Here is a 56,526-nt window from a genome sequence, read left to right as displayed (position 1 = left end):
GCCTGCTCCCGCGCTCCCAGGCGGTCCAGGCCCAGCAGCGCCGCGCCCAGGACCGGGCTGGCGGTGACCACACGGACGTCGGCCTTGGGGGCGCGGTCCGCCAGCAGGGCGTGGACGCGGTCGTCGAGCCGGCGGTGGCCGGCGGTCAGGACGCCGCCGCCCAGCAGGACCGGTGTCTCCTCCTCCAGCAGGTCCAGCCGGCTCAGCGCGACCGTGGCCATGACGGTGACCTCCTCCGCGAGCCGGGTGACGAGCGCGTCGGCCACCGGATCGCCGTCCTCCGCCGTCGCGAACACCACCGGCGCCAGTTCGTACCGCCGCTCGTAGGCGAGGCGGCCCAGGTGCAGGGCCTCGATGAGCGCGTCCATGGAGTCCAGGCCGAAGTGCGCGGGAAGCGTGCGGGCCAGCGCGGTCGGTCCGCCGCGGCCGTCCGCCGCGCGGGCCGCGTGCCACAGGCCCTCCTCCGCCAGGCCCCAGCCGCCGCCCCAGTCGCCGGAGATCCGGCCGACGGCCGGGAAGCGGGCGGTGCGCCCGTCGGGACGCATGCCCACGCAGTTGATGCCCGCGCCGCACACCACCGCCACCCCGCGCGGCTCGGTGACGCCCGCGCGCAGGATGGCGAAGGTGTCGTTGCGGACCTCCACCGACGCGCCCCACGCGCGCGCGTGCAGCGCCGCCGCCAACTGCTCCTCCTCCGGCGGCAGATCGGCGTTGGCCAGGCACGCCGACACCTGGGAGACGGAAGCGACGCCCGCGTCCGCGAAGGCCCGCGCGACCGGTTCGGCCAGCGCGTCCAGCGCCGCCGGCACGCCCACCGCGGGCGGCCGGAAGCCGCCGCCGCGGGCCGTGGCCAGCACCTCCCCGGCGGCGGTGACCACGGCCACGTCGGTCTTGCTGTTGCCCGCGTCGATGGCGAGCACGGTCGAGGTCAGGCCCACGCCAGGTGCTCCCGGTTGTGTGCGATCAACTGGTCGGTCAGGGCGTCGGCGTACGCGTGCTGGCCGATCAGCGGATGGGCCAGCAGTGCGCGGAACACCCGGTCCCGGCCGCCGTGCAGCGCCGCCTGGAGGGCCAGGTCCTCGTACGCCGTGACGTTCGCGACCAGACCCGAGAACAGCGGGTCCAGGCGGGGCGCGGGCAGCGGGACCGGGCCCGCCGGGCCGACCGCCGCCTGCACCTCGATCACCGCGTCGTCGGGCAGGAAGGGCAGCGTGCCCCGGTTGAGCGTGTTCACCACCTGGTACGGGCTGCCCGAGCCGCCCAGCAGGGCCGCCGCCAGGTCGACGGCCGCCTCCGAGTAGTAGGCGCCGCCGCGCTGGGCGAGCAGTGCCGGCTTCTCGTCCAGGGCCGGGTCGCCGTACATCTCCAGCAGTTTCCGCTCCATGGCGGCCACCTCGGAGGCCCGGGACGGCTTGGTGCGCAGTTCGCCGACGACCTCGTCGTGCGCGTAGAAGTAGCGCAGGTAGTACGACGGGACCACGCCGAGGCGGTCCAGGAGCGGGCGGGGCAGGCGGACGTCGTCGGCGATGGCCGCGCCGTGCTCCGCCAGCAGCCGCGGCAGCACGTCCGTGCCGTCCGGGCCGCCCAGCCGTACCGCCGTCTCCCAGGTGAGGTGGTTCAGGCCCACATGGCCGAGGTGCACCTGGGCCGGGGTGGTGTCCAGCAGGGCCGCGAACTTGCGCTGGAAGCCGATCGCCACGTTGCACAGGCCGACCGCCCGGTGCCCGGCCTGGAGCAGCGCGCGGGTGACGATGCCGACCGGGTTGGTGAAGTCGATGATCCAGGCGCGCGGGTTGGCGCGGCGGACCCGTTCGGCGATGTCCAGGACCACCGGGACCGTGCGCAGGGCCTTGGCCAGGCCGCCCGCGCCGGTGGTCTCCTGGCCGACGCAGCCGCACTCCAGCGGCCAGGTCTCGTCCTGCTCGCGGGCCGCCTGGCCGCCGACGCGGAGCTGGAGCAGGACGGCGTCGGCGCCGTCGACGCCCGCGTCCAGGTCGGCGGTGGTGACGATCCGGCCGCGGTGGCCCTGCTTGGCGAAGATCCGGCGGGCCAGTCCGCCGACCAGTTCCAGACGGTCGGCGGCCGGGTCGACCAGGACCAGTTCCTCGACGGGCAGGGTGTCGCGCAGCCGGGCGAAGCCGTCGACGAGTTCGGGGGTGTAGGTCGAGCCGCCGCCGACCACGGTGAGTTTCACAGTCAGATCAACCCTTTACTCCGGTGAGCGTCACGCCTTCGACGAACGCCTTCTGGGCGAGGAAGAACACGAGGATCACGGGGGCCATGACCAGGACGGTCGCGGCCATCGTGAGGTTCCAGTCGGTGTGGTGGGCGCCCTTGAAGGACTCCAGTCCATAGGACAGGGTCCAGGCGCCGGGGTTCTCGGACGCGTAGATCTGCGGGCCGAAGTAGTCGTTCCAGGCGTAGAAGAACTGGAACAGGGCCACGGCGGCGATGCCCGGCTTCGCCATCGGCAGCACCACCCGCAGCAGGGTGCGCAGCTCGCCGCAGCCGTCGACCCGCGCCGCGTCCAGGTACTCGTTCGGGATCGTCGTCAGGAACTGGCGCAGCAGGAAGACGGAGAACGCGTCCCCGCACGCCATCGGCAGGATCAGCGGCCACAGCGTGCCGGACAGGCCGAGCTGCTTGGCCCAGAACAGGTACATCGGGATGACGACCACCTGCGGCGGCAGCATCATCATCGACACCACCAGCATCAGCGACAGATCGCGGCCCCGGAAGCGGAACTTGGCCAGCGCGTACGCCACCGGCAGCGAGGACACCACGGTGAGCACGGTGCCCAGGCCGGCGTAGAGCAGGGTGTTGCGCCACCAGGTGAGGAAGCCCGGGGTGTCGAAGACCTGGCGGTAGTTGTCCCACTGCCAGGTGTGCGGGACCAGGTCCCGGCTCAGGGCCTGGCTGTCGCTCATCAGCGAGGTCAGCAGCACGAACACGAACGGCAGCGTGAAGAACAGCGCGGCGGCGACGCCGAGCGCGTGGACGGCGATCCACTCCAGCACCGTCCTGCGCCGGGCGGCGCGTCCGGCCGGGGAGAGGGACGGGGCCGGACGCACCGGCGGGTCCAGTACCTGGGTCATGTCAGTCACCTGCCTGGATCAGGCCGCCCCGGCGCCGCATCAGCAGCGCGGTGAACGCCATCGACAGGGCGAACAGCACCAGCGCCACCACGCACGCCGAGCCGTAGTCGAAGCGCTGGAAGCCGAGGTTGTAGACGAGCTGGGGAAGGGTCAGCGTGGACTTGTCGGGATAGCCGGGCTCGAACTGGGTGCCGGCGCCCTGGATCACCCCGGAGGCGACCTTTCCGGCCACCAGCGGCTGGGTGTAGTACTGCATGGTCTGGATCACGCCGGTGACCACCGCGAACAGCACGATGGGGGAGATGGTCGGCAGCGTCACGTACCGGAACCGCTGCCAGGCCGAGGCGCCGTCCAACTGCGCCGCCTCGTACTGCTCGGCGGGCACGTCGAGCAGCGCGGCCATGAAGATCACCATCAGGTCGCCGACGCCCCACAGCGCCAGCAGGGTCAGCGCCGGCTTGGACCAGGCCGGGTCGCCGAACCAGCCCGGCGCCGGCAGACCGGCCCGCTCCAGCACGGAGTCGACCGGTCCCGTGCCGGGGTTGAGCAGGAACGCGAACGCCATGGTCGCCGCGACCGGCGGGGCCAGGTACGGCAGGTAGAACAGGGTGCGGAAGACGCCCGTGGCGGTCTTGATCTTCGTGATGAGCAGGCCGATACCGAGCCCGAAGGCCACCCGCAGCGTCACCATCACCACGACCAGCCACAGCGTGTTGCGCAGGGCGGGCCAGAACAGCGGGTAGTGCGCGAAGACGTACGTCCAGTTCGCCCCGCCGCTCCACTCGGGCGGCCGGAAACCGTCGTAGTGCATGAAGGAGAAGTAGACCGTGGACAGCAGCGGGTAGGCGAAGAACACCGCGAAGCCGACCAGCCACGGCGACATGAAGGCGAGCGTGCGCAGGGCCGCACGGCGGCGCTTGGCCGCCAGGGTGACGGCGCTCATCCGCGGGCCTGCGTGATGTCGGTGTCGATCTGCGCGGCCGCCTCGCGCAGCCCGGCGCGCAGGTCGGTGACCCTGCCGCTCTCGTAGTCGTAGCCGAGCTGCTGGACCGTCACCAGGTACACACCGCCGTTGACCGAGGCGGGTGCCGTGGTGGAGTACGGGTTGCGGGCGATGTCCAGGAACGTCCTGAACCGCGGGTCGTACGCCAGCTTCGGCGACTTCAGCGCCTCGAACGTGGAGGGCACGTTGTGGATGCCGTTGGCGAAGCCGACCACGGCGTCGGTGTCCGTGGTCATGTACTTCACCAGTTCCCAGGCCGCGTTCTGGTGGCGGCTGGTGGCGGCGATGCCGGCGATGGTGCCGGTGAGATAGCCCTTGCCGTACTGGCCTGCCTGGTCGTCCGGGACGGGCAGCGGGGCCACGCCTATCTCGAAGCCGGGCCGCGCCTCCTCGGCCATGCCGAGCCGCCACTCGCCGTCGAGCTGCATGGCGACCTGGCCGGTGTGGAAGGGGTGCTTGGGGCCCCACTCGTCGCCGAGGGTGGCCCGGAACCGCTCCAGCCTGCGGAAGCCGCCGAGTTCGTCCACCAGCTTCTTCTGGAGCGTGAAGGCCCGCACGAAGGCCGGGTCCCTGGCGACGTTCGACTTGCCGTCCCCGTCGAAGTACACCGGCGAGAACTGGGCGAGGTAGTGCTCGGTGGTGGACTCCCAGCCGTGGTAGTCCGGCATGAAACCGAGCTGCCGGTAGCCGTCGCCCTGGCGTACCGTCAGCTTCTTGGCATCCGCCGTGAATTCGGACCAGGTGCGCGGCGGGTGCGTGATGCCCGCCTTCGCGAACGCCGTCTTGTTGTAGTACAGGCCGTACGCGTCGCCGAGCAGCGGCACCGTGCAGCGCTCGCCGTCGTACCGGGTGTACTCGTTCATCGCCTTCGGGAAGGTCTTCGCGGGATCGATCCGGGACTTCTCGAAGAAGGGGTCCAGGTCCACCAGCGCACCCGAGGAGCAGAACCGGCCCACGTTGTTGGTGGTGAACGACGAGATCACGTCCGGGGCCCGGTCGCCGCCGGCGCGCAGCGCCTGGTTGATCTTGTCGTCGGTCATGTTCCCGACGACGTTCACATGGATGTTGGGGTGCGCCGCCTCGAACCCGGCGATCAGCGACGTGACGGCCTTCACCTCGTTCGGCGCGCTCCAGGCGTGCCAGAAGGTGATCGTCGCGTCCTTCGTCGGGTCGTCCGTGGCGCTCGGGGCCGGCCGGCCGGTACAGGCGGTGGTGAGGAGCACGCCGGCGACGGTCAGGGCGAAAGCCGCTTTCCGGACGGCTCTGGGGCGGGCGGTGGGCATGGCGAGGTCTCCCAGGGGCGGGGTCGCGGGGAAGGGGCGGGACGCGGAGCGCTCAGCGCGAGGTGTCGAAGACCTCGTCGCGGGTGGCGGCGAGCGCGCACTCCAGCGCGCCGCGCAGGACGGGGTGGTCGCGGACGTCGCCGACGGCCAGCCGGGGCCGGGCCGCGGCCAGCTCGGCCAGCTCGGCCTGGACGAGGGCGCGCAGCACCTCGCCGCCGGCGGTCAGGGCGGCGCCGCTGAGGACGACGAGTTCGGGGTCGAGGACGGAGACGAGCGAGGCGAGTCCGGTGGCCAGCCGGGTGGCGTAGGTCCCGAGCAGCTCCCGGTGCGGGCCGCCGGTGTGGCCGGCGGCGCGGGCCACCAGCGCGGCGGCGGCTTCGGCGTGGGGGCCCGCCGGGATGTCGGATATGCCCAGCTCCCGGGCCAGCCTCGGCAGCGCCTGGGAGCCGGCCAGCTCCTGGTAGCCGCCGCTGTTGGCCTTGGCGACCTGCCGGACCAGCGGTGCGCCCGGCACCGGCAGGAAACCGACCTCGCCGGCGCCGCCGGTCCAGCCGCGGTGCAGCCGGCCGCCGAGGACCAGGGCGGCGCCGAGGCCCTCCTCGTTCCACAGCAGCACGAAGTCCGTGTGGCCGCGGGCCGCGCCGAGCCGCTGTTCGGCGAGGGCGACGAGGTTGACGTCGTTCTCGTACTCCACCGGCATCGGCAGCGCCGCCGCGAGGTCGTCGAGCAGTGCCGGGGAGTGCCAGCCGGGCAGGTGGGAGGCGTAGCGCAGGCACCCGGTGCCGGGGTCGAAGGCGCCGGGGGTGCCGATGACCAGCCGGTGCACGTCGGACCGGGCGAGCCCGGCGGCCTTGACGGCGCCGTCGAGGGCGTCGGTCACCTGCCGTACGACCGGCTGGGCGGGCCGCCGGCCGGGGGTGGGCAGTTCGTACTCGCCGACCGTGCGGCCGGTGATGTCGGCGACGGCGGCCCGGATGCGGTGCGGGGCGACATCGAGCCCGGCGGCGTACGCGGCCGTGGGATCGAGCGCGTACAACTGGGCGCTGGGGCCCGGCCGGCCCTCGCTGGTGCCGGTGACCCGGACCAGACCGGCCGCTTCCAGCCGGGCCAGCAACTGGGAGGCGGTGGGCTTGGACAGGCCGGTGAGCTTGCCGATCCGGGTCCGGGACAGCGGCCCGTGCTCCAGCAGCAGGTCCAGGGCGGCGCGGTCGTTCATGGCGCGCAGGACGCGCGGGGTGCCCGGCGTACCGGCGGTTCCTGCCATGGGGGTCGACACCTGCCTTTCCAGCCACCCAGCCTTTCAGTGACCCGGGCGGGGCGTCCAGTGCCGGTCACGGCCTGGGCCGCCGGTCGCGCCGCAGATCACTGTTAGGAAAGTTTCCTGTTCGGTGGGAGGAACGTAAGCCGCGGACGAAGGAGGCGTCAATAGACAACGGGCGCTGGGCAACAGACTCGTTACGCACGCCCTCGGCATCCGCGCCCCGGCCGCCCGGCGCCGCCCGCCCCCCCCGGCCGCGCCGCCCGCCGCCCGGGCTCAGCGTTGCCCGCCGCCCGGGCTCAGTGCCGCCCGCCGCCCGGACGGCCGCGGAACATCAGCGGCAGCAGCGCCAGGGCCAGCACCGCCAGCGCGAGGTTGGCCCACAGCGCGGTGCGGAAGGCGGTGCCGTCCGCCGACGGCCCGAACACCAGGCCGAGGGCGCCCACGCCGAGCGCCATGCCCACCTGGTTGGCCGTCTGGAGCACCCCGGCGGCCGCACCGGCCTGCCGCTCCGGGATCCGCTCCAGCACCGTGCTCACCAGCGGACTCACCCCGAGCCCCTGACCGGCGCCGATGACGGCCAGCGCGGGCACCAGCAGCCCGGCGGACAGCCCGTCGCCCGCGAACCGGCAGGTCAGCAGGAGGGCCAGGGTGCCGAGCGCGTTCACCGTGTAGCCGAGGGTCAGGGTGTGCCGGCCGAGCCGCGCGGTCAGGCGCGGTCCGCACAGGGACGCGGCGGCGAAGGCCACGGCGAGCGGCGCGAAGGCCAGCCCCGCCGCCAGCGGGCCCAGGCCCAGTACCGACTGCAGTTCCAGGGCCAGCACGAAGAACAGACCGGCGTTGCCCGCGAAGAACGCGAGGGCGACCGCGAGTCCGCCCGAGAAGGCCGGCTGCCCGAGCAGCGCCGGGTCGACCAGCGGCCGGGCGGCCCGCCGCTCCCGGACGGCGAACGCGGCGAGGAACAGCGGGCAGCAGACGAGCGCGGCCACGGTCCACGGGCTCCAGCCCGCGTCCCCGGCCGCCGTGAGCGGCCCGGTGAGCGCCAGCAGCGCGGCGCTGAGCAGCACCACCCCGGGCAGGTCGAGCGCGCCCCGGGCGGCGGGCCGGACCGGGCGCGGCAGCACCCGCAGCGCACCCGCCACGGCCGCGATCCCGATCGGCAGGTTCACCAGGAACACCGACCGCCAGCCGAGCCCGAACAGGTCGAGGCTGATCAGCAGCCCGCCGACCACCTGCCCCGCGATCGAGGCGAGCCCGATCACCGCGCCGAACACCGCGAACGCCCGGGACCGCGCCCGCCCTTCGGCGAACGACGTCCGCAGCACCGCGAGCACCTGCGGGTAGAACAGCGCGGCCCCGGCCGCCTGCGCCACCCGGAAGGCGATGAGCTGCCCGGCGCCGGCGGCCAGACCCGCGCCCAGCGACGCGGCCGTGAACAGCGCGATCCCGCCCGCGAACAGCCGGCGCGGGCCGTACAGATCGCCGAGCCGGCCGCCGGTGACCAGCAGCAGCCCGTACGTCAGCGTGTAGCCGCCGACCGCCCACTCGGTCTGCGGGAACGAGGCGTGCAGATCCGCGCGCAGGGACGGGACGGCGACGTTGACGATGAACGAGTCCATGACGGCCATGAAGGTGGCGGCCATGGTGACGAGCAGGATCCACCGGCCGCCGGACGCGGGCCGGTCCTGCGGGCCGGCGACGGCGGACCGTTCGAGTGTCTGAGTGGTCATGCCACCACCCTCGAACCGGCCGCGCCGCCGAACAACGGCGATCTGCCGAAGCGCCGATAACCCGGACTTATCGATCGCTACGATGGCGGCCGTGCTGGAACGTCACGAACTCGACTGCTTCCTGACCCTGGCCGAGGAACTCCACTTCGGCCGCACCGCCGAACGCCTCGGGCTGTCCCAGGCCCGGGTCAGCCAGACCATCCGGAAACTCGAACAGCGCGTCGGCGCCCCGCTGTTCGAGCGCACCAGCCGGCGGGTCCGGCTCACCCCGCTGGGCGCGCGGCTGCGCGCCGACACCGAGCCCGCGGCACGCGCGCTGCGGGCCGCCTTCCAGCAGGCGGTCAGCATCGCGCGGGGCGTCGACGGAGTCCTCACGGTCGGCTTCCTCGGCTCCGGCGCCGGCGTGCTCACGGCCGGTGTCCTGGACCTGTTCCGCGCCCGGCACCCCGGCTGCGACATCCGGATGCGCGAGACCCGGTTCGCCGATCCGCTCGGTCCGCTGCGCACCGGCGAGGCCGACGTCCTGATCACCCGGCTCCCGGTCGAGGAACCCGACCTGACCGTCGGGCCGGTCGTGCTGTCGGAACCCCGGCTGCTGATGGTGCCCGTCCGGCATCCCTTCGCCCGCCGCGCCGGTGTGTCCGTCGAGGACCTGGCCCGGGACACCGTCTTCGGCGTGGCCGGCAGCGCCCCCGCGTACTGGTGGGACCACCACGTGCCGCGGCGGACGCCGAGCGGCAGGCCGGTCGCACGCGGCCAGGAGGTGGCCAGTTTCCAGGAACTGATGACACTGGTCGCCGCCGGCCAGGGCGTCAGCCCGGTCGCCGCGTCCGTCCCGCGCCACTACTCCCACCCGGGCGTCACCTTCGTGCCCTTCCTTGACGCCCCGCCGACCGAGATGGCCGTGGTGTGGCGCACGGCGGGCGAGACCGCCCGGGTGCGGGCCTTCGCCGAGGCGGCCCGGGACGCGACGGCGCGGCAGGAGCCGGCCGGGCGGACGGGCCGGGGCCGCTCCGGGTGAGCCTCTCGCCGAAGGGGACGGCGGCGGCCCTTACTTCGCCGGCGGTGCCGGGCGCTGGGTCACGATCGGGGACGCGGCGGCCGCCTGCGGCGACTCCGCGTCGGAGTACGCCGAGGGGGCCGCGACCACGGCCGCCGGGTCCGGGGCGTCCACGGCGTCCTCCACCGCGGTCGCGCCGCCCACGATGCGGATGCTCTCCGCGTCGAACGCCCGCTTGATCCGCCAGCGCAGCTCCCGCTCCACCGTCACCGACTTGCCCGGCATGGTCTTCGCCGACACCCGCACCACCATGGAGTCGATCAGCAGCGAGTCCAGGCCCAGCACCTCCACCCGGCCCCACAGCAGTTCGTTCCAGGGCTCTTCCTTGCTCATCTTCTCGGCGACCGCGTCCAGCGTGGCCTTGACCCGGTCCAGGTCCTCGCCGGCCCGGACGGTCACGTCGACCCCGGCCGTCGCCCAGCCCTGCGACAGGTTGCCGATCCGCTTCACCTCGCCGTTGCGGACGTACCAGATCTCGCCGCCGTCGCCGCGCAGCTTGGTCACGCGCAGGCCGACCTCGATCACCTCGCCGGTGGCCACGCCCGCGTCGATCACGTCACCGACGCCGTACTGGTCCTCCAGGATCATGAACACCCCGGACAGGAAGTCCGTGACCAGGTTCCGCGCGCCGAAACCGATCGCGACACCCGCGACACCGGCCGACGCCAGCAGCGGCGCCAGGTTGATCTGGAAGGTGGACAGCACCATCAGCGCGGCCGTGCCGAGGATGAGGAAGCTGGCCACCGAGCGCAGCACCGAGCCGATCGCCGCCGAGCGCTGCCGCCGCCGCTCGGCGTTGACCAGCAGCCCGCCCAGCGCGGTGCCGTCCACGGCCTGCGCGGTGCGGCCCATCCGGTCGATCAGCTTGGTGATCGCCCGCCGCACCATCGCCCGGAGCGCCACCGCCACGACCACGACCAGCAGGATCTGCAGCGCCATCGCCAGCCAGGTCGACCAGTTCTGCTCGATCCAGCTCGCCGCGTTCGTCGCGCTCTGCTGGGCGTCCTGGAGGGTCGGCACGGCCGGGGCCGTCGACTCCGACGGGGACGGCGACGGGGACACGCCGGCGGCCGCGAGGAAGGCGGGCAGGGACGACACGGCAGGTACCTCCATGGTGCTGCGCGGTCCGCACCGGCGGGCGGTCAAGGTCACGGAAAGGTCACCGGGCGGACAAGGACCACCACACTAACGGGGCATTGTGGGTGCCCCGCGCCGATCCGTACAGCGGGCGCACAGGAGAGACACGGCTCACGCGGGAGTGAACCGGGCGGCGTCCGGGGGATGAATCCGGTGTGGTCGAAAACACTCCCAGCCCGTTACCGGGACATGGTGGCGCCGCCACCAGGCATGAGGGGAGACTGACTGCAGATCGTCCCGGCGCGAGCCACGCGCCGCCGACGCCCAAGGAGGCACCCGTGCCGCATGTCCTGGTCCTCAACGCGTCGTACGAGCCGCTCGGCGTCGTACCGCTCCGCCGCGCGCTCATCCTCGTCCTGGAGAACAAGGCCGTCTCCCTGGAGGAATCCGGCGCCTATATGCACAGCGCCACCGTCACCCTCCCCGCACCCAGCGTGGTCCGGCTCAAGCGGTTCGTCCGGGTTCCGTACCGGGGGCCCGTCCCGCTGACCCGCCGCGCGCTCTTCGCGCGCGACGGTGGCCGGTGCATGTACTGCGGTGGCGTCGCAACCAGCGTCGACCACGTCATCCCGCGCAGCCGCGGGGGCAAGCACGTCTGGGACAACGTGGTGGCGTCCTGCCGCCGCTGCAACCACGTCAAGGCCGACCGCCACCTCGTGGAGCTGGGCTGGCGGCTGCGGCACAAACCGGCCCCGCCCACGGGACTGGCCTGGCGCATCATCGGCACCGGGCACCGCGATCCGCGCTGGCTGCCGTATCTGCAGCCGTACGGCGCGGACGACGCCCTGGCCCGGATCGACGGCATCTCCGCCTAGATCCGGGCTCATGTGTTCCCGCCCGCCGGCGGCGGGCGGGAAGGCCGGCACGCCCGCCCCGTCGGTCAGGCGCGCGGCCCTTCCGGGCGGGCCCCGCGCGCCGCGTACCAGACCGCGCCCACGGCGAACGCCGTCCCGGCCGCCGCCCACGCGCCGGGCTGCGGGCCCGGCTGCACCGGCCACGCCCACACGGTGGCCGCGCGGCCGTGCGCGGCGGCGGAGCCGGTGTAGACGGCGGAGACGTAGCCGAACGCGGGCAGCCAGCTCAGCCGGGCGCCCAGCAGGACGGCCGCCGCCGCGGTGATCCCGGTGCAGCCCAGGGTGTTGCGGAGTACCGCGGGCGGCCCGAAGGTGTCGGCGTGACCGAGCACGGCCGGGGTCACCAGCAGCGCGGCCAGCGCGGTCAGGGCCGTGAGCTGGAGCAGACGGCGCGGCCACCACGGTCGTACGGCCGTGCGGTCCAGCTCGTCCGAGGCGCTGTACAGGCTCGTCCCGATCACCGCGGACGCCAGCAGCGGCGCGAGCGCGACGACCGGCACCCGGCGGTCGGGGTCGAGGCAGGCGTCCAGCCGGCCGGCCGCCCACACCGCGAAGGCGGCCGTGCCGGCGAGCGCGGCCAGGGTGAGCGGCAGCGCCCGGGAGCGGGCGTAGAGCAGGGGTCCGCGGGAGGGTGTCACAGCGCCGGCACCGCCTGCGCGTCGCAGGCCGCGCGGGCCGCGAAGTACGCCGACAGCCACCGCCTGCGCTGCTCCTCGTCCATCCCGGCCAGCCTGGCCCGGGCGGCGCGGCGCGCGCGCAGGTCCGCGCGCCGGGCCGCGTCGCCCCGGGCGTCGTCCGCGTCGAGCGCCTGCTGCACCGGGCTCGGCGCGAGGTAGTGCTCCAGCGCGTCGTCCGTCCGCAGTTCCCTGGGGGTCGGCGCCGCCTCCGGACAGTCGACGCCCTTAAGCGCGGCGAGGGCCTCCCACGCGAACTGCTCCGGATCGGTCAGCCGTCCCCGTACGGCCGCCCAGCCGACCGGCGTGATGCCCGGCAGCGGGACCTCGCCGGCGCGCACGGCGCCCTCGTGGTCCGCCCAGCGGGCCGGCAGGTTCCGTACGCCTTCCAGCTTGCCGGTGATCCCGGACAGGGCGTCGGTGACCTGCGGGAGCATCCCGGCGTACCGGGCGTTCACGCAGACCGCCGGGGCGGTGGAGGTGTCGCACACCTGGCGCCGGGTGAGCGGATCGGTGCGCCACAGGCCGTCCCCGGTCTGCGCGAGCAGGGCGCCCGCGGCCAGCGCGGCGGCCAGCGGCAGCAGGGCCGTCACCCGGCGCCGGGCCGCGTAGGCCAGCGCGGCGGCGACCGCCGCCCCGCCCGTCCACACCGCCATCGCCGCCGGCTGCCACCACACCGGCAGCGTGCCGTGCGGGACCGCGGCGGCCGGGCTCAGGGCGTGGCCGGCGGCGGAACGGCCGGCCGTCGCCAGCCCGAGCCCCACATAGCCGCCCGCCGCCAGCAGCGGCGCCGCCAGCCGGGTGGCGACCACCCGCCCCGCCACGTGCCCGGCCAGCGCGGCCGCGGCCATGGCGGCCGTGTCGCCCGGCAGCAGCACCAGGTGCGGCCGGTCGCCCTGGGCGTACGGCCAGGTGGCGAGCAGCGCCGAGACCGCCGCGGCGAGATACCCGGCGGCCACCCACAGCGCCGTCGGCAGCGCCGCGGCCAGCAGGCAGGCCAGCGGCGGCCGCACGGCCGCCGCCCACAGCTCCGCGGTGCCGCGCCGCCGCTCCCGGCCGCCCTGCCAGCAGCCCGCCGCCACGGCGAGCGGCAGGGTGATCAGCATCGCGGTGTGCACCTGGCCGGCGGTCTCCGCCCAGTCGCCCTGCCAGCGGTCCGCCTTCCCGCCCAGCGCCGTGCCGAGGACCAGCAGCACCGCGGCCCCGGCCCAGGGCGCGAAGCCCCGCACCCACTCGGCCCGCAGCGGGTGCGCTCCGCGCCCGGCCGTCCCGGTGACCCCCGTCGTCATGCCGCCCCCCGGACGCCCCGCGCGCGGTGCGCCCGCAGCGCCGCCGTGTACCCGCGCTCGATGGCATGGTCGCCCGGTCCGTCCGACGCCTCGCCGAGCAGGGTGAGCGCCCCGGGCGTGCCCCGGTACGCGACCCGGCCGCCGTCCAGCAGGGTCACCTCCGTGCAGGCGGCGGCCACGTCCTCCACCAGGTGGGTGGAGACCACCACGGTCGCCGAGGCGCCCAGCTCGCGCAGCAGCTCCCGGAACTCCACCCGCTGCTCCGGGTCGAGCCCGGCGGTCGGCTCGTCCAGCAGCAGCACGGCGGGGTCGTTGACGACGGCCTGCGCGATGCCGACCCGGCGGACCATGCCGCCGGACAGCGTCCGCACCTTCGCGTCGATCCGGTCCGCGAGCCCCACGCGGGCCGCCGCCCGCTCCACGGCCGCCGGCACCCGGGCGGCCGGCACCTCCTTCAGCCAGGCCACGTACGCGATGAACTCCCGCACGGTGAACCCCGGGTAGTAGCCGAACTCCTGCGGCAGATAGCCCAGCCGGCGCCGGATCCCGGCCAGGCCCCGATGGCTCGCGGCGTCCTCGCCGAGCAGCTCCACCCGGCCGGCGTCCGGCCGCGCCACCGTGGCCAGCACCCGGATCAGCGAGGTCTTCCCGGCCCCGTTCGGCCCGAGCAGCCCGTGCACACCCGTGCCGAGCGTCAGATCGAGCGAGTCGAGGGCGAGCGTCTTGCGGTGCCGCACCCTGAGGCCGGTCACACGGATGGAACTCATGTCTCTCCAGGAGAGGGTGGGGGACCACGGCGGTCGTGGCCCGGGGGTCGGTCGGGGGAGGTCTGGGGGCGTGGTCTGGTGCGGGGGCGGGCGGTGCGGGGGCGCGGGTCACAGAGGGCGCGCGGGGGTGCCGGCCTTTCGGGGGTGCCGGCCTTATGGATCGCGCGGGCGCGCGGGCGTACACGGTCGCGCAGGGGCGTGCAGGCGTGCGGGGTCGCGCGGGCGGGCGGCAGGGTGCACGGGACCACGCGGGCATGCGGGCCGTACGGAGCGCGCGGGCCTGCCGGTCGGGCCGGTCCGCGGCATCCGGTCGACGGCGGCGGGTGCTACGGCGACCGGTCCGCGCGCCTACGGACGCAGTGGCCGGTCGTACGCCGTGCGGCGGACCGTCAGCAGGGCGGCGCTCAGGACGGCCGCCGCCGCCCAGCCGCTCTGCGCGGGGACGCCGTCCAGGCAGCGGGAGAGCTGCCCGGCCAGCCGGGCGGTGGCCGCGCCGCCCGGCGCCACGGCCACCGGCGCCAGTACGGCGCACAGCCAGCCACCGCCGGTCAGCGCGGCCGCCGCCCGGCAGCCGACGACGGAGGCCAGCGCCAGCGAGGCCAGCGCCAGTGCCAGCCCGGGCAGCAGCCAGGCCGCCGCGGCCGGGGCGCCCGAGGCGGGCAGCAGCAGCCCGGTGAGGGTCAGCAGCGGCAGGCTCACCGTGAGCACGGCGACCGTACGGGTGAGCGCGAGCCGCAGCCCGCCGCCCGGCGTGGCCGCGGCGACCTCGTGCAGCGGGTCGGCGTGCGGGCCGTAGGACACGGCCACCCCGGCGACGGGCAGCGCGGGAGCGAGGGCGAGCAGCAGCGCCCGGGCGCCCGGGAACCCGGCACCGTACGACAGGCCCAGCGCGGCCAGCGCGACGCCCAGCACGGCCGGCAGCCACGCCCCGCGCACGGCGGGCCCCGCCGCCCACAACAGCCGGGCGACCCGGACCGGCACGGACCGCGGGACCGGCCCGGACACGGTGCCCGGCCCCCGCTCCGCCGTCCGCGCGTGCGCGGACACCGGCTCCACCGCCCCGGCGGACGCGGCGACGGCCACCGGAACGGGCGCTCGCCCCGCCACTCCCGCCCCGGCGGACGCGGGCCTCAGCGCTCCGGCCACCGGCCCCGGCTCCCGCCCGGAAGCCCACGCCCCGGCGGACGCGGACCCCAGCACCCCGGCCACCGGACCAGGCTCCCGCCCGGAAGCCCACGCCACGGCGGACGCGGACCCCAGCGCCCCGGCCGCCGGTGTGACGGCCGCCGGCCCCGGCTCCCGCCCGGGACCCACCCCGGCCCTCCCCGCATCCGGCATCGCGGTCAGGTTCAGGACCGCCTCCCGTACGCGTGCGAGCACCGGGCCCGCCGGGGTGGTGCGGACCGCGGCCGACAGCCGGGACGCGCAGGCCGCGCAGCCCTCCACGTGCTTCTCCAGGGACCACGCGTCCGCCTCCGGCAGGTCGCCGCGCGCGTAGCGGGCGGCCAGGTCGTCGCCGGCGTGCCAGGTCCGTCTGTCGCGGTGCGTCATGCCGTGCCTCCCAGCGGGGACGGGTGCAGCCGGTCGAGTGCCTCGCGCAGCTCCGCGCGGGCGCGGCGGGCCCGGGACTTGACCGTGCCCTCCGGGATGCCGAGGAGCCGGGCGGCCTCCCGGGTGCTCAGCCCGTCCACGACCGTCGCCCGCAGCACCTCGCGCAGCTCGGGCGAGATCCGGTCGAGCGCGGTGCCGACGTCGCCGTACTCCAGCCCGGCCAGCACCCGGTCCTCGGCGGACGGCGCCGCGGCCGGCTCCCACCGCCCGGCAGTCCCGGGCTCCGGCAGCGGTCCCGTGCCCCGCGCGGCGCGCTCCTGCGCCCGCCGCGCGTCCACCAGCCGGCGTGCCGCGATCGTCCACAGCCAGCCGCCGGCCTCCTGTCCGCGGTGCCCGGCCGCCGACCGCCACACCGTGACGAACGTGTCCTGGAGCACCTCCCGCACCAGCTCCGGGTCGGGGCAGCGCCGGGTCAGCCGCGCGTGCAGCCACCCGGCGTGCCGGTCGTACAGCGCGCCCATCGCCGTGGCGTCGCCCTCGGCGACCGCCCGGACCAGGGCCGCGTCGCCGCCGGGCCCGTCGTCCTTCTCCCGCTGGCCCCCCACGGGGCGGAACAGTCTCACACCCTCTCTATCGGTCACCGGGCCGGTGCCGGATCACCCGGCCGCGGGTTTTCCCGCGCGTGACCGTGGGCTCACGGGGTAGGCCTGCCGTGACCCGTCCGAAGCCGCAGCATCCGCAGCCCCCAAGGAGGCCCCCGTGGCCGCACCGGTCCGACTCGCCGTCCCGGCCCCGTCCAAACCCGTGGCGGAGCCGTCCGCCGAGCCCCGCGAGGCGCCGCTGTCCGTGTTCAGCGCGGAGAGCGCCTGCGCCGAGGCACCGCTGACCAGTGAGCCGCCGCTGCCCGACGCCGAGCCGCTGACCAGCGAGCCCCCGCTCGCCGATGCCGCCGCGCTGACCAGCGAGTCCGACCCGGTCCCGGACTCGTACGCGCCGGGGCTGTAGATGGCCGCGGCTCCCGACGAACCCGCAGGACTGCTGTCCGCGGACCTCGCCCGGCTCGCCGGACTGCACGGGGTCGCCACCTCCTACCGCCCGGCCCCGGACCGCACCGTCCAGGTCCCCGCCTCCGCCGTGACCGCCGCGCTCGCCGCGCTCGGCGTCGACGCCTCCGGCCCGGACGCCGTACGCGCCGCCCTCGCCGCCCGGGAACGGGACCTGCGCGAGCGGCTGCTGCCGCCGACGGTCGTGCGGTGGGCCGGCGCCGAACCGCCCGCCGCGCTCACCGGTCTGCCCGCCGGCACCCGGCTGCGCGTGCGGACGGAGGACGGCGAGGACCGGGACACGGACGCGGACGCCGGCCTCCCGCCCGGCGTGCACCGGCTCACCGCGACCGCGCCCGACGGCCGTACCGGCGAGGCGTGGCTCGTCGTCGCGCCGGACCGGCTGCCCGCCCCGCCCGGCCGCTCCTACGGCCTCCTCGTCCAGCTCTACTCCCTGCTCTCCCGCCGCTCCTGGGGCATGGGCGACCTCGCGGACCTCGCCGAGCTGGCCGGCTGGGCCGGACGCACCGCCGGCGCCGGATTCGTGCAGGTCAACCCCTTGCACGCGGCCGTGCCCGGCACGCCCACCGACCCGTCCCCGTACCGCCCGTCCTCCCGCCGCTTCCCCGACCCCGTCCACCTGCGGGTCGAGGACGTCCCCGAGTCCGCCTACGTGGCGGACCGGGAGCGGCTGAGCGGACTGCTGGAGCGGGCCGCACGGCTGCGCGCCGCCGTGCTGGACAAGGGCGCCCTCATCGACCGGGACGCCGTGTGGGAGCTGAAGCGGGAGGCCCTGGAACTGGTGCTCGCGGTCCCGTTGGGGCCCGGCCGGCAGGCCGCCTACGACGCCTTCCGCGCCGACCACGGCCAGGCCCTCGACGACCACGCCACCTGGTGCGCCCTGGCCGAGGTCCACGGTCCCGACTGGCACACCTGGCCGGCGGAACTGCGCGACCCGCGCTCGGCCGCCACCGCCCGCGCCCGCGCGGAACTCGCCGGCCGGGTCGACTTCCACGCCCGGCTGGCCTGGCTCACCGACGGCCAGCTCCGGGCCGCCCAGCGCGCCGCCCGCGAGGCCGGCATGCCGGTCGGGATCGTGCACGACCTCGCCGTCGGCGTGCACCCGGCCGGCGCCGACGCCTGGGCGCAGCAGGACGTGTTCGCCGCCGGCATGTCGATCGGCGCCCCGCCGGACGCCTTCAACGCGCGCGGCCAGGACTGGAGCCTGCCGCCATGGCGCCCCGACCGGCTCGCCGCCACCGGGTACGCGCCCTACCGCGAGCTGCTGCGCGCCCTGTTCCGCTACGCCGGGGCGCTGCGCATCGACCACGTCATGGGCCTGTTCCGGCTCTGGTGGGTGCCCGAGGGCAGCCCGCCCACCGAGGGCACCTACGTCCGCTACGACGCCGACGCCATGCTCGCGGTCCTCGCCCTGGAGGCCGGCCGCGCCGGTGCGGTGGTGATCGGCGAGGACCTCGGCACCGTCGAGCCCGGGGTGCGCGAGACCCTCCAGCGGCGCGGGGTGCTCGGCACCTCCGTGCTCTGGTTCGAACGGGACTGGGAGGGCGACGGCCGTCCGCTGCCGCCCGAGCGGTGGCGCGCCGACTGCCTGGCCACCGCCACCACCCACGACCTGCCGCCCACCGCCGCCCGGCTCACCGGCGACCACGTCGGGCTGCGCGACCGTCTCGGGCTGCTCACCCGGCCGGCCGCCGAGGAACGCGCCGAGGCGACGGCCGACGCGGCCGAGTGGCTGGCCCTGCTGGGCAGTCTCGGCCTGCTGGACAGTCCGGCGGCCGGGCCGCCCGGCTCCGACGAGGAGGAGGAGATCCGGGCCGTCCACCGCTTCCTGGCGCGCACCCCGGCCCGGCTGGTCGGTGTCTGGCTCCCGGACGGCGCCGGCGACCGCCGCCCGCAGAACCTGCCGGGCACGTGGGACGAGTACCCGAACTGGCGGCTGCCGCTGGCGGACGGCGAGGGCAGGCCGGTGCCCCTGGAGGACCTGCTGGCCTCACCCCGTCTGCGCGGTCTGCTGGACGTCCTCAGGCAGCCCCCGCCGCCCGCCGGCTGACGGCCCCGCCGCGCGCCCGGCCCAGGGGCACCCGGAGCCGCCCGCGGGGGGTTCCTAAGGCACCCCGGGCGCGCGGCCCGAACCCCGGTTCGCTAACTTGAATGGGTGGACAAGAACAACGCCCTGCGCGCCGGCGCCCTGGCCGCCGGTACGACGCTGATGATGCTGCTCATGTCGTCCCCCGCGCTCGCGCTGGCCCGCGACGACGGTGACGACCCCGGCAAGGGCCTGAGCGTCATCCAGACGCTGGGCCTGTACGTGTTCCTCCCGGTGGTGCTGTTCCTGGTGATCGCCGGCCTGGTCATGGCGCTGGACAAGTCGCGGGCCAAGAAGGACACCACCTCGTCCAACATCGACGTCCGGCCCGACGCCCGGGCCAAGGCCTGACCGAGTCGTCGGCCTGTTCGCCGGGGGCGCCCGTCCTCCCGTCGGTACGCGCACGCGTACCCGGGTGAGACCGGCGCCCCCGGCGTTTTTCCGGTAGCCGCCCGCGCGACGCGCGCGGCTACTGCGCCGTCGCCGCCAGCAGCTTGCGCAGCAGGCCGGCCAGTTGGCCGGCCTCTTCGGCGTCCAGCGCGGCCAGCGCGGCGCCCTCCTCGGCCAGGCCGGCGGCCACCGCCTCGTCGACCAGCCGCAGCCCCTCCTCGGTGAGGGTCACCCGCAGACCGCGCCGGTCGTGCGGGTCGGGGGAGCGGCGCAGCAGCCCGGCGCCCTCCAGTTTGTCGAGCCGGCCGGTGGTGCCGCCGGTGGTGAGCATGAGGGTGGCCGACAGCTCGCGCGGCGAGAGGCTGTACGGCTCGCCGGACCGGCGCAGGGTGGCCAGGACGTCGAACTCGCCGCGCGCGATGCCGTAGGGCTTGTAGGCCCGTTCCATCCGGTCGCCCATCGCGCGCGAGAGCCGGAAGATCCGGCCGAAGACCTCCATGGGCCGGGTGTCCAGGTCGGGGCGCACCCGCGCCCACTGTCCGATGATCCCGTCGACCGGGTCTGACTGTGCGTGCATGGGCCGAGTATCGGCCCGCCTCCGCTTGCCCGCAAGAAAGGCACTTGACGCTAAGTAGCTTAGCGCTAAGCTACTTACGAGTGACCTACTCCTGGAAAGGCTCCGCCATGGCCGCCCGTCCCCGCGCCGCGAGCACCGCCGCCACCATCGCCGTCACCGCGCTCGCCCCCGTCTCCTGGGGCACCACCTACGCGGTCACCACCGAGTTCCTGCCGCCCGACCGGCCCCTGTTCACGGCCCTGGTCCGGGCCCTGCCCGCCGGCCTGCTGCTGCTCGCCGCCACCCGGGTGCTGCCGCGCGGCACCTGGTGGGCCAAGGCCGCCGTCCTCGGCGTGCTGAACATCGGCGCCTTCTTCCCGCTGCTGTTCGTCGCCGCGTACCGGCTGCCCGGCGGGATGGCCGCGGTGGTCGGCTCGGCCGGACCGCTGTTCGTCGTCGGCCTCTCCGCGCTGCTCCTCGGGCAGCGGCCGGCCGCGCGCACCGTGCTCACCGGGCTGCTGGCGGCCTTCGGCGTCAGCCTCGTCGTCCTGAAGGGCGCCGGGGCGCTGGATCTCACCGGGGTCCTCGCGGCCCTCGCCTCCACCGTGTCCATGGCCACCGGCACCGTGCTGACCAAGCGCTGGGGCCGCCCGGCGGGCGTCGGCCCGCTGGCGCTCACCGGCTGGCAGCTCACCGCCGGCGGCCTGCTCATCGCGCCGCTCGCGCTGCTGGCCGAGGGCGCCCCGCCGGCCCTCGACGGCCGTGCCGTGGGCGGCTACCTCTACCTCGCCCTGGCCAACACGGCCGTCGCCTACTGGCTCTGGTTCCGCGGGATCGGCCGGCTCACCGCCACCCAGGCCGGCTTCCTCGGCCCGCTCTCGCCGCTGACCGCGGCGGCCGTCGGCTGGGCCGCCCTCGGCCAGTCGCTCACCCCGGTGCAGACGGCGGGCATGGCGCTGGCGTTCGGCGCGACGCTGGCGGGCCAGCTCACCGGCCCCCGACCGTTCAGTTCCGCTGAAAAGACCGGTCGGAAAGATGCGATGGACCTGACGGTTCCGGCGCTGCGACGGTAGGGACACCACCGGACCCGGAAAGGCACCCTGTGACCGCAGTCGCGCACGAGACGACCCCCGCCGCCCCCGCCGCCCCCCGCCGGCGGGCCGCCGCCCCGCTCCTCGGCCTCGCCTGCGCCGCGCTCGCCACGGTCGTCTGGTCCGGCAGCTTCGTCACCTCGCGCGGACTGCACGACAGCGTCCCGCCCGTCCAGCACGCCTTCTGGCGATGGGTGATCGCCCTGCTCGCCGTCGCCCCCTTCGGCGCCCGGCGCGCCTGGCGGCAACGCCACCTCTTCCGGCGGCACGCCCGGTACGTCCTGCTCACCTCCCTGCTCGGCGTCACCCTCTACAACACCCTCGTCAACCAGGCCGGACTGAGCACGCCGGCCGCCACCATGGGCATGATCATGGCCGCCTCGCCGGTGCTCATGGCCGTCTTCGACCGGCTGGCCGGGATACGGCTCGGCGCCCGGCGCACCGCCGGGCTGCTGCTGGCCTGCGCGGGCGTGGCCCTGCTCGTCGGCGGCGGCGCCGGCTTCTCCCCGGGCACCCTGTGGATGCCGGCCGCCGCCTGCTGCTTCGCCGGCTACAGCGCGCTGCTGCGCCGCCGGCCGGCCGGACTGGACGGCACCGCCTTCCTGTTCGCCACCTTCCTCGCCGGCACCGCCTTCTTGCTGCCCGCGCAGGCCGTCAGCCTCGCCGTACAGGGCGGCTTCCGCCCTACGCCCGGCACGGTCCTGCCGCTGCTCTACGTCGGCGTGGCCTCCTCCGCGCTCGCCTTCTTCGCCTGGAACAAGGCCGTCGCCCTGATCGGCGCCACCCGCGCCGGCCTCGTCTACTACCTCCAGCCGGTCTGCGTGGCCGCCCTGTCCTGGGCGCTGCTCGGCGAACGCACCGGCCCGGCGGGGCTGCTGTGCCTGGCGCTGATCCTGGCCGGGGTCGTGCTGGGCGCGGGCTCCCGGCGCTGACGGCGGCGTGTAGCGTGCGCACATGACCGAGTGGGATCTGAGGAAGCTGCGGATCCTGCGCACCCTGCGCGAGCGGGGCACGGTCACCGCGACGGCCGAGGCCCTGCACCTGACCCCGTCCGCGGTCTCCCAGCAACTGTCCAACCTCGCCGCCCAGCTCGGCGTGGACCTGCTGGAGGCCCAAGGCCGCCGGGTCCGGCTCACCGACGCGGCCCGGCTGGTGCTGGCCCACACGGAACCGGTGTTCGAGCAACTGGAGCGGGCGGACGCGGCGCTGGCGGCGTACGCGCACGGCGAGGCCGGCGAGGTCCGCGTCGGCGCCTTCCCGACCGCCGTCCCCGCCCTGGTCGTACCGGCCGTGCGGGCCCTGCGCGCCAGCCACCCGCGGGTGACCGTCCGGGTCCGGGAGGCGGAGGCCGCGGAGGCGTATGAGCTGCTGGCCGCCGGGGACGTCGACCTCGCCCTGTCCCTGGCCGCCGAGGCGCCCGGCGCGGCCGATCCCCGCTTCACCCGCGTCCCGCTGCTCGCCGACCCGCTGGACGTGGCCCTGCCCCCGGACCACCCGCTCGCCGCGGCCCCCGGCCTGACCCTCACCGACCTCGCCGCCGAGTCCTGGATCTTCGGCGGCAGCGGCCCCTGGTCCGACATCACCCGCCGCGCCTGCGAGGCGGCCGGCTTCAGCCCCCACCAGGGCCACTCGGCCTCCGGCTGGACCGCGATCCTCGCCATGGTCGAGGCAGGCATGGGCGTCGCCCTGGTCCCGCGGATGGCGTCCGGCCGGCGCACGGGCGTGGTCCTCAGGGAACTGGGCGCCGACGGTCCGGTACGACACGTGGTGGCGGCGGTGCGCAGCGGTGGCGCCGCCGCCCCGGCGACCGCCAGGGTCCTCCGGGCCCTGCGCCGGGCGGCGGACCGGACGCCCGGGGGTGAGGACGCGTAGACGGGGCCCGCACCGCTGAGTCCGCCGTCCCCGCCGGACGGGCCGGCCGCCCGTCCGTCACCGGCATGCCCCGGTCACTCGCTTGTGAACTCGTACTGCAGTTCGTAGAGGTGCCCCGCCTTGACCATGACGGTGGCTTCGATGGGGCGGTCGTCGTCGCTGTACACGACACGCAGGGTCCGGAGCACCGGAAGGTCGCTCGGCAGGCGCAACGCCTGGTACTGCTCCTGGGTCGGCACGCGTGCGGAGACGCGGTCCACACTCAGGCGCGGGGGAAAACCGAGTTCGGCGAGCAGGGCGGGGGTACCGCCCCTGATCTTCCGCTTCTCCGCGATGGCGGTCCCTCTGGCGAGTGCCGAGGGATAGTACGACTTGACCAGTTCAACCGGCTCCCCGTCGATGGAGAGCACCTGGTGTCGCAGGAAGACCGTCTCGTCGTCGGCGATGCCCAGGACCGCCGCGATGTCGGCAGGAGGCCGGACCTCACTCACGCCGAGGAGGGTGCTGCGGGCTTCGCAGCCCGGCTTCCCGGCCTCGGTGAGCCAGCGGAAAGGCTCCCCGGCTTCGGCTGGAGCCATGTAGGAAGCGGGGCGCATGGTGCGCTGCCGATGCGCGCGGACGGTGACGGACGCTCCGGCACGACCGACCACGAGCCGCTCGTCCTTGAGTAGCTGAAGCGCCTTTTGAACGGTCGCGTTGGAGGCATTGAACCTCGCCTTGAGCTGAGCGGTTGACGGCAGGGCGGAGCCCGGCGCCAGGTTGCCGCTCATGATGTCGTCCCTCAGATCGGCGGCGATCCGCTCGTGCAGGGAGCGCCGGTCCTCGGTGCCGGTATCCGTAGTGGGCACGATCATCCGATCCGCATCTCGTAGCGCAGTCGCTGACTGTGGGCCGGCATGACCATCATGTCGACCTGAATGGGCCGGTCCCTGGCGTCCAGAGTGACCCTGCTCAGGGTGAGGACCGGCGCATCGGGGGCCAGTTGCAAGACGTCACACTCCTGCGCGCTGGGCAGTCGAGCGGTCACGTCCTCACGCACACGCCGCCCGATGTGGCCGAGTTCGGCCAGCAGGGTCACCGCTCCACCGGGGATCTTTCCTCTGCGGGCGAGAGGAGTCCCACGGGCCACGTCGGCGGGGTAGTACGTGTCCGTCAACTCGCAGGGCTCGCCGGAGAACTGAATGATCCGTCGGCGTACGACAACGGTCTCTCCCACGGGCAGACCCAGGAGAGCGGCGACTTCCTCCTGGGCAGGCACCTCCCCTGCCTGCACGATGCGCTGACTGCCCTCGCCGCCTCGCGCCGCGGCCTCGACTCCCCAAGCGTCGGGCTGCCCCTGCTCCCGTGGCGTCAGGTACGGCATCGAAGTACTGACCCACACGCTGTCGCCCACAGTGTCCTCCTGAGTCGGTCGCCGACCTTGTCGGTCTACACGGTAAGTGACGCACATCGGTGACGCCCTAACGAGTGAACCACCTTACTGCATTTCGCGAAAAGAGATATGGTGGCGACGATCGTGCAACCTGTAGCGAGGTGATGGTGCGGCATGTCTCTCTTACGGCAACGACGTTTTCCCCGCTCTCCCAGATCCGTCAGGGCCGCCCGGGTGTTCGTGCTCGAATCCCTGACACACAGGCGGTCTTCCGGCCGCATCGGAGGTTCGTGATGGAGGCAGGTGAAAGGGCACGGCTCGATGCGTACTTCACTCGCATCGCCTCGCGCTTCAGTCCTGCGGAGCGGCCGGCCGCCTTCCTGATCACACATCTTCTGCCCGAGCGACCGGCGTTCGTCCGAGGGGTGGCGTGTGTGACGGACCTCAGGGCGGTGCTGCCCAAACCGAAATCCGTGCATGGGGAGGCCCAGCGCGAAGTCGAGCGCAGCGGGCATGTGTGCGACAAGCTGTCCCGGGAACTGTTTGCCGAGTCGGACCGAGCCGTTCGGTACATCGAGACGCGGGCCGCGGGCCGGTCGGTGGTCCTTCTCGACGTGGGTGGCTACTTCGCTCCATCGATCGAGGAGGTGTGCAGCCGGTTCTCGGGCCGGATCATCGGTGTGGTGGAGGATACCGAGAACGGGCATCGCCGCTACGCCGAGCTGGGAAAACTGCCCTGCCCAGTCGTCTCGGTGGCACGCTCGCCGCTCAAGGAACCCGAGGACTTCCTCGTGGGACAGTCGGTCGTGTTCTCGACCGAGGCCCTCATGCGGAGCCGGGGCGACATCCTGCACGGCCGTACGGCACTCGTCATCGGGTTCGGCAAGCTGGGGTCGAGCATCGCCCGCCTGCTGCACGCCAAGGGCGTACGCGTGACGGTGTACGACGTCGATCCCGTTCGCCGTACGCAGGCGCTGTCCCAGGGCTTCACGGTGGCGCGAGCACTCGCGAACGGGCTGGAGGACGCGGGACTCGTCCTCTGTGCCACCGGAGCGCTCTCGTTAAGAGGCGAGGACTTCGGTCGGCTGCGCAACGGTGCCTACGTCGCCACCGTGACGAGCAGCGAGGACGAACTGGAACTGGCCGGCCTCGCCGACGTGTACGAGCGCACCCAGGTCGGCCCGCACATCACCCGGTACCTGACGACAGGGCACTACTTCTACCTCCTCAACGGCGGCAACGCCGTCAACTTCCTGCACGGCGCCAGCGTGGGGCCGTTCATCTTCCTGGTGCAGGCCGAGATAATCGCCGCTTCCGCAGTGCTCGCCGGTGGCGGACTCTGCCCGGGCATGCACGAGATCGGCCCGGCTGATCGCGCCACCATCGCCGCCACCTGGCTCGACTACTTCAACCAGTGAGGACGTACGGTGCCCATCACCGCCGACCACATCCGCGCAACCGTCGACGCGTACCTGCATGTCCGTCCGGAGGAGAAGGAGCGGCTCACCCGCATCACGGAACTCCTCGACGACCCGGTGGCGGACATCACCAGTCGCAAGGAGTTCCGGGGGCACGCTACGGCGGGAGCGGTCCTGGCCGATCCCACCGGACGAGTGCTGCACATCGAACACCTGGCCCTGAGGCGCTGGCTGCTGCCCGGCGGACACCTGGAACCGGGCGACGCCACTCTCCTCGCCGCAGCACTACGCGAGCTGACCGAGGAAACGGGCATCTCCGCCTCGGATGTCGTCCCGGTAGGGCGATGCCCCGTACACATCGACGTCCACCCGATCCCTGCCCATGCCGCCAAGGGCGAGCCTGAACACCGGCATTTCGACTTCCGGTTCATGTTCCGCACGGCCGTCGGCGTCGGTGAACTCCAGACCGAGGAGGTGACGGACGCTGCCTGGCGACCCGCTGACACGATCGAGGACGAGGCGCTGCGCGGCCGGGTACTCCTCGCCCTGCGCTGATCAGCCCGCGCACACGAAAGGGCGCCCGGTAAGGAAACCGGGCGCCCTGTCGGCGGTGGTCAGCCGGTCGTCGCCGCGTCCGCCGCCTGGGCCTTCAGGGCGCGTTCGACGCCCGCGCGGGACTCCGAGACCAGACGGCGCAGGGCCGCGGTCGGCTCGGCCGAGGCCAGCCACGCGTCCGTCTTGGCCAGGGTGTCCGCGCAGACCTGGACCGCCGGGTACAGGCCGACGGCGATCTGCTGCGCCATCTCGTGCGAACGGGAGTCCCAGACGCCCTTGAGGACCTCGAAGTACCGGTCCGTGTACGGCGCGAGCAGCTCCCGCTGGTCGGTCTGCACGAAGCCGCCGATCACGGCCTCCTGCACGGCGTTGGGCAGCTTGTCGGAGTCGACGACCGAGGCCCACGCCTCCGCCTTCGCCTCCGCCGTCGGACGGGCCGCGCGGGCGGTGGCCGCGTGCCGCTCGCCGGCCGCCGTCCGGTCCCGCTCGTACTCGCCCGCGATCTCCGGCTCGTCGTACCGGCCGACGGCCGCGAGCCGCTGGACGAACGCCCAGCGCAGCTCGGTGTCGACGGCCAGGCCCTCGATGGTCTGGGCGCCGTCGAGCAGGGCCTCCAGCAGGTCAAGCTGCTCCGGGGTGCGCGCGGTCGCCGCGAACGCCCGGGCCCAGGCGAGCTGGTGGTCGCTGCCCGCCTCGGCCGTGCGCAGGTGGGCCAGCGTGGCGTCGGTCCAGCGGGTCAGCAGCGCCTCGCGGGCGGCCGGGTCGGCGTACAGGTCGATGGCCAGCTTGACCTGGCGGTGCAGCGACTGCACGACACCGATGTCCGACTCCTTGCCGATGCCGGACAGGACCAGGGCGAGGTAGTCCCGGGCGGCCAGCTCGGCGTCCCGCGTCATGTCCCAGGCCGACGCCCAGCACAGCGCGCGCGGCAGGGACTCGGCGAAGTCGCCGAGGTGCTCGGTGACGACTGCCAGCGACCGCTCGTCCAGCCGGACCTTCGCGTAGGACAGGTCGTCGTCGTTGAGCAGGATCACCGCCGGACGGCGCCGGCCGGCCAGCTGCGGTACGGCGGTCAGCTCGCCGTCCACGTCCAGTTCGATCCGCTCGGTGCGCACCAGCTTGCCCGCGTCGGACAGGTCGTACAGGCCGATCGCGATGCGGTGCGGGCGCAGCACCGGCTCGCCCTGGGCGCCGGCGGGCAGCGCCGGGGCCTCCTGGCGGACGGCGAAGGAGGTCACGGTCCCGTCCGCGTCCGTCTCCACCTCCGGGCGCAGGACGTTGATGCCGGCCGTCTCCAGCCACTTCTTCGACCAGGTCTTCAGGTCCCGGCCGGAGGTCTCCTCCAGCGCGCCCAGCAGGTCGGACAGGCGGGTGTTGCCGAACGCGTGCCGCTTGAAGTACGCCTGCACGCCCTGGAAGAACTCGTCCTCGCCGACGTACGCCACGAGCTGCTTGAGGACGGAGGCGCCCTTGGCGTACGTGATGCCGTCGAAGTTGACGAGCACGTCGTCCAGGTCGCGGATGTCCGCCATGATCGGGTGGGTGGACGGAAGCTGGTCCTGCCGGTACGCCCAGGTCTTCATCGAGTTGGCGAACGTGGTCCACGAGTGCGGCCACTTCGAGCCGGGCGCGGCGGCCTGGCAGGCGATGGAGGTGTAGGTGGCGAACGACTCGTTCAGCCACAGGTCGTTCCACCACTCCATGGTGACCAGGTCGCCGAACCACATGTGGGCCAGCTCGTGCAGGATCGTCTCGGCCCGCACCTCGTACGCCGCGTCCGTCACCTTCGAGCGGAAGACGTACTGGTCGCGGATGGTCACCGCGCCCGCGTTCTCCATCGCGCCCGCGTTGAACTCGGGCACGAAGAGCTGGTCGTACTTCTCGAACGGGTAGGCGTAGTCGAACTTCTCCTGGAACCAGTCGAAGCCCTGCCGCGTCACCTCGAAGATCGCGTCCGCGTCCAGGTACTCGGCGAGCGAGGGCCGGCAGTAGATGCCGAGCGGCACCGACTGGCCGTCCTTCTCGTACACGCTGTGCACGGAGTGGTACGGGCCGACGATCAGCGCGGTGATGTACGTCGAGATCCGCGGGGTGGGCGCGAAGGCCCAGACGTTGTCCTTCGGCTCCGGCGTCGGCGAGTTCGAGACCACGGTCCAGCCCTCGGGCGCCTTCACGGTGAACCGGAACGTGGCCTTCAGGTCCGGCTGCTCGAAGGACGCGAAGACCCGGCGGGCGTCCGGCACCTCGAACTGCGTGTACAGGTACGCCTGTTCGTCCACCGGGTCGACGAAGCGGTGCAGGCCCTCACCGGTGTTGGTGTAGGCGCAGTCCGCGACCACCCGCAGGACGTTGCGGCCCTCCAGCAGTCCCGGCAGCGCGATCCGCGCGTCCTTGAAGACCTCCGCCGGGTCCAGGTGGTCACCGTTGAGGACCACCTCGTGGACGGCCGGGGCCACCAGGTCGATGAAGGACTCGGTGCCGCCGCGGGCCGCGTCGAAGCGCACCGTGGTCACGGACCGGTAGGTACCGCCCTCCTGCGCGCCGGAGAGGTCGAGATCGATCTCGTACGAGTCAACGGTGAGCAGCTCGGCCCGCTGCTGCGCCTCTTCGCGAGTCAGGTTTGTGCCAGGCACGCGGTCATCTCCTCGTTATGTGTCGGTTGCGTCATCCTTCCATGGGACCGACGGGGAACGCGATGTCCGGTTCCCGCCGGTGGGCGCGCCGCCGGAGCGCGACGCTTGCGGGTATGACGACCCACACCGCACGCCCCATCGCCCCGGCCGTCCTGGAGGAACTGCGCACGGCCGACGACGCGGGCCGCTCCCTGCGGCCGGTGACCGACCAGGAGGGCGGCGCCCCCTTGCGCTGCTGCCTGCGCCGCAGCGCCCCCGGGGAGCGGATCGCCCTCGTGTCGTACGCGCCGCTGCGCCGCTGGGCGGCCCGCACGGACGCCGACCCGGGCGCCTACGACGAGCAGGGCCCGGTCTTCATCCACGCCGAGGAGTGCGCGGGCCCTGACGGCGACGCCCTGCCGTTCACCAACTCCCACCGCACCCTGCGCCGCTACTCGGCCGACGGCCGCATCCTCGGCGGCCGGCTGGTGACGGACGCGGACGGCTTCCAGCCCGCCCTCACCGAGGCCCTCGCCGACCCGGAGGTGGAGCTGGTGCACGTCCGGGCGGTGGAGTACGGGTGCTTCCTGTACGAGGTGGGCAGGCCGCACGACGAGCACGGGCCGGCGGCGGACGGTCCCGGACGGGCGTGACCCGCCGCGGCCGGCCGGTACGCGGACGGCCGTGACACGCCGAGCCGGACGGGCGCGGGGCGCCCGTCCGGCCGGGGCGTGGCGGAGCCGGTGGTCCGCGAGCGCGCTCAGCTCACGACGATCACCACGACGCCGGTGCCGCCGAAGCCGCTGCGGAAGCCGTTGCCGAAGAAGTCGTTCCGGGCGAAGCCGCCGCAGTTGCCCCACCAGCCGCCGCAGCCGTGGTGGGCCGGGGCGGCCTGCGGGGTGGCCGCCGGAGCCGCGCCCGCCGTGCCGAGCACGGCGCCGCCGGCCAGCAGGACACCGGTCGCGGTTGCCGCGAACAGACGCCTCACACGTTGTGCTTTCATGGGCCTACCTTTCCTTCCACGCCCTCGCGGGGGGTTTCCGGTACGGGGGCGACGGCCGCTGCCGCGGTGCGCGCGGGCGGCCTCGGGGGACGGAAGGCACGGCCCGCGTTCCCTGTGCTGCCGGGGCCCGGTGCCCCGGCACACGCCCGCCGGCGGGCACACCGCCCGGCCGCGCTCCTCCTCCCTCACGCTAGCCCCGCGCCACCGACTCGGCATCTCGGCCGGAGGGCGGCCACGGAAAACCGTGGCCGCCCTCGTCGGTGTGCAGGCGCCGGTGTCGTACGCGCCGGCGTGCGCGTCGCGTCGTTACCTCGCCGACAGCTCCGCCGCCACCAGCTCCGCGATCTGGACCGCGTTCAGCGCGGCGCCCTTGCGGAGGTTGTCGTTGGAGATGAACAGGGCCAGGCCGTGGTCCACCGTCTCGTCACGGCGGATGCGGCCGACGTACGACGGGTCCTGGCCGGCCGCCTGGAGCGGGGTCGGGATGTCGGAGAGCGCGACGCCCGGCGCCCCGCCCAGCAGCTCGACGGCGCGCTCCGGGGAGATCGGGCGGTCGAACCGGGCGTTGACCTGGAGGGAGTGGCCGGAGAACACCGGCACGCGCACGCAGGTGCCGGACACCTTCAGCTCCGGGATCTCCAGGATCTTGCGGGACTCGTTGCGCAGCTTCTGCTCCTCGTCGGTCTCGTTCAGACCGTCGTCGACGACCGAACCCGCCAGCGGGAGCACGTTGAAGGCGATGGTGCGGGCGTAGACCTGGGGCTCGGGGAAGTCCACCGCGGCGCCGTCGTGGGTCAGCTTGTCGGCCTCGGCCGCCACCTTCTGCACCTGGCCGTGCAGCTCGGCCACGCCCGCGAGGCCCGAACCCGACACCGCCTGGTACGTGGCGACGACCAGCGCCCGCAGGCCGGCCTCCTCGTGCAGCGGCTTGAGCACCGGCATCGCGGCCATCGTGGTGCAGTTCGGGTTGGCGATGATGCCCTTGGGGCGGTCGGCGATCGCGTGCGGGTTCACCTCCGAGACCACCAGCGGCACCTCGGGGTCCCGGCGCCAGGCCGAGGAGTTGTCGATCACCACGGCGCCCTGCGAGGCGACCTTTTCGGCCAGCGCCTTGGAGGTCGCGCCGCCCGCGGAGAAGAGCACGATGTCCAGCCCGGTGTAGTCGGCGGCCGACGCGTCCTCCACCGTCACACCGTCCAGCACGGTCCCGGCCGAGCGGGCCGAGGCGAACAGGCGCAGCTCCGTGACCGGGAAGTTCCGTTCCGTGAGGATCCTGCGCATGACCGTGCCGACCTGACCGGTGGCTCCGACGATTCCGACCCTCACGGCGACTCCCTCTGCTGTGTCTCTTGCCTGACCGGGGCGTTTCCATCATGCGGCCGACCCCGGTCCACCTGTCCAATTCTTTGCCGGACGTGCCCGAGGAATGGGACACGCCCGGCCCGCGGACGGTTCCGTACCTGCGCCGGGCAGCCCGCCGGGCTGGAGGAATTCCCTCCCCGAGGGCCCCGCGCCGGAAGCTGTGCTGTCCCGGCCCCTGCCCGTCCGGTCCGGCGGCCATACGGCGGTGTGACCTACGTCTCCGCGTCCGGCCGCCGTGGACCGAACGTTTCCGCCCGGTGGCGCGTCGTAGGGGCAAACGCGTGAGGGGGGTGGCTTGTGCTGCGCGGAACGGCGCGCCGTGACCAGGGACCGTCCGCCGCCGGCCCGGCGCGGGCCGGCGGCGATCCGCTGGACGCGGCCCAGGAACGCCGGGTGCGGGCGGTGCTCGCGCTGGGCGGGGTGCCGCAGTCGGACCTGCCGGACGGGGTGCAGCAGGTGCGGCTGCGGCTGCTGGAGCGGGCCGCGAGCGGGCGCGAGGCGCCGCGGGACGTGGCGGCGTGGGCCGCGGTCGTCGCCTCCAACCTGGCGATGGACTGGCACCGGGCCAAGCGGCGCCGGGAGCGGCTGGGGGAGCGGCTGGCCGCGCTGCGCGAACCCGCGCATCCCTCCGGGGAGGAGACCAGCCTGCTGTCCCTCGCCGTCGCCCGGGGCCTGGACGAACTGCCCGCCGCCCAGCGGCAGGTGGTGGTGCTGCGCTTCTTCGCCGACCTGCCGGTGCGGGCCATCGCCGCGGAGCTGGGCGTTCCCGAGGGCACGGTCAAGAGCAGGCTGCACACGGCGGTCCGCGCACTGCGCGACCGGCTGCACGAGGACGAGGTGGTGTGACATGACCGCCGGACACGACGACACGCGGGGCACCGGAGCCACGGAAGGACACGAATACCGCGACGGCTTGGCCGGGCACCGCCCGGAGCGGGGCACCGGGGCCGGGGAGCGCCCGGCGCACGAGGAACGGGACAGCGGGACCGGGCCGGCTCCGGAGCACGAGGGACCGGGCGGGACCGAGGCGCGTCCGGAAGGCGAGGGGCCGGGCGGCGGGGCCGAGATGCGTTCGGAAGGCGAGGGGCCGGGCGCTGGGGCCGTGGAGCGTCCGGAGTTTGAGGGGTCGGGCGGGATCGAGGCGCGTTCGGAGCGCGAGGAACTGGGCGGCGAAGCCGTGGAGCGTCCGCAGCGGGAGGGGCCGGGCAGCGGGGCCGAGGGGCGTTCGGAGTCTGAGGGGCCCGGCGGTGGGGTGGATGCCCTGATGGTCGCGATCACCGGGGAGTCGCCGCCGGAGCGGGTCCGCCGGGACCCCGCTTTCCGCGCCGAGCAGCAGGCCGCCGAGGCCGATCTCGCGCTGCTCCGGGACCGCCTGGCGTGGCTGGCCGAGGCGCTGACGGGAGAGGCGGGCGAGGACGCGGTCGCCGGTGGGACGGCGCGGCCGGCCGGTGGCACCCGGCCGTCCGGAGCGCGGCCGCACCGCCCCCGGGACCGCACCCGCCCCGCCGGCCCGCCCCGCCGCAGGCCCGCGCGGCGGACGGCTCGGGTCGCGTTCGGGGTGCTCGCCGGGGCCGCCGTCTTCTGTCTGGCCCTGGGCCTCGGCCGGCTGGCGGCCTCGGGCGGCGGAGTCGCACAGGACGACGGCGCGGCGTCGGCCAAGAGCGGCACGAGCGCCGCGGACGGCGGGCGGCCGGCCGACCCGGCACGCGAACTGGCCTGCTCCCGGCTGGTCGTGGAGGGCACCGTGACCCGGGTGGAGCGGCAGGCGGAGTCCTCGTCGAGCCGGGTCACGCTGTCCGTGAGCCGCTCCTACCGGCCCGCGCACGGCCCGGCGGACGTGGCCGTCCTGGTCGACGCGGACGCGCGGCCCGCGCCGCGCGCGGGACAGCATGTGCTGGTCCGGGTGGCCCGGGGCGAACGGTCCGCGGCCCTGTGGGCCGTCGGCGACGACCGCGTGGCCGCCGCGCGCGCCTGGATCACCGACGCCCTGCCCGGCTCCCGGGACCTGGCCTGCCCCGCCGAGGACGACGCCTCGTGAACGGCGGCGCCGGACCGCAGAAGAGGGGCGGGCGTCCGTCCGGACCCCCGCCCCTCTCCCGGTGCGCTTGCGCGCGTCACCCCGTTACGGCGTGACCTTGCCGATCCTCACGCTGCCGGTGCCGGCGACCGTGCCGCGCGCGTTCACCAGCTGCACCCGGCCGAAGAACTCGCGGCCGGCCGGTGCCTCCGCGGCGGCCGTGACCTGGCCGCTCACCGTCGCCGAGGCGCCCGTGCCCAGCTTGACCGGGGCCGAGCCGTCGACCGTGACGGAGCCGAGCGCGGTGGAGAAGAACACGTCCCGGTAGTCGTAGTCGGTCGAGCCGGACGGGACGGAGTAGCCCACGACCTCGACGGTGTAGGTGCCGGCGGCCGGGGACGGCACGGAGACCGCCTCCTCCGAGTCGCCGTCGGCGGACTTGCCGACCTCCTTGCCGGACGCGTCGTACACCGCCAGGTCCAGGTCGGCCGCCGCGTCCGAGACGCCTCCGATGGCGACGTCGAGCGAGGTCGCGCCGGCCGGGACGGCCACCGTGGTGGTCTGCGTCTGGCCCTCCTTGACGGCCGGGCGGGCCGACTGCGCGGAGCCGAGCGGACCGCCGGTCAGCTTGCCGTCCAGCGGCGCGTAGGCGTTGGTCACCTTCCAGGAGGCGGTGACCGGCGTGCCCACGCGGGCCTCGGGCACGGTGACGGTCTCCGGGTCGAAGGCCGCGCCGAGGACGGAGACGTCCAGCCGGTAGGGGTTGTCGAGCAGCGGGGAGGTGCGCCGGGACTCGACCTCGACCTCCCAGACGCCGGCCTGCGGGGCGGCGTAGGAGCGCACGCCGGGCTTGCAGCCGTTGCCGTCCAGGTAGTTGCTGTAGCAGTACGGCGTCGAGGTGTTGTCGGACGGGACGCCGTAGGGGTGGACGGCGATGAACCGGGTCTGGCTGCCGTCCCGCAGCCCGCCGAGCGCGACCTCCAGCGACGTGGCGCCCTGGGGCACGGTCAGGAAGTACGACCGGGTGCTGTTGCGCTGCACCGAACCGGACGCCGCGTAGGTGTACGTCACCGGGTCGGCGACCACGACGGTGGTCAGGACCTGCTTGTCGACGCCCTCCGTCCTCGGGTCGTCGACCTCCAGGATCGCGCTCTTGAGGCCCGCGGAGGACGGGGCCGCCTGGACCTGGACGGTGACCGGCCGGTTCAGCGGGAGCCGCACCACGTCGTCGCCCACGACCCGGAAGGTGTGACCGGCGTTGTTCTCGAAGTGCAGCTCGTGCCGGACGGCCTGGTCCGGGCCGGAGGTGCGGGTGAGCGTGAGGGCGTAGGTCTTGCGCTGCCCCGCCTTCAGGCCGCCCTCGCGGTCGTACAGGCCGGTGCCGAAGCCCGGGGTCTCCAGGGCGTCGTCGAGCGCGGTGTCGACCGGGGCCTTGACCGTGTACGCGTGGGCCGTGGCGCCGTCCCTGACGGACTCCCAGGCGTCCACGACGTTGATCAGGCCCGCGCCCTCCTCGTACGCCTGCGCGCCCTTGATGTGGTCGGCGGTCGAGGTCAGGGCCGTGCGCAGGGTGGCGGGCGGCAGGTCGATGCCCTTCTGCTTCGCGGCCGACAGCAGCAGCGCGGAGGCGCCGGCGGCCTGCGGCGAGGCCATCGAGGTGCCCTGGAGCATCGAGTACCCGGCCGGCAGCGCGTAGCCCGCCTCGGCGACCGGGGAGCCGGGCAGCCAGGTCTGGGTGGTGTTGACGGCGGCGCCGGGCGCGCTCAGGGTCGGGGCGAAGCCGCCGTCCTCACGCGGGCCGCGCGAGGAGAACGGCATCATGGCGTACTTCTTCTCCACCGCCGAGCCGTAGTTCGCCGCCCAGGTCGCCTGGGAGATGGCCGCGCCGACCGAGATCACCTTGTCCGCGAGACCGGGGTCGCCGATGGTGTTGGCGCCGGGTCCGGAGTTGCCCGCGGAGATCACCAGTTGGACGCCGTAGGTGTCGATGAGCCGGGTGTACAGCTCGGCGCGCGCGTTGTTGCCGTCGTTCAGCGCGGGCAGGCCGCCGATCGACATGTTGACGATGTCGACACCGCGGTGGGCGACCAGGTCGATCATGCCCTCGGTGAGCGCGACGTTGGTGCAGCCGCCGGTCCAGGTGCAGGCCCGCGAGGAGACGATCTTCGCGCCGGGGGCCGCGCCGTTCATCCGGCCGCCGAACAGGCCGTGGGCGGCGGTGATGCCGGCGACGTGGGTGCCGTGCTCGGACTCGATGACCCCGATGTTGACGAAGTCGGCCTTCTTGCCGACCCAGTCGCCGCCGTAGGGGTCGGTGGGCACGTCCTTGCGGATCTGGACGACGAACGGCTGCCGCTCGGCGACGTCGGTCTTCGGGTCGTCGGTGCCGAACCAGCCGATCTGGTGGTCCTCCCGGTACGGCTTCATCGGCGTGTCGTCGGTGAAGTCGAAGTCGTTGTCCAGGTCGACGCGGACGGTGCCGGCGGCCGGGTCGTACAGCACGCCCCAGGCGTCGGTGGTGTCGCCGTCGCGGTTGGCGTCGCCCTTGGCGTCGCCGCCGGCCGTCGCGGACTCCCGGAACAGGCTGATCTGGTAGTCGCCCGCGGGCGCCTTCCAGGTCGCGCCGCCGTAGCCGAACGACGGACCGCTGACCGGGTTCGTCATCCGGCGCCAGGTGCCGTCGCCGTCCAGGATCGGGTCGGTCGCGGTGACCCAGTCGGTGATCTTCCGCTCGCCCGTGGTGGTCTTCTGCAGCGCCGGGTGGCCGAGGTCGACGCCGGAGTCGAGGATGCCGATGGTGACGCCGCGGCCGTCCGCCTTCGGGTGCCCGGCGACGAAGTCGACGGCGCCGGTCTCGAAGGAGGGGTTGTACGGGTTCTCCGCCGGGGTGTTCCGGCCCGGTGCCGGATAGGTCCTGGCCGCCGTGGCGGACCCGGCGGCGGCGCCGGCGTCCGGCACCGGGTCGTCGAGGGGTATCTCCCGCCGCAGGTCGATGGCGTGCACGGAGGACAGCTTCGCCGCGGCCGCGATGGCCGCGTCGGCCCTGCCGGTGGGCACGGTGGCGCGGACGTAGCCGACCCCGTCGTCGCTGTGGCCGACGGAACCGCCCTCGACCGCGTCCAGCTCCGCGGCCACCTGCTCGGTCCGGCCCGGCGCCGTGGCGATCATCATCGTGACGTTCTTCGCGCCGTCGGCCTTGGCCTCGGCGAGCGTGTCGGCGTCGTCCGCGCCCAGCTTGGCGTGGGCGGACTTGGCGCCGGGACCGGCGTCGGCCGGGGGGCTCTGCCGTGCGTCGAGCGTCGGGTGCGCGTCCGCGGCGAGGGCCAGGGGGACCGGGCCGGCCGCGCAGAGGGCGGCCGTCACGCCCACGGCCACGGCTATCCGGGTTAGGCGTCTGTGGCCGGGTATGGAATCACGCTCGGGGGTGTGGGTCATCGGCATCCCTCAGGTAGCGAGAACGAGCGGACGGGAGCGCTCAGCCTGGCCGAAGGGGCCGCGGTTTGGGGTTCGTTGACCGAATCGAGATGAACGTATGGGGAAAACCCGCGATGGCCTGCGGGCGGATCGGGCGTCGATGACCCGGTTTGCGCCCGGTTCTCCCCGCGGTGCCTGGTGACCGGTTACCGATGTCGGGGTCCGGGTCCGGGTCTGGGTCCGGAGAGTCCAGGGCCGGCCGGTCCGGGTCCGGCGAGTCCACGGCCGGCGGGTCCGGGTCCGGCGCCGCTCGTCGGTGTCCCGCCGCGGTGCCGCGCGGCGGCCGTGGTCTAACGCCCGCCGCGCGGACGGCTCCCGGGCCCGCCCTGCCCCGGCGGATGAACGACGCGTGACCGCCCGCGGACCGGCCGCGTGCCACTGCGTGACCACACCCGGTACCCCGTGATCCACGTCCGGTGATCGGTGTCACGCGTTGCGGCCGCGTTCACGCACAGGCCATTCCCGCTGCCAACGATCCACGGTGAGCGGGGCGTTCGCGTCCGTGACGGCCCGCGACCACCGTCGACGCGTACGCACCCGGGGAGATCGCGCCATGCCGCGCACACGCTCTGCCGCCGCCCCCGCCGCGGGGCCCCACCGCCGTTCCGTCCTCGCCGCCGCCGGCGCGGCCGCGCTCTCCGCGGGCGCCGGCTTCGCCCTGCGCCCCGCCGACAGCCAGGCCGCCACCACCGCCGCACCCGCCGGTGCCGGCACCCCCGCCGGGGCGCCCGCCGCCGCCCGGAACGCCGCCCCGGCGGCCCCCGCCGCCCCCTACACCAAGGGCACCACCCTCGCCTCGGTCGCCACCCCGCTCAACGGTTCCGGCTACCGCCGCCTGGGCGACGGGCCCGGCTGGCCCCGGGTGGTGCGCGCCGAGCTGGCCGCGCCCAAGGCGGGCCGGGAGCACCGCCGTACCGTCCTGGCCGCCTTCGTGCAGTTCACCGACCTGCACCTGATGGACGTCCAGCACCCGCTGCGCCTGGAGTACCTGCGCGCCGTCGACACGCACGCCTGGCGTCCGCACGAGGCGCTCACCGTGCCCGGCGCCGTGTCCCTCGTGGAACGGGTCAACGCCCTGCGCGGCGCCCCCGTCACCGGCGCCCCGCTGCGCTTCGTGATGACCACCGGCGACAACACCGACAACAACGCCCGCTGCGAACTGGACTGGTTCCTGCGGGTGATGAGCGGCGGCCGGATCACCCCGAACACCGGCGACCCGAGGCACTACGAGGGCGTGCAGAACAGCGGTCTGAAGCTGTACTGGCAGCCCGGCTCCACCGCCCGCGACCACGACAAGGCGCTCGGCTTCCCGCACCTGGAGGACTTCCTCGCCGCCGCGATCCGCGAGGTGACGAGCCCCGGCCTGCGCCTGCCCTGGTACTCCACCGTCGGCAACCACGACGCCCTCCCGCTCGGCTGCTACGGCTCGCACGGCGACCGCCGCCTCGCCGAGGCCGCCGTCGGCGGCCGCAAGCTGATGAGCGTCCCCGCCGCCGACGCCCGCCGGCTCCAGGACTCCCTCAAGCACGCCGAGGACCCCAAGGGCGCCGGCTACCGCGACTTCCTCACGGCCCACGCCCGCTCCGCCCGCCCGGTCACCCCGGACGACCGGCGCGCCCCCTACACCCGCGCCGACTACCTCAGGGCCCACCTGGACCCCGCCCACCAGGGCCACGGTCCGGCCGGGCACGGCTACACCCCGGCCAACCTGGACGCGGACACCCAGTACTACGCCTTCCGGATCTCCGACGACGTCCTCGGCATCAGCCTGGACACCACCGACCCCGGCGGCCACTACGACGGCTCCCTCGGCACCGCCCAGCTGAAGTGGCTCGGCCGGACGCTGAAGGCCCACAAGGACTCCTACGCCGTCGTCTTCAGCCACCACACCAGCAAGACGATGACCAACACCCGGCCCGACCCGGCCCGCCCCGGCGAGCGGCGGCACGGCGGCGCCGAGGTGCTCTCCGTGCTGTCCGCCCACGCCAACGTGCTGGCCTGGGTGAACGGGCACATCCACAAGAACGTCGTCACCGCGCACCGGGCCGCCGCCGGGCGCTCCTTCTGGGAGATCTCCACCGCCTCGCACGTCGACCACCCCCAGCTCGCCCGGATCATCGAGCTGACCGACAACAAGGACGGCACGCTCTCCCTGTTCACCACCCTGGTCGAGGCCGCCGCCCCGCACCGCACCGACTACACCGACCTCTCCCAGACCGGCCTGGCCGCCCTCTACCGCGAGCTGGCCTGCAACGCGCCCGGCGCCGGCAAGACCCTCGCGGGCGGCGCGCGCGACCGGAACACCGAGCTGGTGCTGAAGAAGGGCTGAAACCCGCCCCACCGCCGTGCCCCCGGGCAACCTCCGCGCCCCGCCCCGGGTCCCTTCCGCCGACCGCACCACCCACCCACAGGCTGGGGACAGACATGCGCGCACGCACCGCTTGCCCGGGCATCACCGCCCTGCTCCTGACGGCGGCCCTCGCCGCTCCGGCCGCCGCGGCCGGCTCCGCGCCCCACGGTCACACCGCCACCCGGGAGGCGGTCGCGGCCGCCGTCGCCGCGGGCGTGCCCGGCGCGACCGCCACCGCGCGGGACGCCCACGGCACCTGGTCCACGGCCGCCGGCACGGGCGACACCCGCACCGGCGAGCCGCGTTCGACGGCCGACCGCTACCGCGTCGCCAGCATCACCAAGACCTTCGTCGCCACCGTCCTGCTCCAGCTCGAAGCGGAGGGCCGGCTCTCCCTGGACGACACGGTGGAACGGTGGCTGCCGGGCGTGGTCCGCGGCCACGGCCACGACGGCCGCGAGGTCACCGTCCGGCAGTTGCTGAACCACACCAGCGGCATCCACGACTACCTCGCCGACCCCGACTTCGCGCGCGCCTACTTCACCCCGGAAGGCTTCTTCGCGCACCGCTACCGCACCCTCGCCCCGCGGGACCTGCTGGACTACGCGCTGCGGCACGAGCCGGACTTCGCACCGGGCACCTCCTGGCGGTACTCCAACACCAACTACGTCCTCGCCGGCATGGTGATCGAGAAGGTCACGGGCCGCCCGTACGCCACCGCGGTCGACCGCCGGATCATCGCGCCGCTGCGGCTGCGGGCCACCTCCGTGCCCGGCACCCGGACCACCCTGCCCGAGCCGAGCGGCCGGGCGTACTCGACGTTCAAGGTCCCCGGCCGGGCGGTGTACGACGTGACGGACCTCAATCCGTCCATGGCGTCCTCCGCCGGCGAGATGATCTCCGACTCCGCCGACCTGACCCGCTTCTACGGCGCCCTGCTCGGCGGCGGGCTGCTGCCGGCGCGGCAGCTCACGGAGATGAGGACCACGGTGGCCACCGACACGCCCGGCATCCGCTACGGCCTCGGTCTGACGGACACCCGGCTGGCCTGCGGCACGCATGTCTGGGGCCATGACGGGGGCATCCACGGCTCCGCCTCCAAGGTGGCGGCGACGGCCGGCGGCCGGCACTCCCTGGCGGTCAACTTCAACGCCGACTGGACCGGGGACACGGGGGCCGTGGTCGAGAAGGAGTTCTGCTGACCGCCTCCGCGCGCGGTGCTCCTACCGCCACCCGGACACGCGGGTGAGGACCGGCAGGTAGCCGAGCGACTGCCCCGGCGCCGTCGGGTGGTAGGACTCGGTCAGCGCGAACACCTCGATGCTGTGCATCCAGGGCGTGGCCGAGCAGATCTCGTGGCCGGCGAAGGCGGCGGTGACGTCGGCGAAGGTGAAGCCGTGGGCGGCGGCGCGTGCGGCGATCACGGCGTTGAGGTGGTCCACGGCGTCGTTGACCGCGCCGCGTTCGCCGTCCGGCAGGCCCAGCCGGCAGGCGCCCGCCAGGTGGTACAGGTGCGGATAGCCCAGCACCACCACCCGGGCGGCGGGCGCCCGGTCCCGGATGGCCGTGTAGAGCCGGTCCAGGCGGTCCGTGAGCGCGGTGTCCATCGTGGTCCGGGACCGGGACACGGCGCCGTCGCAGCGGCTCTGGCCGCCGAGCGCGCAGGTCGCCAGGACGCCCGCGAAACCCGTGTCGCTGCCCCCGGCGGTGAGCGTGACCAGGCCGGTGCGCGGGCTGAGGTGGCCGAGCTGATCGGTCAGCACGTCCTCGGCGCCTGCGCCGTTGCAGGCGGCGAAGGTGAAGGAGCGCGGCGCGTGCGCCTCGGCCCACAGCGCGGGAAAGGCCCGGCTGCTGCGCTTGCACTCCTTGCCCGACGCCAGGTAGTCGCCGGCGCCGACACCGGAGGAGTAGGAGTCGCCGAGGGCCACGTAGCCGTCGGCCACGGCCCGGGAAGCCACCTCCGCCGTCGCGGGACCGGCGAACGCGCAGGCGGACGCGAGGAGCAGGGAGCAGGCGCCGACGGCTATACGGGACTGTTTCATGCCTCTCCTCTACCGTGGCCGGCGCCGCCCCGCCCGCCGTGCCGGTCCATTGCGGTGAGCCCTCACCCGGCCGGCCCAGGAGAAGTCGCGCGGCCGGCGTCACCGGGGCAGCACCACGACGTGCGCGGCCGGCTCGCGGTCCCCGGCGGCCATCAGCGCCGTCCGCACCACCGCCGCCTGCTGCTCCGGACAGTCCCGCAGCTTCCTCGGATCGACGTGCACGACCGTGATGCCGAGCCGCTCCAGGTGCTCGCGCCGGGCCGCGTACCGCGACCAGGGGGCGCCGTCGTCCGGCCGGGCCGCCCCGGTGTCCAGCTCGACCGCCACCGCCTGGTCCGGCCAGTAGGCGTCCAGGCCGCCCAGGTGCGGGCCGCCGGGCAGCCTCAGGCCGACGTTCCAGACCGGGTCGGGCAGACCCTGCTCGCGGACCATCCGGTACAGGCGGTCCTCGGCGAGCGACCGGCCCTCGGCGAGCAGCGCCTCCACCGCGTCCACCACGTGCGGGCGGTGCAGCAGCCGCGCCCGCGTCAGCTCCCGCACCACGGCGGCCGGTTCGCAGTGGCCGCCGCGCACCGCCTCGGCCAGCAGCCGCCGTACCGTCTCGGCGTCCGTGTGGTCCGCCACCGCGTCCGCCAGCGCCCGGGGCACCGGCGCCACCGGCAGCCCCGTCACCAGCCGCGGCTCGGGCAGGTCGCCGGTGCGCCGGACGCGGACGTAGCCCGCGCAGCGCAGCCGGCGCGTCCGGGGGACCAGCACGTCCACCTGGTCCAGGCCGGACAGCGCGGGGGCGGTCGAGAAGCCGTGCAGGGCGAGCGCCGCCAGGCCGGTGAGCACCGCCTCCGGGCGCGGCGTGCGGGGCGTGCCGGCGGCCGTCGGCTGGGCCGGCACACCGCCCGGCTCCGCCGCGCGGGCCGCGTACAGCAGGGCCCCGTGCAGCCGCTCCTCGCCGGTGGGCGGGCCCGGGTGCAGCAGGACCACGTGGGGCAGCAGCTCCCGCCAGGGGCCGTCCGGGCCGCACCGCGCGGTCTGCTCGGCCGCCGGCACGCCGTGGGCGCGCAACTGGGCGGTGGTCAGGACCCGGCGGTGGGCGTCGGCGAGGTGGCGGAGCGGGCGCGGGGACAGCGGGGTGTTGTGCGTCATGGTGTCGGGATTCCCGCACCGGGACCCGCCTGTAACCGCTGTGACACATCCGTCGAGGAATCCGGACAAGACGGCACTAAAGGTCAGGTGTTCGGATGCCGACAGGAGACGGGAAACCCCTGGTCCGCTCGGGTGCGGACCAGGGGTTACGGGTGACTTCGCCCGGATTTCGTAACGATCGCCGGCGGGCGGTTCCGGGCCGGGGTCAGTGGCCGGCGGCCGCCGCGTCGCACGCCTGCGCGCGCAGTGCCCGCGCCAGGTCGTCCCGCGCCTCCAGCACCAGCCGGCGCAGCGCGGGCGCCGCGTCCTCGTGCGCCGCGAGCCACGCGTCGGTCGCGTCCAGGGTCTCCGGCCGGTCCTGGAGCGCCGGGAACAGCCCGCGGACCACGTCCATGCCGATCTGGATCGACCGCTCCCGCCACACCCGCTCGATCGCGGCGAAGTACAGCGGCGCGTACGGCGCGGTCAGGTCCCGCTGCGACGGCTGGGCGAAGCCCGCGATCACCGCCTCCACCAGCGCGTTCGACAGCGCGTCGGACTCCACCACCTGCGCCCACGCCTGCGCCTTGACCGCCGCCGACGGCCGCGCGGCCAGGCAGCGCACCTGGTGCCGCTTGCCGGACGCCGTGTCGTCCCGGGCCAGTTCCGCCGCCAGCACCGACTCGTCCGCCGCCCCGTGCGCCGCCAGCGGCTCCAGGAACACCCAGCGCAGCTCCTGGTCCACCTCCAGGCCCTCGACCTCGGTGGTGCCGTCCAGCAGCTCCCGCAGCAGCTTCAGGTCCGGCTCGGCCGCGGCGACGGCCGCGAGGAACCGCGCCCAGGCCAACTGCTGCTCACTGCCCGGCGCCGCCGCCCGCAGCTCCCGCAGCGCGCCGTCCGCCAGCGCCCGCCCGCCGGTCTCCCGCCAGCCGGGCGCCGCGTAGTGGACCAGCGCCGAGTTGGCCCAGGCGTGCAGCATCTGGAGCACGCCGATGTCCGACTCGCGGCCCGCGAACCGCAGCACCAGCGCGATGAAGTCCCGCGCCGGCAGCAGCCCGTCCCGGGTCATGTTCCACAGCGCCGACCAGCACAGCGCGCGCGCCAGCGGATCGGACAGCGCGCCCAGGTCCGACCGCAGCGTCTCCAGCGAGGCCGTGTCGAACCGGGTCTTGCAGTAGGTGAGGTCGTCGTCGTTGACCAGCACCAGCGCCGGCGCCTCGGCGCCCGCCAGCTCCGCCACGACCGTACGCGGCTCGCGCACGTCCGTCTCCACGCGCGCGTACCGCTCCAGCGCGCCGTCGGGTGTACGGCGGTACAGGCCCACCGCGATCCGGTGCGGGCGCAGCTCCGGGTGCGACTCCGGGGCCTCCTGGAGGACGGCCAGCTCGGCGATCCGGCCGCCCGTGGTGTCCAGCAGCACCTGCGGGGTCAGCGCGTTGACGCCCGCCGTCTGCAGCCACGACCGCGCCCAGCCGGTCATGTCCCGGCCGCTCGTCTCGCCCAGCACCGACAGCAGGTCGCCCAGGCGCGTGTTGCCGTACGCGTGGCGCTTGAAGTACCGCCGGGCGCCTTCCAGGAACGCGTCCTCGCCGACGTACGCCACCAGTTGCTTGAGCACCGAGGCGCCCTTGGCGTAGGTGATGCCGTCGAAGTTCAGCTTGGCGTCCTGCAGATCGCGGATGTCCGCCGTGATCGGGTGCGTGGAGGGCAACTGGTCCGCGCGGTAGGCCCACGCCTTGCGGCGGTTGGCGAAGGTGATCCAGGCGTCCTTGAAGCGGGTCGCGCCGACGTTGGCGAAGGTGCCCATGAAGTCCGCGAAGGACTCCTTCAGCCACAGGTCGTCCCACCACTCCATGGTGACCAGGTCGCCGAACCACATGTGCGCCATCTCGTGCAGGATGACGTTGGCCCGCGCCTCGTAGGACGCCTGCGTCACCTTGCCGCGGAAGACGTACTCCTCCCGGAAGGTCACCAGACCGGGGTTCTCCATCGCGCCCAGGTTGTACTCCGGCACGAACGCCTGGTCGTACTTCCCGAACGGGTACGGGTGGTCGAAGTGGTCGTGGAAGAAGTCCAGGCCCTGCTTGGTGACCAGGAAGACGTCGTCGGCGTCGAAGTAGGGGGCCAGCGCCCGGCGGCACATCGCGCCGAGCGGGATCTCCAGCTCGGTGCCGTCCTCGAAGGTGCGGCGGTAGGAGTCCGTCACATAGTGGTACGGGCCCGCCACCACACAGGTGATGTACGTCGAGATCGGCTTGGTCTCGGCGAACCGCCACACGCCGTCGAGGAGTTCGCCGGCGCCGTTGCTCCACACCGTCCAGCCCTCCGGGGCCCGCACCTCGAACCGGTACGGCGCCTTCAGGTCCGGCTGCTCGAAGTTGGCGAACACCCGGCGGGCGTCGGCCGGTTCGTACTGCGTGTACAGGTAGACCTCGCCGTCCTCCGGGTCGACGAAGCGGTGCATGCCCTCGCCGGTGCGCGAGTAGGCGCACTGGGCGTCCACCACCAGCTCGTTCTCCGCGGCCAGGTCCTCCAGGGTGATCCGGGAGCCGTCGAAGACCTCGCCCGGGTCCAGGTCCCGCCCGTTCAGCGAGACGGAGGTGACGCGCGGGGCGATCAGATCGGCGAAGCCGGACGCGCCCGGCTCGTTGCAGCGGAAGCGCAGGGTGGTCACCGAACGGAACGTGCGCGGCTCGCCGTCCGTGTCGCCGACGGCGGACCGCAGGTCCAGGAACACGTCGTACCCGTCGACGGACAGCAGGGCGGCCCGCTCCCGGGCCTCGTCGCGGGACAGATTCTCACCGGGCACGGACGGCACTCCCTTGTGATCGCGTGGATGGTCGCGGAACAGGACCGATCCTGCCATGTGCTCCTGACGGCGGACAGCGGGAATGCGGGTGGCGACGCCCTCGTTCACGTGTCAAACGCCTGTTTCGCTGAGGAGCGCCATGTCCGAGACCGCCGCCCCGTCCGGCAAGACCCCCGTCACCCCCGTCGACTTCTGGTTCGATCCGCTGTGCCCGTGGGCCTGGATGACCTCCCGCTGGGTCCTGGAGGTCGAGAAGGTCCGCGACATCGAGGTCCGCTGGCACGTCATGAGCCTCGCCGTCCTCAACGAGGACAGGCTGGACGAGCTGCCCGCCGAGTACCGCGAGCTGCTGACCACCAAGGCGTGGCCGCCGGTCCGCGTGGTCACCGCGGCCTGGCGCAAGCACGGCGACGACGTCGTCGGCCCGCTCTACACCGCGCTCGGCACCCGCATCCACAACAACGGCGAGGGCGCGACCCTGGAGGCCATCGCCGGCGCGCTCGCCGACGTCGGCCTGCCCGCCGACCTGATCGACTACGCCGGGCAGGAGGACTTCGAGTTCGACGCCGAGCTGCGCGCCTCCCACAAGGAGGGCATCGAGAAGGTCGGCCAGGAGGTCGGCACGCCGGTCATCGCCCTGCCCGGTCCCGACGGCGAGCAGATCGCGTTCTTCGGCCCCGTCGTCACCCCGGCCCCGAAGGGCGAGGAGGCCGCCCGGCTGTGGGACGGCACCGTCGCGGTGGCCTCGGTGCCGGGCTTCTACGAGATCAAGCGCACCCGCACCAAGGGCCCCGACTTCAGCAACCTGTGACGGCCGCGCCGTCCCGGCGCGAAGGACCCCCGTGAGTCACGTCCTCACGGGGGTCCTCCTCTTCTCCGCCTGCCGCCGTGAAGGGTGAGAAGACGATCACGAGGCAGGACGCGTGGGGTGCGTCAGGGCGCGAGCAGCAGCACGTCCGCGCGGGAGCGGGCGGCGTCGAGGCGGCGGGCGACGTCCTGCCAGTTCACGACCTGCCACATGGCCTCGATGAAGTCCACCTTCTGGTTGCGGTACTGCAGGTAGAAGGCGTGCTCCCAGGCGTCGAAGACCAGGATCGGCACGGCGCCCTGGCCGACGTTGCCCTGGTGGTCGTAGACCTGCTCCACGATCAGCCGGCCGCTCAGCGGCTCGTACGCCAGCACGCCCCAGCCCGACCCCTGGGTGGTGGCCGCCGCCTTGGACAGCTGGGCCTTGAAGCCGGCGAAGGAGCCGAAGGACTCCTTGATCGTCTCGGCCAGCCCGCCCACGCCGTCGGCGGCCAGCGGCTCGCCGCCGCCCTCCTTCGGACCGGTCATGTTCTGCCAGTAGATCGAGTGCAGGATGTGCCCGGAGAGGTGGAAGGCCAGGTTCTTCTCCAGGCCGTTGACCGAGCCCCAGGTCTCCTTCTCCCGCGCCTCGGCGAGCTGCTCCAGGGTGTCGTTGGCGCCCTTCACATAGGCCGCGTGGTGCTTGTCGTGGTGCAGCTCGATGATCTCCGGGCTGATCACGGGGGCGAGCGCGGAGTAGTCGTAGGGCAGCTCGGGCAGCGTGTAGACGGGCATGGGTGATCCCCTCCGGAACCTTATTGCAAGTCGCTTGCAAGTACACGCTAGCAATAAGTGCGCCCGAGCAACAGAAAGGCCCCCACGTGTCGTTCCGTGGGGGCCTTCGTGCCGTACGCGCCGGGCCGTCGCGCGCGGTGCCGGGGTCAGCTCCGGGCGCGCAGCCGCTGCCAGCCGTACCCGACCGCCGCCAGGCACAGGGTCATGGCGCCGGTGGAGTAGAGCTGCACCCGGGTGTCCGGCTCGCGGGCCATCAGAACGAAGATCGCGACCATGCCGGCCAGCGCCACCCAGGTCAGCCACGGGAAGGCCCACATGCGCACGACCAGCTTCTCGGGCGCCTCGCGATCGATACGGCGGCGCAGCATCAGCTGGGAGACCGCGATGAAGATCCAGACGACCAGGATCACCGCGCCGATCATGTTCAGCAGCCACTTGAAGATGTCGTCCGGGCGCCAGTAGCTGAGCAGCACGCAGACGAAGCCGAGGACGCAGGAGACCATCACCGCGATCCGCGGCACCCCGCCGGACAGCCGCGCCAGCACCCGCGGGCCCTGGCCGCGCTCGACCAGCGAGTAGCCGATGCGCGAGGCGCCGTAGATGTTGGCGTTCATGGCGGAGAGCAGGGCGACCAGGACGACCACGTTCATCAGCTCGCCCGCGCCGGGGATGTCGAGCCGGTTCAGCGTGGCGATGTACGGGCCCTTCTCCATGACCTCCTTGGAGTCCCACGGGACCAGGGTGACGGCGACCGCCATGGAGCCGATGTAGAAGACGGCGATCCGCCACATCGCCGTGCGCACGGCGGAGGCGACCCCGCGCACCGGGTCCTCCGACTCGGCCGCCGCGATGGTGACCGTCTCCAGGCCGCCGTAGGCGAAGACCGAGGCGAGCAGGCCGATCACCAGGCCGTTGCCGCCGTGCGGCAGGAAGTCGGTGAGGTTCGAGGCGCCGGGGGAGTCCGTGCCGGGCAGCACGCCCGCGATGGCCAGCACGCCGAGGATCAGGAACAGGCTGATCGCGCCGACCTTCAGCGTGGCGAACCAGAACTCGAACTCGCCGAAGTTCTTCACCGCGGCCAGGTTCGTCCCGCAGAACACCAGCATGAACAGGGCCACCCACATCCACTGCGGGGTGCCCGGCAGCCAGCCCTGGACGATCTTCGCGGCGCCGATGCCCTCCAGGCCGACCGCCGTACACAGCAGCACCCAGAACGACCAGCCCGCGGTGAAGCCCGCCCACGGCCCGATCGCCCGCTCGGCGTGCGCGGAGAAGGAGCCCGACGACGGGTAGGCGGCCGACATCTCGCCGAGCATCCGCATCACCAGCATCACCAGCAGCCCGGAGAGGGCGTAGGCGACCACGATGGACGGGCCGGCCGCGGCGATGCCCGCGCCGGAGCCGACGAAGAGGCCCGCGCCGATCACCCCGCCGAGGGCGATCATCGACAGATGGCGTTGTTTGAGACCGTGGGAGAGGGAGCCGTCCGGTCGCTGCTGCGGCGAGGTCTTCGTGGGTGTGCTGCTGGGCATGGGCGCGGCTCTCCCAGGGCAAGGGGCGGGTAAAAACCCCGCCAGTGTGGGCGGCCCGTCCGCTCAGGCGAAGGGGTTTCCCATTATCCGGACATAACTTTTACGGAACGCCACCCTCAGGTCACGCTCCGGCAGGCGTCTTCCGGGGGCCGTGTCCGCCGGGGGCCGGGCGGGGTCGGTTTGGCGGGACCCCACAGTCCCGGTGCGCCGGCCCGGCGTGAGCGAAACGTCCCTTCCCTCGTGATCAGCGTCACGCCCGCACCGGTGTAACCGGCGCCCTTTGTCCGGAGCCCACCAAGCGATCGTTCAGCCCTTTGTCGGGCGCTGACGGTGATCGGCACGAGTGCCCCGGTATAGCGTCACGGTGTCCCGACGTGTCCACACCATCCCGCGGAGTCCCCATGAGCACCGCCACCGCCACCGCCCGCCCCGGCGCAGTCCTCGCCGACCTGCTCCCGGCCACCCGCGTCCGCGACGCCGCCCTCGTCCTCGGCGGTGCCGCGCTCACCGGCCTCGCGGCCCAGCTCTCGGTGCCCGTGCCCGGCTCCCCGGTGCCGGTGACCGGCCAGACCTTCGCCGCGCTGCTCGTCGGCACCGCCCTCGGCGCCCGCCGCGGCCTGCTCTCCCTCGCGCTGTACGCGGTCGCCGGCCTCGCGGGCGTGCCTTGGTTCGCGGACGGCAAGTCCGGCACCGGCCTGGTCTCCTTCGGCTACGTCCTCGGCATGCTCCTGGCCTCCGCCCTCGTCGGCGCCCTGGCCCGCCGCGGCGCGGACCGCTCCGCGCTGCGCATGGCCGGCACCATGCTCCTGGGCGAGGCCGTCATCTACGCCGTCGGCGTGCCCTACCTGGCCCTGGCGGCCCACCTGTCCGCGTCCCAGGCGATCGCGGCGGGCCTCACCCCGTTCCTGATCGGCGACGCCCTCAAGGCCGCCCTGGCGATGGGCCTGCTGCCGACGGCCTGGAAGATCGCGGACAAGCGCTGAGGCTCCGGTCCCGAACGCGGCACGGCCGCATGAGCCGACGTACTCCGTCGGTTCATGCGGCCGTCGCCGTATCAGGGGTGCCGGATCAGCCGACGGACACCTTGTCGGCCGGCGTCTCGGCCGCCGGGGCCGGGCGGCCCGCCGCGATCCGCTGCCTGACCACGGCGATCACCAGCACGATCGCCGCCACCAGCAGCGACAGCAGCACCGTCTGGCGGCCGTCGTGCTCGGTGTCGAAGAGCATGTAGACCAGCACGGCCACGATCAGCGCGGCCGTCGCCCAGGTCAGGTACGGGTACAGCCACATCTTCACGACCAGCTTCTCCGGCGCCTCGCGCTGGATGATCTTCCGCATCCGCAGCTGCGAGAAGCAGATGACCAGCCACACGAACAGGGCCACCGCGCCGGACGAGTTCACGAGGAACAGGAAGATCTTGTCCGGAGACAGGTAGTTGAAGAAGACCGCGACGAAGCCGAACACGACCGAGGCGAGGATCGCGGCCAGCGGCACGCCCCGGCTGTTGACCCGCGCGAACGCCTTCGGCGCGTCACCGCGCTCGCCGAGCGAGAAGGCCATCCGGGACGCCGTGTAGAGGCCGGAGTTCAGACAGGACAGCACCGAGGTCAGCACGATCACGTTCATGATCTGGCCGGCGTGGGCGATGCCGAGCGAGTTCAGCGCCGCGACGTAGGAGCCGTCCTTGGCGATGGCCGCGTCGTCCCAGGGCAGCAGCGAGACCACGACCAGGATCGAACCGAGGTAGAAGACGCCGATCCGCCAGATGATGCTGTTGGTGGACTTGGTGACCGCGCGCTGCGGGTCCTCGGACTCGCCGGCCGCCAGGGTGGCGATCTCGCTGCCCATGAAGGAGAAGACGACCAGCAGTACGCCGGTGAGGATCGCGCCCGGACCGTGCGGCAGGAAACCGCCGTGCGAGGTGAGGTTCCCGAAGGACGCCTTGTCGGCGTGCACGCCCGGCAGCACGCCGAACACGGCCAGCAGACCGATCACGACGAACGCGCCGATCGCCACGACCTTGATGCCGGCGAACCAGAATTCGAATTCGCCGTAGGAGCCGACGGAGACCAGGTTGGTCGCGGTGAGCACGGTCATCACGATCAGTGCCCAGCCCCATTGCGGGACGGCCGGGACCCAGCCTTCGAGGATCTTCGCGCCGGCGGTCGCCTCGACGGCGAGCACGACGACCCAGAAGAACCAGTAGAGCCATCCGATGGAGAAACCGGCCCAGCGGCCGAGCGCGCGGTCGGCGTGCGCGGAGAAGGAGCCGGAGGTCGGATTGGCGGCGGACATCTCGCCGAGCATGCGCATCACGAGGACGACGAGCGTGCCGACGAGGGCGTAGGACAAGAGGATGCCGGGTCCCGCGGTGGCGATACCGGAACTGGAACCGACGAAGAGGCCGGCCCCGATGACACCACCGATCGCGATCATCGTCAGGTGGCGGTTTTTGAGTCCTGCTTGGAGGCCCGAACCAGGGGTCATGGACGGATTTCCTTTGCGCCAGGTGGAGCTGCCCGTACGAGCGGTGTACGAGTCGGTCCAGTGAATCCGAGGCGAAGAGTTTGGGAAACCTCTGATTCCGGATCGTTACTTGCGGTTCCCTTGGGGATCTATGGCGTCACTCACAGTTTCCGAACCCGGCCGACCGCCGAGACCCTGAGGCTGCTGCCCCGGAACCGGCGTGTCACACTCGTGGCATGCGCGTGTATCTCGGCTCGGACCATGCGGGCTACGAACTGAAGAACCACCTCGCCGAGTGGCTGAAGGCCGCCGGCCACGAGCCCGTCGACTGCGGGCCGCACCTCTACGACGCCCAGGACGACTACCCGCCGTTCTGCCTGCGCGCCGCGGAGCGGACGGCCGCCGACCCGGACTCCCTCGGCGTCGTGATCGGCGGCTCCGGCAACGGCGAGCAGATCGCCGCGAACAAGGTCAAGGGCGTGCGCGCCGCGCTGGCCTGGAGCGAGGAGACGGCGGCGCTCGGGCGGCAGCACAACGACGCCAACGTGATCGCCGTGGGCGCGCGGATGCACAGCACGCAGGAGGCGGCCAAGTTCGTCGAGATCTTCCTGAACACCCCGTTCTCCGGTGAGGAGCGGCACGTCCGCCGCATCGACATGCTGTCGGTGTACGAGACGACCGGCGACCTCCCGCCCATCCCGGCCCACCACCCGCAGGACTAGCCGCGACGCCGGAGGCCGGAGGCGTTGGCGCCCCGGCCTCCGTCGCGTCCGCCGGACGGGTGCGCGGGCGCGCGCCAGGCAGGGAAAGGACACCTCAGCCGTGCCGGAAGGGCACACCATCCACCGGCTCGCCCGGGACTACGCCGAGCGTTTCCTCGGCAGGCCCGTACGCGTCACCAGTCCCCAGGGCAAGTTCTCCGACGCCGCCGCCCTCCTGGACCGCACCGCGCCGACCGCGACCGACGCCCACGGCAAGCACCTCTTCCTGGGCTTCCGCGACGCCGACTGGGTCCACATCCACCTCGGCCTCTTCGGCAAGGTGGGCTTCGGCCCCGCACCGCCGCCCCCGCCCGCCGACACCGTCCGGCTCCGGCTCGCCGGCGACACCGCCTACGCCGACCTGCGCGGCCCCACCACCTGCGCGCTGCTCACGGACGCCGAGAAACAGGCGATCCACGACCGCCTCGGCCCCGACCCGCTGCGCGCGGACGCCGACCCGGCCGCGGCGTACCGCAGGATCTCCCGCAGCCGTACGACGATCGCCGCGCTGCTCATGGACCAGAAGATCGTCGCCGGCGTCGGCAACGTCTACCGCGCCGAAGTCCTCTTCCGGCACGGCATCGACCCGTACCGCGCGGGCCGTGACCTCACCCCGGCCGAGTGGGACGCCCTCTGGAGCGACCTCGTCGCCCTGATGAGCGAAGGCGTGCGGAACAACCGGATCGACACCGTCCGCCCCGAGCACACCCCCAAGGCCATGGGCCGCCCGCCCCGCGTGGACGACCACGGCGGCGAGGTGTACGTCTACCGCCGCGCGAACCTGCCGTGCCACATCTGCGGCGACGGCATCCGCACCGCCGGCCTCGCCGCCCGCAACCTCTTCTGGTGCCCGACCTGCCAGCGCACCTGAACACCCCCCGCAAGCCGTGCGGCGGTTGCGGGATGAGCGGTCAGGACCTGCGCGGCTATCAGGGTCACAGCAACCCTTGGGCGCCCTAACGCGGTTGCCGGAAGAGCGCCTAGAAGCCGTGCGGCAGCCACGGCGCCAGCGGTGAGCCGAACGCCACCGACGCCTCCGTCAGCGCGCCCGGCCGCAGTTCCCGCACCCGCCCGGCCGACGCCAGCGACAGCAGCGACACCCCGCCCAGATAGGCCGAGCCCAGCTCCCGTACGGACAGGGCGAGTTCCGCCGCGTCGGCCGTACGCTCGCAGGACGCGCCCTTCGCGTCGCCGGTCAGCCGCCAGCGCCCCGCGTTCCAGGGGCAGAAGGCGTCCTCGACCTCGAACACCACGTCCACCGGCGCCTGGTAGGTGCGGGCCGCGAGCGCCGCGCCGACGTCCACGAGCCGGACGTAGGCGTCGTCGCCCAGTCGCGGCCCGCAGCGGCGGATGTCGGAGACGAGGTGCGGCAGCGCGGCGTCCACCGGCAGCGACGGCACCGACAGGGTCGTCATCAGGTCGATGCCGCACAGGAAGCGCCACAGCGCGGCCTCGGTCACCGGGTCGAGACCGGCCAGGTCCGCGAGCCGCACCGTGCCGTCGGCGCCCCGCTCGCTCCAGCCGGTCTTGGTGCGGAAGCGGGCGTAGCCGGTGATCTCGCCGTCCCGTTCGGCGACCACGCACTGCAACGGCGTCGCCCCGTCCCGGTCGCGCTCCGGGTCGGCCAGGGGGACCCGCTCCCAGCCCGGCTGCCGGGCCAGCATGCCGGGCCGGCGCGGGACCAGGGCCGCGTACACCGCCTCGCAGGCGTCCAGGACGTCGGCCGGCTCGGCGTACCGCAGCCGGACCTCCTCGGTGCCGGCCGGCAGCGCCAGCGTCACCCGGCTGGTGTCGACCTCGACGCGGAGCAGGAAGGCCGCGGCGCCGTACCCGAACCGGCCGTAGATGGCGGGCTCGGACGCGGTCAGCACCGCCAGCGGCTCGCCCAGCGCGCGGACGTCGTCCAGTTGCCGGCGCATCATCGAGGTCAGCACCCCGCGCCGCCGGTGGGTGGCCGCCACGCTCACCATCGTCACCCCGGCCGCCGGGACCGCGCTCCCGCCCGGCACGGTCATCCGGAAGCTGAAGGCGCCCGCCGTGCCGACGATCTCCGCCGCGTCCCAGGCGGCGAGGGAGCGGTCGAACTCGGTGACCGCCCGGTCCCGTTCGCGCTCCTCGGCGCAGGCCCGCCGCGCGCCGAACCCGCGGTACAGGGTGTCGTACCACCGGTCCCACTCGTCCTCGCGCAGTACCTTCAACTCGGTTCCGTGCACAGTCCCCATACGCCATGCCTATCAGGGCCCTGCGGGACGAGCCAGTGATTTCCTGCGCGCCGGGCCGCCCGGAACCGGGCGTGCGCGGGGCGAAGCGGAATCCCGCACGGGGGACAAGTGGGACCTCCCGTGCCAAGCGGCCGGTCCGCTGGATAGGGTCCCGAACTGATGGCAGCAGGACGACAGCGGCGCGCGAAGGCCGAGACGTTCACGGCCCGGTGGAAGATGCGATGGCACCGGGCCCGCGTCGGGCTGCGCAAAAGCGCCGTGGACTACTTCCGCGGCGACGGCTCCGACTGGATCGCCTTCGCCGGACTGCTGCTGACCATTCCGGTCCTCGCGGCCATGACCCTCCTGGAACCGGTGTGGTGCTCACCGGCCACCCTGGTGCTGCCGATCGTCGCCGGCGGACTGCTGCTGCGCCCGGCGAGCCTGCTCGGCCTGTACGCGGCGGCGGCCACCGCGCTGATCGTGGAGTCGGTACGGCTCGGCCCGTACACCGAGGGCCCGTCCCGGGTCACTCCCGGCGTGGTCCTGGTGGTCGCCGCGTGCGGCTTCTTCGGGCTGCTGACCGCGCAGTTCCGCAGCCGGGTCGGCGTGCCCTGGCGGCGCGGCGGCACCATGCTGTTCGACCTGCGCGAGCGCATCCGGGTGCAGAGCAAGCTGCCGAAGCTGCCCAGGGGCTGGCACCACGAGATGGCGCTGCGGCCGGCGGGCGGCCAGTCCTTCTCCGGTGACTTCGTCGTCGCCGCCCGGACCAACGGGGGCCGGACGCTGGAGGTCGTGCTCACGGACGTGTCCGGCAAGGGCATGGACGCGGGCTCGCGCGCCCTGCTGCTGTCCGGCGCTTTCGGCGGCCTCCTCGGCTCGCTGCCCCCGCACGCCTTCCTCCCGGCCGCCAACGGCTATCTGCTCCGCCAGGACTGGGAGGAGGGCTTCGCCACCTCCATCCACCTGGTCCTGGACCTGGACTCCGGGGACTACGAGCTGTACTCCGCGGGCCATCCGCCGGGGCTCCAGCTGAGCGCGGGCAGCGGACGCTGGGAGGAGAAGGCGGCCGAGGGCCCGCTGCTGGGTGTGTACGACGGCGCCCAGTTCGACCCGGTGAAGGGCTCGCTGCGCCCCGGTGACGTGTTGATGCTGTTCACGGACGGTCTGGTGGAGACCTCCGAGCGGGACATCGTGGAGGGCATCGACCGGCTCACCGGCGAGGCCGACCGCTATGTGGCCGGCGGCTTCCACGGCGCCGCCTGGCACCTCATCGAAGCGGTCGCCAAGGACGTCAACGACGACCGGGCGCTGCTGCTGATCTGCCGCGAGCAAGCCGCCGCCCGCTGAGCGCGCGGCCGCCGGGGGACACTGGCGGCATGACCCCGCTCACCCTCGCCGAGGTCGAGGCCCTCGCGCGCGCCGCCCACGACGGCCAGACCGACAAGGCCGGCCGGCCCTACGCCGAGCACCTCGCGGCCGTCGCCGAAGGCGTCCGCGCCCGCGGCGGCGACCCGGAACAGATCGCGGCGGCCTGGCTGCACGACTCCGTGGAGGACGCCGCGCTCAGCGAGCGGTGGCTCGCCACGGCCCCCCTGACCGGACGGACCAAGGCCATCGTGCGCGCCCTCACCAAGCAGCCCGGGGAAACGCCGGAGGCGTACGCCGGCCGGATCCTCGCCACCCCGGGCGCGCTGCTGGTGAAGGAGGCCGACCTCGCGCACAACGCCGACCCGCGACGGCTCGCGCTCCTTCCCGGACCGGTCCGGGAACGGCTGACCGGCAAGTACACCCGGATGCGCGCCCTGCTCGGCCTGCGACCGTGACCGGCCGGGGGGGGGCCGGCGTCCGGGTCCGCACGAGAGGCCCTACGCGTCGGCCGTCTCCCGCCGGCGGTGCCGCTCGCGGGCCTGTTCGGCCGGGTCCCGCCGGAACGCCCAGTCCATCCGCGGCTCCATCGCGAACCGGAAGACGCGCCGCACCGGCGCGGTGCACAGCGCCGTGACGGCCGCCGCGGCGAGCACGGTCACCAGGATCTCGCCGAGCGGCCGGTGCAGCCAGGGGTGCTCGAACCAGCCGCGGTAGTCGCCCAGCTTCACCAGGAAGCCGTGCAGCAGATAGCCGTAGAGCGTGCCCGCGCCGAGCGCCGTGAACCACGTCGTGCGGCCCGGCACCCACGCGAAGAAGCAGGCCGTCAGCACCAGCGAGCAGGCCATCAGCGCGAGCGTCATCACCGGGCCGCACCACCAGGGCGCGCCCAGTTCCTGCGCCGAGTCGCGGTGGTAGAACCACGCGGTGTTCATGCGCGGCACCGCCCACCAGCCGACCGCCAGCGCCGCCGCGAACACCGGGGCCGAGGCGATCCGCACCCAGCGACGGCGCACCAGCCGGAAGTGCTCGGGCTTCATGCACAGGCCGAGCACGAAGTACGGCAGGAACTGCAGGACGCGCTGGAGGTCGAGGTCGTCGCCGATGTTCGGGCTGACGGTCGCCAGCATGGCGACGGCGAGGGCCAGCGGCAGCGGCCGGCGCACCAGCTTCCACAGGGGCGTGGTCAGCCGCCAGACGAACAGCGCGACCAGGAACCAGGTCAGGTACCAGGGGTCGAGGAGGCTGATGTCCTCGTGCGAGCCGGTGACGAGGTTCTTGAACAGCGGGTACGCCGTCTCGAACACCACATACGGTACGAGCACTCCGGTGACCAGCCGCTTCAGCCGGTCCGGGCGCATATCGAAACCGCGCGAGAAAAAGCCGGAGATGATGATGAACGCCGGCATGTGGAAGCTGTACACGACGGTGTACGCGGCTTCCAGGATCCGGCTGTCCCCCTTCAGCGGCTCCCACGAATGCCCCATCGCGACGAGCACGATGGCCAGGTACTTGGCGTTGTCGAAGAACGCGTCGCGCTGCCGGGCGGGTCTGTCCGGGGCCGGCCGCTCGGGCGCGCCCGCCGGGTCGCGCGGGGCGGGCACCGCGTCCGCCGGCGGCTGTGCCGGGGGGAGCGGGCTGCGGTTCGGGCCGGGGGACGGGGCGGCGTCAAACATCTCAGGCACCCTAGCGTCGTCTGCGGGATTCCGTAAAACCTCCGCAGT

49 protein-coding genes (1 of these 49 running past the window's edge) are annotated in these 56,526 nt (G+C 74.0%); 21 read left to right on the top strand and 28 right to left on the bottom strand.

The features are described from left to right. The 7 genes from ACZ4SV_RS23350 to ACZ4SV_RS23320 form a co-directional block, all read right to left on the bottom strand. On the bottom strand, positions 1-938 hold the 5' portion of the coding sequence (locus ACZ4SV_RS23350; protein ID WP_468006234.1) for an N-acetylglucosamine kinase. It extends 40 nt beyond the left edge of the window; the window shows 938 of its 978 coding nt (coding positions 1-938); the start codon lies at positions 936-938; its stop codon lies beyond the left edge, outside the window. Further along, positions 929-2,194, bottom strand: a complete 1,266-nt coding sequence (locus ACZ4SV_RS23345) for a 6-phospho-beta-glucosidase (RefSeq protein WP_468006233.1) — start codon at positions 2,192-2,194, stop codon at positions 929-931. The genes ACZ4SV_RS23350 and ACZ4SV_RS23345 overlap by 10 nt, the downstream gene beginning before the upstream one ends. Before the next feature lie 7 nt (positions 2,195-2,201). Then, positions 2,202-3,095: a carbohydrate ABC transporter permease gene (locus tag ACZ4SV_RS23340; protein ID WP_397939838.1), complete on the bottom strand. Its 894-nt coding sequence runs from the start codon at positions 3,093-3,095 to the stop codon at positions 2,202-2,204. Position 3,096: 1 nt separating this feature from the next. After that, complete coding sequence (locus ACZ4SV_RS23335) at positions 3,097-4,038, bottom strand: carbohydrate ABC transporter permease (RefSeq protein ID WP_468006232.1); 942 nt, start codon at positions 4,036-4,038, stop codon at positions 3,097-3,099. Beyond that, positions 4,035-5,381 carry an ABC transporter substrate-binding protein gene (locus ACZ4SV_RS23330; protein ID WP_468006231.1) on the bottom strand — a complete coding sequence of 449 codons (1,347 nt, stop codon included), beginning with the start codon at positions 5,379-5,381 and terminating at the stop codon, positions 4,035-4,037. The genes ACZ4SV_RS23335 and ACZ4SV_RS23330 overlap by 4 nt, the downstream gene beginning before the upstream one ends. Before the next feature lie 52 nt (positions 5,382-5,433). Beyond that, positions 5,434-6,645 carry an ROK family transcriptional regulator gene (locus ACZ4SV_RS23325; RefSeq protein WP_468006230.1) on the bottom strand — a complete coding sequence of 404 codons (1,212 nt, stop codon included), beginning with the start codon at positions 6,643-6,645 and terminating at the stop codon, positions 5,434-5,436. A gap of 293 nt (positions 6,646-6,938) precedes the next feature. Continuing rightward, on the bottom strand, positions 6,939-8,369 hold the full coding sequence (locus ACZ4SV_RS23320; protein WP_468006229.1) for an MFS transporter: 1,431 nt from the start codon (positions 8,367-8,369) through the stop codon (positions 6,939-6,941). Between the two features lie 91 nt (positions 8,370-8,460). On the opposite strand from ACZ4SV_RS23320, the gene ACZ4SV_RS23315 reads away from it, so the two are divergent. Further along, a complete protein-coding gene (locus tag ACZ4SV_RS23315) occupies positions 8,461-9,390 on the top strand; it encodes a LysR family transcriptional regulator (RefSeq protein ID WP_468006228.1) in 930 nt (309 codons plus the stop codon). A 30-nt stretch (positions 9,391-9,420) separates the two neighbouring features. Here the strand turns inward: ACZ4SV_RS23315 and ACZ4SV_RS23310 are convergent, their stop codons facing one another. Continuing rightward, on the bottom strand, positions 9,421-10,542 hold the full coding sequence (locus tag ACZ4SV_RS23310; protein ID WP_365878586.1) for a mechanosensitive ion channel family protein: 1,122 nt from the start codon (positions 10,540-10,542) through the stop codon (positions 9,421-9,423). 302 nt (positions 10,543-10,844) lie between these two features. Between ACZ4SV_RS23310 and ACZ4SV_RS23305 the strand changes: the two genes are divergently transcribed. After that, entirely contained in the window at positions 10,845-11,381 is a 537-nt protein-coding gene (locus tag ACZ4SV_RS23305) for an HNH endonuclease (protein ID WP_171156258.1), read from the top strand. Between the two features lie 65 nt (positions 11,382-11,446). On the opposite strand, the gene ACZ4SV_RS23300 is transcribed toward ACZ4SV_RS23305, so the two are convergent. From ACZ4SV_RS23300 to ACZ4SV_RS23280, 5 genes are all read right to left on the bottom strand, one after another. Then, entirely contained in the window at positions 11,447-12,058 is a 612-nt protein-coding gene (locus tag ACZ4SV_RS23300) for a hypothetical protein (RefSeq protein WP_365878589.1), read from the bottom strand. Continuing rightward, the gene (locus ACZ4SV_RS23295) at positions 12,055-13,383 is read right to left on the bottom strand and encodes a hypothetical protein (RefSeq protein WP_468006227.1); all 1,329 of its coding nucleotides are present in this window, start codon (positions 13,381-13,383) and stop codon (positions 12,055-12,057) included. The genes ACZ4SV_RS23300 and ACZ4SV_RS23295 overlap by 4 nt, the downstream gene beginning before the upstream one ends. Next, positions 13,380-14,150 (bottom strand): ABC transporter ATP-binding protein, encoded by a 771-nt coding sequence (locus ACZ4SV_RS23290; protein WP_468006226.1) that lies wholly within the window; start codon positions 14,148-14,150, stop codon positions 13,380-13,382. The genes ACZ4SV_RS23295 and ACZ4SV_RS23290 overlap by 4 nt, the downstream gene beginning before the upstream one ends. A 348-nt stretch (positions 14,151-14,498) precedes the next feature. Next, positions 14,499-15,701 carry a zf-HC2 domain-containing protein gene (locus ACZ4SV_RS23285; protein WP_468006225.1) on the bottom strand — a complete coding sequence of 401 codons (1,203 nt, stop codon included), beginning with the start codon at positions 15,699-15,701 and terminating at the stop codon, positions 14,499-14,501. Then, on the bottom strand, positions 15,698-16,324 hold the full coding sequence (locus ACZ4SV_RS23280) for an RNA polymerase sigma factor (protein ID WP_468006224.1): 627 nt from the start codon (positions 16,322-16,324) through the stop codon (positions 15,698-15,700). Before ACZ4SV_RS23280 ends, ACZ4SV_RS23285 begins: the two co-directional genes overlap by 4 nt. 136 nt (positions 16,325-16,460) lie before the next feature. Here ACZ4SV_RS23280 and ACZ4SV_RS23275 point away from each other — a divergent pair, with 136 nt between their 5' ends. From ACZ4SV_RS23275 to ACZ4SV_RS23265, 3 genes are all read left to right on the top strand, one after another. Further along, a complete protein-coding gene (locus ACZ4SV_RS23275) occupies positions 16,461-16,706 on the top strand; it encodes a hypothetical protein (protein WP_365883787.1) in 246 nt (81 codons plus the stop codon). After that, positions 16,707-18,815, top strand: a complete 2,109-nt coding sequence (gene malQ / locus ACZ4SV_RS23270) for a 4-alpha-glucanotransferase (RefSeq protein ID WP_468006223.1) — start codon at positions 16,707-16,709, stop codon at positions 18,813-18,815. Between the two features lie 105 nt (positions 18,816-18,920). After that, a complete protein-coding gene (locus tag ACZ4SV_RS23265) occupies positions 18,921-19,202 on the top strand; it encodes a hypothetical protein (protein WP_365883785.1) in 282 nt (93 codons plus the stop codon). A gap of 118 nt (positions 19,203-19,320) precedes the next feature. Here ACZ4SV_RS23265 and ACZ4SV_RS23260 read toward each other — a convergent pair whose 3' ends face one another. Beyond that, a complete protein-coding gene (locus tag ACZ4SV_RS23260) occupies positions 19,321-19,818 on the bottom strand; it encodes a MarR family winged helix-turn-helix transcriptional regulator (RefSeq protein WP_365873210.1) in 498 nt (165 codons plus the stop codon). A gap of 107 nt (positions 19,819-19,925) precedes the next feature. Here ACZ4SV_RS23260 and ACZ4SV_RS23255 point away from each other — a divergent pair, with 107 nt between their 5' ends. The 3 genes from ACZ4SV_RS23255 to ACZ4SV_RS23245 are packed head-to-tail and all read left to right on the top strand — an operon-like array spanning position 19,926 to position 22,760. Next, the gene (locus tag ACZ4SV_RS23255; protein ID WP_397939854.1) at positions 19,926-20,870 is read left to right on the top strand and encodes an EamA family transporter; all 945 of its coding nucleotides are present in this window, start codon (positions 19,926-19,928) and stop codon (positions 20,868-20,870) included. A gap of 29 nt (positions 20,871-20,899) precedes the next feature. Then, entirely contained in the window at positions 20,900-21,820 is a 921-nt protein-coding gene (locus ACZ4SV_RS23250; RefSeq protein WP_468006222.1) for a DMT family transporter, read from the top strand. A gap of 22 nt (positions 21,821-21,842) precedes the next feature. After that, positions 21,843-22,760: a LysR family transcriptional regulator gene (locus tag ACZ4SV_RS23245; protein ID WP_468006221.1), complete on the top strand. Its 918-nt coding sequence runs from the start codon at positions 21,843-21,845 to the stop codon at positions 22,758-22,760. Between the two features lie 74 nt (positions 22,761-22,834). Here ACZ4SV_RS23245 and ACZ4SV_RS23240 read toward each other — a convergent pair whose 3' ends face one another. Next, entirely contained in the window at positions 22,835-23,614 is a 780-nt protein-coding gene (locus ACZ4SV_RS23240; protein ID WP_468006220.1) for a GntR family transcriptional regulator, read from the bottom strand. Then, the gene (locus ACZ4SV_RS23235; RefSeq protein ID WP_468006219.1) at positions 23,611-24,153 is read right to left on the bottom strand and encodes a GntR family transcriptional regulator; all 543 of its coding nucleotides are present in this window, start codon (positions 24,151-24,153) and stop codon (positions 23,611-23,613) included. Before ACZ4SV_RS23235 ends, ACZ4SV_RS23240 begins: the two co-directional genes overlap by 4 nt. Before the next feature lie 272 nt (positions 24,154-24,425). Between ACZ4SV_RS23235 and ACZ4SV_RS23230 the strand changes: the two genes are divergently transcribed. Both ACZ4SV_RS23230 and ACZ4SV_RS23225 read left to right on the top strand, forming a co-directional pair. After that, complete coding sequence (locus ACZ4SV_RS23230) at positions 24,426-25,550, top strand: adenosylhomocysteinase (protein WP_468006218.1); 1,125 nt, start codon at positions 24,426-24,428, stop codon at positions 25,548-25,550. Between the two features lie 9 nt (positions 25,551-25,559). Then, entirely contained in the window at positions 25,560-26,105 is a 546-nt protein-coding gene (locus ACZ4SV_RS23225) for an NUDIX hydrolase (protein ID WP_468006217.1), read from the top strand. Between the two features lie 59 nt (positions 26,106-26,164). Here ACZ4SV_RS23225 and pepN (ACZ4SV_RS23220) read toward each other — a convergent pair whose 3' ends face one another. After that, complete coding sequence (gene pepN / locus ACZ4SV_RS23220; protein WP_365873200.1) at positions 26,165-28,738, bottom strand: aminopeptidase N; 2,574 nt, start codon at positions 28,736-28,738, stop codon at positions 26,165-26,167. Positions 28,739-28,851: 113 nt separating this feature from the next. Between pepN (ACZ4SV_RS23220) and ACZ4SV_RS23215 the strand changes: the two genes are divergently transcribed. Next, positions 28,852-29,370 carry a DUF1203 domain-containing protein gene (locus ACZ4SV_RS23215; protein WP_468006216.1) on the top strand — a complete coding sequence of 173 codons (519 nt, stop codon included), beginning with the start codon at positions 28,852-28,854 and terminating at the stop codon, positions 29,368-29,370. Between the two features lie 107 nt (positions 29,371-29,477). On the opposite strand, the gene ACZ4SV_RS23210 is transcribed toward ACZ4SV_RS23215, so the two are convergent. Together ACZ4SV_RS23210 and ACZ4SV_RS23205 are read right to left on the bottom strand one after the other, a co-directional pair. Then, complete coding sequence (locus ACZ4SV_RS23210; RefSeq protein ID WP_468006215.1) at positions 29,478-29,720, bottom strand: hypothetical protein; 243 nt, start codon at positions 29,718-29,720, stop codon at positions 29,478-29,480. 306 nt (positions 29,721-30,026) lie between these two features. Beyond that, positions 30,027-31,046 (bottom strand): aspartate-semialdehyde dehydrogenase, encoded by a 1,020-nt coding sequence (locus ACZ4SV_RS23205; RefSeq protein WP_365873194.1) that lies wholly within the window; start codon positions 31,044-31,046, stop codon positions 30,027-30,029. A gap of 333 nt (positions 31,047-31,379) precedes the next feature. On the opposite strand from ACZ4SV_RS23205, the gene ACZ4SV_RS23200 reads away from it, so the two are divergent. Both ACZ4SV_RS23200 and ACZ4SV_RS23195 read left to right on the top strand, forming a co-directional pair. Then, complete coding sequence (locus ACZ4SV_RS23200) at positions 31,380-31,928, top strand: sigma-70 family RNA polymerase sigma factor (protein ID WP_468006214.1); 549 nt, start codon at positions 31,380-31,382, stop codon at positions 31,926-31,928. 418 nt (positions 31,929-32,346) lie between these two features. Continuing rightward, positions 32,347-33,120, top strand: a complete 774-nt coding sequence (locus tag ACZ4SV_RS23195) for a hypothetical protein (protein WP_468006213.1) — start codon at positions 32,347-32,349, stop codon at positions 33,118-33,120. An 84-nt stretch (positions 33,121-33,204) separates the two neighbouring features. On the opposite strand, the gene ACZ4SV_RS23190 is transcribed toward ACZ4SV_RS23195, so the two are convergent. After that, on the bottom strand, positions 33,205-36,534 hold the full coding sequence (locus tag ACZ4SV_RS23190) for a S8 family serine peptidase (RefSeq protein ID WP_468006212.1): 3,330 nt from the start codon (positions 36,532-36,534) through the stop codon (positions 33,205-33,207). 592 nt (positions 36,535-37,126) lie between these two features. Here ACZ4SV_RS23190 and ACZ4SV_RS23185 point away from each other — a divergent pair. Together ACZ4SV_RS23185 and ACZ4SV_RS23180 are read left to right on the top strand one after the other, a co-directional pair. Continuing rightward, a complete protein-coding gene (locus ACZ4SV_RS23185; RefSeq protein ID WP_468006211.1) occupies positions 37,127-38,902 on the top strand; it encodes a TIGR03767 family metallophosphoesterase in 1,776 nt (591 codons plus the stop codon). A 95-nt stretch (positions 38,903-38,997) separates the two neighbouring features. Further along, on the top strand, positions 38,998-40,125 hold the full coding sequence (locus ACZ4SV_RS23180) for a serine hydrolase domain-containing protein (RefSeq protein WP_468006210.1): 1,128 nt from the start codon (positions 38,998-39,000) through the stop codon (positions 40,123-40,125). A gap of 21 nt (positions 40,126-40,146) precedes the next feature. Here ACZ4SV_RS23180 and ACZ4SV_RS23175 read toward each other — a convergent pair whose 3' ends face one another. The 3 genes from ACZ4SV_RS23175 to pepN (ACZ4SV_RS23165) form a co-directional block, all read right to left on the bottom strand. Continuing rightward, positions 40,147-40,965: an SGNH/GDSL hydrolase family protein gene (locus tag ACZ4SV_RS23175; protein WP_468006209.1), complete on the bottom strand. Its 819-nt coding sequence runs from the start codon at positions 40,963-40,965 to the stop codon at positions 40,147-40,149. Positions 40,966-41,064: 99 nt separating this feature from the next. Then, positions 41,065-42,105: a hypothetical protein gene (locus ACZ4SV_RS23170; protein ID WP_468006208.1), complete on the bottom strand. Its 1,041-nt coding sequence runs from the start codon at positions 42,103-42,105 to the stop codon at positions 41,065-41,067. 205 nt (positions 42,106-42,310) lie between these two features. Then, positions 42,311-44,893: an aminopeptidase N gene (gene pepN / locus ACZ4SV_RS23165; protein WP_468006207.1), complete on the bottom strand. Its 2,583-nt coding sequence runs from the start codon at positions 44,891-44,893 to the stop codon at positions 42,311-42,313. Positions 44,894-45,032: 139 nt separating this feature from the next. Here pepN (ACZ4SV_RS23165) and ACZ4SV_RS23160 point away from each other — a divergent pair, with 139 nt between their 5' ends. Beyond that, the gene (locus ACZ4SV_RS23160; RefSeq protein ID WP_468006206.1) at positions 45,033-45,704 is read left to right on the top strand and encodes a mycothiol-dependent nitroreductase Rv2466c family protein; all 672 of its coding nucleotides are present in this window, start codon (positions 45,033-45,035) and stop codon (positions 45,702-45,704) included. Positions 45,705-45,826: 122 nt separating this feature from the next. Here ACZ4SV_RS23160 and ACZ4SV_RS23155 read toward each other — a convergent pair whose 3' ends face one another. After that, complete coding sequence (locus ACZ4SV_RS23155) at positions 45,827-46,474, bottom strand: superoxide dismutase (protein WP_468006205.1); 648 nt, start codon at positions 46,472-46,474, stop codon at positions 45,827-45,829. 146 nt (positions 46,475-46,620) lie between these two features. Next, positions 46,621-48,006, bottom strand: coding sequence for an amino acid permease (locus tag ACZ4SV_RS23150; RefSeq protein ID WP_468006204.1), 1,386 nt, complete (start codon positions 48,004-48,006; stop codon positions 46,621-46,623). A 401-nt stretch (positions 48,007-48,407) separates the two neighbouring features. Here ACZ4SV_RS23150 and ACZ4SV_RS23145 point away from each other — a divergent pair, with 401 nt between their 5' ends. Further along, positions 48,408-48,989: a biotin transporter BioY gene (locus tag ACZ4SV_RS23145; protein ID WP_468006203.1), complete on the top strand. Its 582-nt coding sequence runs from the start codon at positions 48,408-48,410 to the stop codon at positions 48,987-48,989. Positions 48,990-49,074: 85 nt separating this feature from the next. Here the strand turns inward: ACZ4SV_RS23145 and ACZ4SV_RS23140 are convergent, their stop codons facing one another. After that, on the bottom strand, positions 49,075-50,493 hold the full coding sequence (locus tag ACZ4SV_RS23140; RefSeq protein WP_365873170.1) for an amino acid permease: 1,419 nt from the start codon (positions 50,491-50,493) through the stop codon (positions 49,075-49,077). 215 nt (positions 50,494-50,708) lie between these two features. Here ACZ4SV_RS23140 and ACZ4SV_RS23135 point away from each other — a divergent pair, with 215 nt between their 5' ends. Together ACZ4SV_RS23135 and ACZ4SV_RS23130 are read left to right on the top strand one after the other, a co-directional pair. Next, positions 50,709-51,194 (top strand): ribose-5-phosphate isomerase, encoded by a 486-nt coding sequence (locus ACZ4SV_RS23135; protein WP_468006202.1) that lies wholly within the window; start codon positions 50,709-50,711, stop codon positions 51,192-51,194. Between the two features lie 100 nt (positions 51,195-51,294). Beyond that, positions 51,295-52,104 carry an Fpg/Nei family DNA glycosylase gene (locus ACZ4SV_RS23130; RefSeq protein ID WP_468006201.1) on the top strand — a complete coding sequence of 270 codons (810 nt, stop codon included), beginning with the start codon at positions 51,295-51,297 and terminating at the stop codon, positions 52,102-52,104. Positions 52,105-52,213: 109 nt separating this feature from the next. Here ACZ4SV_RS23130 and ACZ4SV_RS23125 read toward each other — a convergent pair whose 3' ends face one another. Then, the gene (locus ACZ4SV_RS23125; protein ID WP_468006200.1) at positions 52,214-53,455 is read right to left on the bottom strand and encodes a GNAT family N-acetyltransferase; all 1,242 of its coding nucleotides are present in this window, start codon (positions 53,453-53,455) and stop codon (positions 52,214-52,216) included. A 159-nt stretch (positions 53,456-53,614) separates the two neighbouring features. Between ACZ4SV_RS23125 and ACZ4SV_RS23120 the strand changes: the two genes are divergently transcribed. Further along, entirely contained in the window at positions 53,615-54,784 is a 1,170-nt protein-coding gene (locus ACZ4SV_RS23120) for a PP2C family protein-serine/threonine phosphatase (RefSeq protein ID WP_365873162.1), read from the top strand. 29 nt (positions 54,785-54,813) lie between these two features. Continuing rightward, the gene (locus tag ACZ4SV_RS23115) at positions 54,814-55,260 is read left to right on the top strand and encodes an HD domain-containing protein (protein ID WP_468006199.1); all 447 of its coding nucleotides are present in this window, start codon (positions 54,814-54,816) and stop codon (positions 55,258-55,260) included. A 42-nt stretch (positions 55,261-55,302) separates the two neighbouring features. Here ACZ4SV_RS23115 and ACZ4SV_RS23110 read toward each other — a convergent pair whose 3' ends face one another. Further along, positions 55,303-56,478 carry an acyltransferase family protein gene (locus tag ACZ4SV_RS23110; RefSeq protein WP_468006198.1) on the bottom strand — a complete coding sequence of 392 codons (1,176 nt, stop codon included), beginning with the start codon at positions 56,476-56,478 and terminating at the stop codon, positions 55,303-55,305. Positions 56,479-56,526 lie beyond the last annotated feature (48 nt).

Source organism: Streptomyces sp. NPDC027672, from assembly GCF_055566335.1.
The sequence above is the reverse complement of the archived record's forward strand: the minus strand, read 5'-3'. Positions and strand labels throughout refer to the sequence as shown.

Excerpts from the sequence above, each read along its gene's own strand:
- ACZ4SV_RS23330 (WP_468006231.1), bottom strand. The coding sequence starts at position 5,381 with ATGCCCACCGCCCGCCCCAGAGCCGTCCGGAAAGCGGCTTTCGCCCTG.
- ACZ4SV_RS23310 (WP_365878586.1), bottom strand. The coding sequence starts at position 10,542 with ATGGAGGTACCTGCCGTGTCGTCCCTGCCCGCCTTCCTCGCGGCCGCC.
- ACZ4SV_RS23325 (WP_468006230.1), bottom strand. The coding sequence starts at position 6,645 with ATGGCAGGAACCGCCGGTACGCCGGGCACCCCGCGCGTCCTGCGCGCC.
- ACZ4SV_RS23240 (WP_468006220.1), bottom strand. The coding sequence starts at position 23,614 with ATGATCGTGCCCACTACGGATACCGGCACCGAGGACCGGCGCTCCCTG.
- ACZ4SV_RS23210 (WP_468006215.1), bottom strand. The coding sequence starts at position 29,720 with ATGAAAGCACAACGTGTGAGGCGTCTGTTCGCGGCAACCGCGACCGGT.
- ACZ4SV_RS23230 (WP_468006218.1), top strand. The coding sequence starts at position 24,426 with ATGGAGGCAGGTGAAAGGGCACGGCTCGATGCGTACTTCACTCGCATC.
- ACZ4SV_RS23160 (WP_468006206.1), top strand. The coding sequence starts at position 45,033 with ATGTCCGAGACCGCCGCCCCGTCCGGCAAGACCCCCGTCACCCCCGTC.
- ACZ4SV_RS23290 (WP_468006226.1), bottom strand. The coding sequence starts at position 14,150 with ATGAGTTCCATCCGTGTGACCGGCCTCAGGGTGCGGCACCGCAAGACG.
- ACZ4SV_RS23150 (WP_468006204.1), bottom strand. The coding sequence starts at position 48,006 with ATGCCCAGCAGCACACCCACGAAGACCTCGCCGCAGCAGCGACCGGAC.
- ACZ4SV_RS23185 (WP_468006211.1), top strand. The coding sequence starts at position 37,127 with ATGCCGCGCACACGCTCTGCCGCCGCCCCCGCCGCGGGGCCCCACCGC.
- ACZ4SV_RS23340 (WP_397939838.1), bottom strand. The coding sequence starts at position 3,095 with ATGACCCAGGTACTGGACCCGCCGGTGCGTCCGGCCCCGTCCCTCTCC.
- ACZ4SV_RS23110 (WP_468006198.1), bottom strand. The coding sequence starts at position 56,478 with ATGTTTGACGCCGCCCCGTCCCCCGGCCCGAACCGCAGCCCGCTCCCC.
- ACZ4SV_RS23295 (WP_468006227.1), bottom strand. The coding sequence starts at position 13,383 with ATGACGACGGGGGTCACCGGGACGGCCGGGCGCGGAGCGCACCCGCTG.
- ACZ4SV_RS23245 (WP_468006221.1), top strand. The coding sequence starts at position 21,843 with ATGACCGAGTGGGATCTGAGGAAGCTGCGGATCCTGCGCACCCTGCGC.
- ACZ4SV_RS23180 (WP_468006210.1), top strand. The coding sequence starts at position 38,998 with ATGCGCGCACGCACCGCTTGCCCGGGCATCACCGCCCTGCTCCTGACG.
- ACZ4SV_RS23115 (WP_468006199.1), top strand. The coding sequence starts at position 54,814 with ATGACCCCGCTCACCCTCGCCGAGGTCGAGGCCCTCGCGCGCGCCGCC.
- ACZ4SV_RS23120 (WP_365873162.1), top strand. The coding sequence starts at position 53,615 with ATGGCAGCAGGACGACAGCGGCGCGCGAAGGCCGAGACGTTCACGGCC.
- ACZ4SV_RS23320 (WP_468006229.1), bottom strand. The coding sequence starts at position 8,369 with ATGACCACTCAGACACTCGAACGGTCCGCCGTCGCCGGCCCGCAGGAC.
- ACZ4SV_RS23155 (WP_468006205.1), bottom strand. The coding sequence starts at position 46,474 with ATGCCCGTCTACACGCTGCCCGAGCTGCCCTACGACTACTCCGCGCTC.
- ACZ4SV_RS23285 (WP_468006225.1), bottom strand. The coding sequence starts at position 15,701 with ATGACGCACCGCGACAGACGGACCTGGCACGCCGGCGACGACCTGGCC.
- ACZ4SV_RS23170 (WP_468006208.1), bottom strand. The coding sequence starts at position 42,105 with ATGACGCACAACACCCCGCTGTCCCCGCGCCCGCTCCGCCACCTCGCC.
- ACZ4SV_RS23175 (WP_468006209.1), bottom strand. The coding sequence starts at position 40,965 with ATGAAACAGTCCCGTATAGCCGTCGGCGCCTGCTCCCTGCTCCTCGCG.
- ACZ4SV_RS23125 (WP_468006200.1), bottom strand. The coding sequence starts at position 53,455 with ATGGGGACTGTGCACGGAACCGAGTTGAAGGTACTGCGCGAGGACGAG.
- ACZ4SV_RS23195 (WP_468006213.1), top strand. The coding sequence starts at position 32,347 with ATGGTCGCGATCACCGGGGAGTCGCCGCCGGAGCGGGTCCGCCGGGAC.
- ACZ4SV_RS23140 (WP_365873170.1), bottom strand. The coding sequence starts at position 50,493 with ATGACCCCTGGTTCGGGCCTCCAAGCAGGACTCAAAAACCGCCACCTG.
- ACZ4SV_RS23260 (WP_365873210.1), bottom strand. The coding sequence starts at position 19,818 with ATGCACGCACAGTCAGACCCGGTCGACGGGATCATCGGACAGTGGGCG.
- ACZ4SV_RS23335 (WP_468006232.1), bottom strand. The coding sequence starts at position 4,038 with ATGAGCGCCGTCACCCTGGCGGCCAAGCGCCGCCGTGCGGCCCTGCGC.
- ACZ4SV_RS23145 (WP_468006203.1), top strand. The coding sequence starts at position 48,408 with ATGAGCACCGCCACCGCCACCGCCCGCCCCGGCGCAGTCCTCGCCGAC.
- ACZ4SV_RS23190 (WP_468006212.1), bottom strand. The coding sequence starts at position 36,534 with ATGACCCACACCCCCGAGCGTGATTCCATACCCGGCCACAGACGCCTA.
- ACZ4SV_RS23215 (WP_468006216.1), top strand. The coding sequence starts at position 28,852 with ATGACGACCCACACCGCACGCCCCATCGCCCCGGCCGTCCTGGAGGAA.
- malQ (WP_468006223.1), top strand. The coding sequence starts at position 16,707 with ATGGCCGCGGCTCCCGACGAACCCGCAGGACTGCTGTCCGCGGACCTC.
- ACZ4SV_RS23255 (WP_397939854.1), top strand. The coding sequence starts at position 19,926 with ATGGCCGCCCGTCCCCGCGCCGCGAGCACCGCCGCCACCATCGCCGTC.
- ACZ4SV_RS23135 (WP_468006202.1), top strand. The coding sequence starts at position 50,709 with ATGCGCGTGTATCTCGGCTCGGACCATGCGGGCTACGAACTGAAGAAC.